The organism is Streptomyces sp. BHT-5-2, assembly GCF_019774615.1.
In the GTDB taxonomy this organism is placed as follows: domain Bacteria; phylum Actinomycetota; class Actinomycetes; order Streptomycetales; family Streptomycetaceae; genus Streptomyces.
On the sequence record NZ_CP081497.1, the window covers coordinates 57,672 to 115,342 of the forward strand.

The following is a 57,671-nucleotide window of genomic DNA, read 5'->3' on the forward strand; positions in this document are numbered from 1 at the left end:
GGGTGTGAAACCCTGGTGAGGGGCGACGTCCCCGCCGATGAGCAGATCGGCCAGGCCAGGAAAGGAGCCGGAGGGCAGTGAGCGAGAGTGCGGCCGTCCGGCCCCGCAACCCGCGTGGGCAGGGCGAGCGCCTGCGGGAGGAACTCCTGCGGGCGACCGAGCGCCTCCTTGAGGAGGTCGGCAGCGAGGACGCGCTGTCGCTGCGCGCGGTGGCCCGGGAGGCCGGGGTCGCCGCCCCGAGCATCTACCGGCACTTCGCCGACAAGACGGAGCTGGTCTGGGCCACCCTGGAGATCAGCTACGAGCGGCTGGCGCATGCCATGACCGACGCCGCCGGGCAGGCCGACGAGGACGACCCGGTGGCCCGGTTGCGCGCGCAGCTGCGCGCCTACTGCCGCTACGCCATCGAGCACCCGGCCAACTACCGCCTGCTCTACGAGACCCGGCAGACCCCGGTCGGCCCCGAGCGGCTCGCCGGGCACCCGGCCGGGCTGCTGGTGCGCAGCTGGCACCACGCGCTGACCGCCTGCGAGGAGGCCGGCTGGCGGGTGCGGGGCTCGCGTTCCGAGGCGCCGTATCTGCTGTGGTCGGCGGTGCACGGCCGGGTCATGATCTGGCAGGTCCTGCCGAGCCGCAAGGACGCCAGTCGACTGGACGGATTCGTGGAGGAGTTGCTGCAGCTGCTGCTGGAGCGCTGAATCCCGGCGCCCTCCTCCGGCGCCCCCCTCTCGCCAAGATCCGAGGTCCCTCCGAGGCCCCGGCCGCATCGTCGGCCGGGGCCTCGTCGCGTATCCGCCGCCGGGCGGGCGTGCCGTTCCGCCGCCGGGTGGGTCGCGCTGTTCCGTTCCTCACGTTCCACCGGGAACCCCGCGGTGTTTACCCGATCATTACGCATGTAAGTTTACGCTCGTTAGGCGAAGGATCGACGCATGGCGCACACCCGACCGGTGTGCGCGCGAGGAGCGAGATGACCGAGATGATCGACACGACAGTCCCCGCCGCCCCGGCACCGCTGCCCGTGGAACCTCCCAGCGGCTGCCCCTTCCACCCCCCGGCCGAGTTCGGCACCCTGCGCACCGAGGAGCCGATCTCCAGAATCTCGCTCCCCGACGGCAGTTGGGCCTGGCTGGCCACGCGCTACGCCGACATCCGCGCGATCCTCGGCGACACCCGCTTCAGCTCCGACACCACCCTCCACGGCTACCCGCTCAGCGGCATGACCGGCGGCGCCAACACCAAGAACCGCGGCTTCATCCGCATGGATCCGCCGGAGCACACCCGGCTCCGCCGGATGGTCACCCGCGAGTTCATGGTCAAGCGCGTCGAGGCGCTGCGCCCCGAGATCCAGCGCCTCACCGACGAGCTGTGCGACGCGATGGAGCGCCGCGCCGGCGAGCCGGTCGACCTGGTCGAGGCGCTCGCCCTGCCCGTCCCCTCGCTCGTCATCAGCCTGCTGCTGGGCGTCCCCTATGACGACCACGAAGTCTTCCAGCGGCTCACCGGCAAGCTGCTCTCCCGCACCATCGCCGACGAGGAGCGCGAGGCAGCCCGTGCCGAACTCCGCGACTACCTCGATGCGTTGGTCACCGCCAAGGAGCAGGAGCCGGGCGACGACATCCTCGGCCGGCTGATCGTCGAGCAGCAGCGCACCGGCGAGATCAGCCACGCCGACGTCGCCGCCTTCGCCGCCCTGCTGCTGGTCGCCGGCCACGAGACCACCGCCAACATGATCGGCCTCAGCGCCCTGACACTGATGCAGGACCCGGACGCCGCCGAGCGGCTCCGCCGGGACCCGGCGCTGATCCGCGGCGCCGTCGAGGAACTGCTGCGCTTCCACAGCATCATCCGCAACGGCCCCCGCCGGGTCGCCACCACCGACATCGAGGTCGGCGGACAGCTCATCCGCGCAGGTGAGGGCGTCGTGGCGGCGGTCCCGTCCGCCAACCGCGACGACAGCGTCTTCGAAGACCCCGACCGCCTGGACCTCGCCCGGCCCAACGCCCAGCACCATGTCGCCTTCGGGTACGGCATCCACCAGTGCCTCGGCCAGGCCCTCGCCCGGGTCGAGCTCCAGGTCGTGATAGCCACCCTGCTCCGCCGTTTCCCCGCCATGCGGCCCGCCGTGCCCGTCGAGGAGATCCCCTTCCGCACGGACATGGCCATCTACGGCTGCCACTCCCTGCCTGTCACCTGGTGACCGACCGAACTGACCGCACTGACCGAACTGACCGAACTGACCGCACCGGCCACACATGCCGACCCACCGGCCCGACCCACCGACCCGACCCATGCCCACGGAGCCACCACCATGAAGATCACCCTTGACGCCGACAAGTGCTGCGCCGCCGGCCAGTGCGTGCTGATCGCCCCCGAGGTCTTCGACCAGCGGGACGAGGACGGCGTGGTCGTCCTCCTGGACGCCGAGCCGCCCGCCGGGCAGCACGCCGCGGTCCGCGAGGCGGCCGCCATCTGCCCGGCCGCCGTGATCGAGGTGCAGGAATGACGAACCGTCCGATCGCCGTCGTCGGCGCCTCGGCCGCCGGTATCACCGCAGCCGAGGCCCTGCGCCGGGCCGGCTGGGACGGCCCGCTGACCCTGATCGGCGACGAGCCGCACCTCCCGTACGACCGGCCGCCGCTGTCCAAGCAGCTGCTGCACGGCGCCTGGGAGCCGGCCAAGCTGATGCTGCGCACCGAGGAGCAGCTCACTCCGCTCGGCCTCGACCTGCGTCTCGGCACCCGCGCCACCGGCCTCGATGTCGCCACCCGTACCCTCACCCTCGACGGCGGCGAGCGTCTGGCCTGTGCCGGCGTGCTCATCGCCACCGGCGTCGCGGCCCGCACCCTGCCCGCCGCTGAGGGGCTCGCCGGCGTCTTCACCCTGCGCACCCTGGACGACGCGCTGGCGCTGCGCGACCGGTTGTCCGGTGGCCCCCGCCGCCTCGTCGTGGTCGGCAACGGCGTCCTGGGCTGCGAGGCCGCCGCGGTCGCCCGCGAGCTGGGGCACGACGTCACCCTCGTCGGTCGGGAGCCGGTGCCGATGAGCGCAGCCGTCGGCGCGGGTATCGGCGAGCTGCTCGCCGAGGAGCACCGGGCCCGCGGCGTCCGCCTGTTGACCGGCGAGGTCGCCGCGTTCGAGACCTCCACGGACGCGACAGACATGACGGACGCGACGGACGCGACGGACGCGATGGGCGGGGCGGTCGGGCAGGTCAGCGGCGTTCGGCTGGCCGACGGCACCCTGCTCCCCGCCGATGTGGTCCTGCTCGCCATCGGCTCCGAGCCCGCCGTGGGCTGGCTGGCCGACCCGGCCCTGGACACCACCGACGGGCTCGGCTGTGACGCCTACTGCGCCGCCGCCCCCGGGATCTACGCCGCGGGCGACGTGGCCCGCTGGGAGCACCCGGTGCACGGCCGCCCGCTCCGCTTCGAGCACCGGATGAACGCGACCGAGCAGGCCATGGCCGCCGCCCGCAACCTCGTCGCCGAACTCACCGCCGAAGCCGCCGAAGCCTCTGCCGGGGCCGCCGTCGAGGGCGCGAAGCCGCCGGAGCGCCGGCCCTTCGCCCCCGTGCCGTACTTCTGGTCCGACCAGTACGGCCTCAAGCTCCAGGCGTACGGCCTGACCGCCGGCGCCGACGAGGTGGACACCACCGTCCTGAACCACGACGCCCGCCGTGCCGTCGCGCTCTACGGCCGCGCCGGCCGCGCCGTCGGCGTGCTCGCCTGCGCCCTGCCGCCGCGCCAGATACGGGCGCTGCGGGCCGTGGTCGCCACCCCCGTTCCCTGGGAGGAGGCACGCGACCGGGTCCGGGAGGCCACCACCGCCGGCTGACGGCCCCGCCCCTGGGCACGGCTGCCCCGGGCACGCGGACGGCGCCGCAGGCAGGCCGCTCCGTGCCGTGGGCACGCCGGACGATGTCGGATCACGGCGGACGATGTCCGATCACGGCGGATGGTGTCCGATCATGGAGGGATGACCGACTCGTACGTCCGGGTGCGCGGCGCCCGTGAGCACAACCTCCGCGGTATCGATGTGGACATCCCGAGGGACGCGCTGGTCGCGTTCACCGGGGTGTCCGGATCGGGGAAGTCCTCGCTCGCCTTCGGCACGCTCTACGCCGAGGCGCAGCGCCGCTACTTCGAGTCGGTCGCCCCCTACGCCCGGCGGCTGATCCACCAGGTCGGTGCGCCCAAGGTCGAGGAGATCAGCGGGCTGCCGCCGGCCGTCGCACTGGAGCAGCGGCGCTCCGCGCCCACCTCCCGCTCCTCGGTCGGCACCGTCACCACCCTCTCCAACACCCTGCGGATGCTCTTCTCCCGCGCCGGCGACTACCCTCCCGGCAGCACCGAACGCCTCGACTCCGACGCCTTCTCGCCCAACACCGCCGCCGGCGCCTGCCCCGAGTGCCACGGACTGGGCACCGTCCACCGCGTCACCGAGGACTCCCTCGTCCCCGACGCCTCGCTCTCCGTCCGCGACGGCGCCGTCGCCGCCTGGCCCGGCGCCTGGCAGGGCAAGAACCTCCGCGACATCCTCGCCACCCTCGGCCACGACATCGACCGCCCCTGGCGCGAGCTGCCGCCCGCCGACCGCGAGTGGATCCTGTTCACCGACGAACAGCCCGTCGTCACCGTCCACCCGGTCCGCGAGGCCGGCCGCATCCAACGCCCCTACAAGGGCCAGTACATGAGCGCCCGACGCTATGTCCTGCACACCTTCGCCGACTCCAAGAGCGAGACGCTGCGCAAGCGCGTCCGGCAGTTCATGACCGCCGAGCCCTGCCCGGCGTGCGGCGGCCGCAGGCTGCGCCCCGAGGCGCTGGCGGTCACCTTCGAGGGCCACGACATCGCCACCCTCGCCGGCCTGCCGCTGGCCACCCTCGCCGAGCTCCTCCGTCCCACCGCCGCCCGCCCCGGCGACGAGCCGGCACCGGCCCTCGCCCGGGACCTCGTCGCCCGTATCGAAGTCCTCACCGAACTCGGCCTGGGCTACCTCGGCATGGACCGCCCCGCCCCCACCCTCTCCGCCGGCGAACTCCAGCGCCTCCGCCTCGCCACCCAGCTGCGCTCCGGCCTCTTCGGCGTGGTCTACGTCCTCGACGAACCCTCCGCCGGCCTGCACCCCGCCGACACCGAAGCGCTGCTCACCGTCCTGCGCCGCCTCAAGGAGGCCGGCAACACCCTCTTCGTCGTCGAACACGACATGGACGTGGTCCGGCACGCCGACTGGCTCGTGGACGTCGGCCCCCGTGCCGGGGAGCACGGCGGCCGGGTCCTGCACAGCGGCCCGGTCGCCGCCCTCGCCGACGCCGAGCACTCCGCCACCCGCCGCTTCCTCTTCGCCACCGAACCGCCCCCCGCCCGCACCCCGCGCACCCCCACCGGCACCCTGGCCCTGCACGGCGTCACCCTGCACAACCTCCGCGACCTGGACGCGGCCTTCCCGCTCGGCGTCTTCACCGCCGTCACCGGCGTCTCCGGATCCGGCAAGTCGACCCTGGTCACCCGGGTCCTCGCCGAGGCCGTCCAGGAACACCTGGGCGCCGCCGACCCCCGCCCGGACGCCGCCGCCACCGGCCTGGACGCCGTCGACCGGCTGGTCCGCGTCGACCAGAAGCCCATCGGCCGCACCCCGCGCTCCAACCTCGCCACGTACACCGGCCTGTTCGACGCCGTCCGCAAGGTCTTCGCCGCCACCGACGAGGCCCGCGCCCGCGGCTACACCGCAGGACGGTTCTCCTTCAACGTCCCCGCCGGCCGCTGCGAGACCTGCCAGGGCGAGGGCTTCACCGCCGTCGAACTCCTCTTCCTGCCCGGCACCTACGCCCCCTGCGCCGACTGCCACGGCGCCCGCTACAACCCCGAGACCCTCCAGATCACCCACCGCGACCGCACCATCGCCGACGTGCTGGGCCTGACCGTCGACGACGCCGCGGAGTTCCTCGCCGACGTCCCCGCCGCCGCCCGCAGCCTGCGCACCCTGAAGGACGTCGGGCTCGGCTATCTGCGGCTCGGCCAGCCCGCCACCGAACTCTCCGGCGGCGAGGCCCAGCGCATCAAACTCGCCACCGAACTCCAGCGCGCCCGCCGCGGCCACACCCTCTACCTCCTCGACGAGCCCACCACCGGCCTGCACCCCGCCGACACCGAGGTGCTGCTGCGGCAGCTGCACGGCCTGGTCGACGCGGGCAACACCGTCGTGGTCGTCGAGCACGACATGGGCGTGGTGGCGGGCGCCGACCACGTCATCGACCTGGGTCCCGGCGGTGGCGCGGAGGGCGGCCGGATCGTCGCCGCCGGCACCCCCGCGGAGGTCGCCGCCGCCCCCGGCAGCCGCACCGCCGGCTATCTCGCCCGCCGGAGGGCGCACCGGGAACGTTCTTGACGGTCCGCTAATGTACGCGGGTCAGCACACCCCGCGGTCCGCAGCACAACGGGCCGCGGCACGACGAAGGGGCACCACCCGTGGCAGACATAGAGCAGGCCAGGGCCACGTTCGTGAAGTTCGACGCGGACGGCGACGGCCGGGTCACGCCGGACGAGTTCAAGCGCGCGATGGCCGAGATGGGCGATCACCTGGTCACCGGCCCGATGGCCGAAGCGGTCATCCGGGCCAAGGACTCCGACGGCGACGGCCTGATGTCCTTCGACGAGTTCTGGACGTCCGTCCAGGGCTGAGGAGCCGAGGCGAGCGCCCCCGGCGTCCCCACCGGCGGCGGGGCCGCCCGCTCGCCGGTGCCCCAGCGGGACGGCTCCGACCCGACGGAGAAGGCCAGTTCACGGCCGGCGCGCAGCTCGGCGGTGGTCAGATAGGTGCGGTCCAGGGGCACGCCGGCCAGCCGCACGGAACGGATGTAGCGGCGGGCGGGCGAGGTGCCCGGGGCCTCGATGGTGAAGCGGCCGGCAGGGTAGTACCGCCGGTCCAGGGCCAGTTCCACCCGGTCGAAGACCGGAGTGCTCAGGCCCCAGGTGTCGGTGCCCGGCTGGACGGGGAAGACGCCGATCGACGAGAGCACCATCCACGCCGACATGGTGCCCAGATCGTCGTTGCCGGTCATCCCGGCCGGGCCGTCGGTGAAGAGGGTCAGCGCGGCGTGCACCACGTCCGTGGTCTTCCAGGGCTCACCGGTGGAGAGATAGGTGTACGGGGCGATCAGGTCGGGCTCGTTCTGCGGGTTGTACTTGTCGGCGTGGTCGTAGTCGTAGGGCCCGTTCACCCACACCTCGCGTGCGGTCCGCGCCGGGTCCGCGAGCAGCTTCCGGTAGGCGAAGAAGGAGTCCAGCCGGTCCGTGGCCCGCTGCCGGCCGCCGAGCAGCGCCATCATCCCCGGCAGGTCCTGCGGCACCAGCCACTGGTACTGCCAGGCCGTGCCCTCGTGGAAGCCCTCGCTGCGGGCCGGATCGGCGGGGCCGGTGAAGGCCCCCGAGGCGTCCCGGGCCCGGAAGAAGCCGGTGGAACGGTCGAACAGCGTGCGGTAGTCGAGCGCCCGTGCCGCGTACCGCTCGGCGTCCGCGCGGTGGCCCAGATCGTGCGCGACCTGCGCCAGCATGGCGTCCGACAGGGCGTACTCCAGCGTCGCCGAGGCCCCGTGGTCGAAGTCGGAGTCACCGGGCTTGGTGTGCGGGCGGCCCTTGATGTACGGCACATAACCGTGCTGGACATACGCCGGGTTGGCCTCCCGGCCGACGGCGGGGGAGTCGGCCGGCGGCACCCCGTCGGCGTTCTTCCGCAGCGCCGCGTACGCCTCCTCCTCGTGGCCCGCCAGCAGCCCCTGCCGGAAGGCGTTGGTCAGGAACGGGGTCACCGGATCGCCGGTCATGATGTTGGTCTCGACGGTGCCGTAGCCCCACTTGGGCAGCCAGCCGCCCTCCTTGTCGACGCGCAGCACCGACAGCGCCATGTCGCGCGCCTCCCGCGGCGCGAGCAGCGACAGCAGCTGGGTCTGGGTGCGGTAGGTGTCCCACAGCGACCAGTTCTGGTAGTAGGTGAACCCCCGTGCGCGGTGCGGGCGTTGGTCCCAGCCGGTGTAGCGGCCGTCCACGTCGGTGCCGATGTTCGGGGCGAGGAACGACCGGTAGAGCGAGGAGTAGAAGGTCCGCCGCAGCGTCCGGTCGCCGCCCCGGACGCGCACCACGCGCAGCCGCCGCTCCCAGGCCGCGTCCGCCGCCGCCCGCGCCCGGTCGAAGGAACTCCCGCCCTCCGCCGCGAGGTTGCGGGCGGCGCCCGCCGCGTCCACGTAGCTGAGCGCGGTGGTGGCCGTGACGACGCGGTCCCGGCGGGTGTCGAACCGGACGTAGGCGCCGTGCCGGCCGGGCGCGGTGGAGTCCCGCGACCCGGGCGTGACGGTGTCGCCGCGCCAGGTCCCGTACGCGGTGAACGGCCGGTCGAAGCGGGTGAGGGTGTACAGCGTGTACGGGCGGGTGTCCTGGCAGAAGCCGCGGCCGGTGATCGTGGTGCGCACGGTGCGGGAGTCCAGCACCTCGACGCGGGTGGAGACCGTCCGGTGCAGCGACTGGCCGGAGTTGAGCAGCACATTGGCCTTGTCGGTGGCCGGGAAGGTGTAGCGCTGCCGGCCGGTGCGGGCGGTCGCGGTCAGCTCGGCGGTGATCCCGCCGTACGAGGTCAGCCGGACGCGGTAGGAGCCGGGCCGGGCCGACTCGCCGTCATGGGTGTACGCGGCGGCGTACTTCGCGTTGTCGGTCGCGCCGATGTCGCCCGTGGTCGGCAGCACCGGCAGGTCGCCGCCGAGCCCGCAACCGACGCCGGAGACGTGCACCGCGCCGAAGCCGCGGATGTGGTGCTGGTCGTAGTCGTAGCCGGTGGAGTGCCCGGTGTCGGGGGAGAGCTGCACCATGCCGAACGGCACCGCGGCCCCGGGGTAGGTGTTGCCCTCGTTCCGGCTGCCGATGAAGGGGTTGACGAGGTCGGTGAGGCGGCCGCCGGGCGGCTCGGCCCCCGCGTCGGGCGCGGCGCGGGCGGCCGGGGAGGCGAGCACGCTCCCGAGGAGCACGGCCGCCAGCACCGCGCCCGCGGTCCGCGGCCGGCTGCGTCGGGTCCAGGGCATGGGCAGACCTCCGGAAGGGCCGACAACGTTGTCGGAGCGGGCTCATTCTTCGGCCCGCGCACAGGCCCGTCAAGGGGCCCCGATGCGCCAACGCGCTTGGCCCGCCCATTCCTTGCGCCCCGGCAGCCCCACCGGACCCCGGCCCGTCAGCCCCGCTCCGCCGCCGTCCCCTGCGTCGTCGCCAGCGCCGACTTCCGGTAGGAGTACGAGAAGTAGACGACCAGGCCGACCAGGAACCACACCGCGAAGCGCACCCAGGTCTGCCACTCCAGGAAGGTGATCAGCCACAGCGAGAAGCACACCCCGATCGCCGGGACCACCGGCATGCCCGGCGTGCGGAAGGTGCGGGGCAGTTCGGGGCGCTTGTAGCGGAGCACGATCACCGAGACGCACACCACCACGAACGCCAACAGGATGCCGATGTTGGTCAGTTCGGCGGCCTCGCCGATCGGCAGGAAGCCCGCGATCAGCGCGGACGCCGCCCCGACGATCCAGGTGACCCGCACCGGCACGTGGTGGGTGGCGCTGGTCTTCGCGAACCACCTGGGCAGCAGCCCGTCCCGGCTCATCGAGAACCACACCCGGGTCACCCCCAGCATGAAGGTGAACATCACGGTCAGGATGCCGATGATCGCGCCGACCGCGATCACGTCCGCCAGCGCGTCCAGCCCGACCGACTTGAACGCGCTGGAGAAGCCGCTCTCCGGGTCGATCTGCCGGTAGCTCTGCATACCCGTCAGCACCAGGCAGGCCAGCACGTACAGCACCATCGAGGCGGCCAGCGAGTACAGGATGGCCCGGGGCATGTGGCGCTGGGCGTCCCGGGACTCCTCGGCGGCGGTGCTCATCGCGTCATAGCCGAAGACCGCGAAGAACACGGTGGCCGCGCCGGTGAACGCGCCGCTCACCCCGAACGGGAAGAAGGGCCGGTAGTTGGCGGTGTCGATGTGCAGGAAGCCGACCACGACGACGATCAGGACCACCAGCACCTTCAGCCCGACCACGAACGTCTCGAACCGTGCGGCGTTCTTGATGCCCAGTGTCAGCAGGTACGCGATCAGCAGGCACAGCACCGCCGCGAAGAGGTCCACCCGGTGCCCGGTGCCGGTGCCCGGCGCGCCCAGCATCCACCGCGGCAGTTCGACGCCCGACGCGCCGAGCAGGAAGCCGAAGTAGCCGGAGATGCCGATCGCGACCACCGCCACGATCGCGGTGTACTCCAGCAGCAGGTCCCAGCCGATGAACCAGCCGGCGAGTTCGCCGAGCACCGCGTAGCCGTAGGTGTAGGCCGAGCCGGCCTTCGGGATCAGCCCGGCGAACTCGGCGTACGAGAAGGCCGCCGCCGCGCTGGCCACGCCCGCGACGAGGAAGGAGACCAGCACCGCGGGGCCGGCCTTCTCGTGCGCCACGGTGCCGGCCAGCGTGAAGATGCCGGCGCCGATGATCCCGCCCACGCCGATCGCGGTCAGCTGCCACAGCCCCAGCTCACGGGTGAGCTGCTGGCCCGCGGTGCCCTCCGGCTCCTCGATGTGCTCGATGGGTTTGCGGCGCCATACGCCCTCTCCCGCGCGCAGCAGGCGTGCCATGGGTGATCCCTCCGTACGCTCGGTACGTGCCCGTCGTGGTCCGACGGCGGATCATCATGGACTGCCGGCGGCGCCGTACGAAGGCGACGCGGCGGCGGGGGCCCATTCGGCCCCGGGGGCTTCAGCCCGCGTCCTCCAGCCGGAAACCGACCTTCAGACCGACCTGGTAGTGGTCGATCCGGCCCTCGACGATATGGCCGCGGACCTGCGTGATCTCGAACCAGTCGAGATTGCGGAGGGTTTCGGAGGCGCGCTGGACGCCGTTCCGGATCGCGGCGTCCACGCTCTGCTGGGACGTCCCCACGATCTCGGTGACGCGATAGGTGCGGTCGGTCACGGTGGTCTCCCTCGCCGGGGGCGGCGCTCCGCCCGTCCACCCTCCACCGTGCCTCAGCCCGGCCCGGCCCACCAGCGGAGCCGGACGCGGGCCGACCTGGTCCCTACGGCACCACCGTGACCGGCCACCGGCCGGCCTTCACCAGGCGGACCGCGACCGAGCCCATGATCCGGTGCCCGGCCGACTCCGAGGCGCCGACCACCACCGCGTCCGCCTTGAGCTCGTCGGCCATCTGCACCATGCCGTTGTACGGGTCGCCGCGCAGGGTGTGGAACTCCCACCGCAGATGGAATATCCCGTCCACCCGCTCGGTGGCGTCGCGGATCTCGGCCATCAGCTCCTCGGCCACCTCGTTGGTGGCGTCCATGACCGGCGCGCCCATCGCGGCCCCGGTGGCCAGCACCGGCTGGACGTAGACCAGCACCAGCTTCGAGCCCTGCCGGCGCGCCAGTCCGGCCGCGTACGCCGCGGCGCGCCACGACGAGTCGGAGCCGTCGACGCCGACGACGATGACCTTCGGGCCGTCCGTTCCGCGCTCGAACGGCGCGGCTGCGTTGTCCTCGTTGTCCTCCACAGCAGCGAGGTTATCCGCACTCCCGTGCCGTCGAACTCACGGGCCGGGGGCGGGCCCGTCGCCGCCCCCGGGCACCGCGGGCGCCGGCGGCCAGTGGTCCGGGTCGAGCACCCCCAGTACGTACGCCCTGGCCACCAGCGCGGTGCGGCCCTGGACGCGCCAGCGCCGGGCCAGCCGGGTGAGGTGGTAGTTCACCCCGTCGACGGTCAGGCCCAGGGCGCCGCCGATCGCGGCGGTGGTCGCGCCGCCGGCCGCCAGCGCCAGGATGCGGGCCTCCACAGGGCTGGTGGCGGCGCGCGGCGCGGGCGGCGGCGCGGTGGGCTCGTGCACCCTCAGCAGGGCCAGCAGCGCCGGCGGGTCCGCGGACGGGTCGCCGACCGGATCGATCGTCAGCTCGCCCTGCCGCTCCGGTTCGCCGGGCGCGGTCCGCCAGCGCACCTCGACCGGATACCGGGACCGGCGGCCCAGCCGCAGCGCCTCCATGACCCGGGCGACCTGCGCCCGGTCGCGCGGCCGGAAGCGGTCCAGCAGATTGCGGCCGCGCAGCTGCCCGGGGACCGCGCCCCACTGCTCCGCCATCGCCGGGTTGGCGATCAGCACCTCGCCGTCGGCCCGGCACACCGCGATCGGGGTGGGGATCCGGTACAGCAGCATCACGAAGTAGTCGCGGTAGGCGCCGACCGGGGGCGGGCCGGCCGACTGCGCTGCCGCCGGGCGCTCGTCGTCCGCGCCCGCACCGTCCCCGGATTCCCCGCCGCACGTCGCGCCGCCCATCGCCCGCCTTCCGTCCTTCTCCCGTGCCGTCGGCCGTCACTGCCCCATCCGTGCCCCGCACGCAAGTATCCGTGGCGACAATCCACTGCACAATCATGCAGTTTCCATGGCCGGGAGCGGCCGCCGGGCCGGTCACGCTGGAGGCATGACCGACACCATCGCGTCCCAGACGGGCGACCGTGCCGCCGACGCCGGCGCCCCGGTCGCCGACCTCACGACGACCGGGATCAGCCACACCCCCATCCAGCAGGCCATGGACCTCGCGCGGATCCACGGCCCGGCCTTCAAGCGCAAGTTCGGCGCGCGCGAGACGCTGTTCCTCTCCTCCCTCGACCTGGTCACCGAGGTCGCCGACGAGACCCGCTTCGCCAAGGGCGTCTCGGTGGTCCTGGAGGACGTCCGGGAGTTCGCCGGTGACGGTCTGTTCACCGCCTACAACGACGAACCCAACTGGGCCCGGGCGCACCAACTGCTGATGCCGGCCTTCGCGCTGGGCTCGATGCGGACCTACCACCCGGCGATGCTGAAGGTCGCCCGCCGGGTGATGGACTCCTGGGACCGGCGGATGGCCGAGGGCCGCCCGGTCGAGGTCGCCGACGACATGACCCGGATGACGCTGGACACCATCGGACTGGCCGGCTTCGGCTTCGACTTCGAGTCGTTCTCCCGGGACACCCCGCACCCCTTCGTCGAGGCGATGGTGCGCTGCCTGGAATGGAGCATGACGAAGTTCGCCCGGCAGCCCGGCACCGACCACTCCGCCGCCGACGCGGCGTTCCGCGCGGACGCCGACTACCTCGCGTCGGTCGTCGACGAGGTGATCGCGGCCCGTACGGCCGGCGGCGAGCAGCGCGACGACGACCTGCTGGGCCTGATGCTCACCGCCACGGAGGGCGACGCCGCCCGCCAGGGGCCGGTCCTGGACCTCGCCAACATCCGCAACCAGGTCATCACCTTCCTGATCGCCGGCCACGAGACCACCTCCGGCGCGCTCTCGTTCGCCCTCTACCACCTGCTCAAGGACCCGGTCGCGCTGCGCCTGGCACAGCGCGAGGCGGACGAGCTGTGGGGCGACGACCCCGACCCGGACCCCTCCTTCGAGGACATCGGCCGGCTGCCGTTCACCCGCCAGGTCCTCAACGAGACGCTGCGGCTGTGGCCGACCGCCGCCGCCTTCACCCGCCAGGCCCGCACGGACACGGTCATCGGCGGCCGCTACCCCGTCGCCGCGGGCGAACAGGTCACCGTCCTCACCCCGATGCTGCACCGCGACCCGGTCTGGGGCGACAACCCCGAGGCGTTCGACCCGTTCCGCTTCACCCCGCAGGCCGAGGCGGCCCGCTCCCCGCACGCCTACAAGCCCTTCGGCACCGGCGAACGCGCCTGCATCGGGCGGCAGTTCGCGCTGCACGAGGCCACCATGCTGCTGGCGCTGCTGGTGCACCGCTACCGGCTGATCGACCACGCCGGCTACCGGCTCCACGTCAAGGAGACCCTCACCCTCAAGCCCGAGGGCTTCACCCTCGCCCTCGCCCCGCGCACCCCCGCCGACCGGGCCGCGGTGCGCGCCGCGCCGGCCGGGCTGCCCGGCGGGCCCGCGGCGGACGACGCCACCGGCACCGCGCCCGTCGACGGCCTGCCCACCCGCGTCCCGCAGGACACCGGGCTGCTCCTGCTGCACGGCACCAACTACGGCACCTGCCGGGAGTTCGCCGAGCGGCTCGCCGACCAGGCCGCCGCGCTGGGCTTCGCCACCGAGGTCGCCCCGTTGAACGCCTACACCGGCGGCCTGCCCACCGACCGCCCCGTCGTCATCGTCGCCGCCTCCTACAACGGTCAGCCGACCGACGACGCAGCCGAGTTCACCGCCTGGCTCGGCACCGCGCCCGAGGGTGCCGCGGCCGGGGTCCGGTACGCCGTGCTGGGCGTCGGCGACCGCAACTGGGCCGCCACCTACCAGCAGGTCCCCACCCTCCTCGACGACCGGCTGGCCGCGCTCGGCGGCGAGCGGTTGCTGCCCCGCGCCGAGGCCGACGCCTCCGGCGATCTCACCGCCACCGTCAAGGAGTTCGGCGCCGCCCTGCGCACCGAGCTGCTGATCCGCCACGGCGACCCGGCCACCGTCGGCGACCCGGGCTCCGGCACCGTGGACGCCGACACCGGCTACACCGTCACCGCCCTCACCGGCGGCCCGCTCGACGCGCTCGCCGCCCGGCACGGCCTCGTCCCGATGACCGTCACCGAGGCCCACGACCTGACCGCCGAGGGCTGGCCGCGACCCAAGCGCTTCCTGCGCCTGGCGCTGCCGGACGGGGTCTCCTACCGCACCGCCGACCACCTCGCCGTGCTGCCGGCCAACACCCCGGAGGCGGTCGCCCGCACCGCCCGGGCGCTCGGCGCCGACCTGGACACCGTACTGGCGCTGCGCCCGCCCACGGGCCGCCCGGCCCGCGACACCCTCCCCGTCGACCGACCCCTGACGGTGCGTCAACTCCTTACCCATCACCTGGAGTTGGGTACCCGGCCGACGCGTTCTCGGCTCGACCTGCTGGCCGCCCACAACCCCTGCCCGCCCGAGCGGCACGCCCTGGAGCACCTCCCCGAGGACGACCCGCGCACCCTCGTCGAGCTGATCGAGACACACCCCGCGCTGCGCGGCGCACTGCCCTGGCCGGTGGTCCTGGAGCTGCTGCCGCCGCTCCGCACCCGCCACTACTCGCTGTCCTCGTCGCCCGCCGCCGACCCCCGGCACGCCGACCTGATGGTCTCGCTGCTGCCCGGCGGCACCGGCTCGACCCATCTGCACACCCTGCGCCCCGGCGACACGCTGCTGGCCCGGATCCAGCCGTGCCGGGAGGCGTTCCGCCTCGACCCGGCCGACGAGACCCCGGTCATCATGGTCGCCGCCGGCACCGGTCTCGCGCCGTTCCGCGGTGCCGTCGCCGACCGCGTCGCGGCCGGCCGGACCACCCCGGCCCGGCTCTACTTCGGCTGCGACGACCGCGACGGCGACTTCCTGCACGCCGCGGAGTTCGCCGCCGCCGAGCGGGCCGGCGCGATCGCCGTCCACCCCGTCTTCAGCGCCCGCCCCGAGCGCGGCCACCGCTTCGTCCAGCACCGGATCGAGGCGGAGGCCGCCGAGGTGTGGGAGCTGCTGCGGGCCGGGGCCCGGGTCCTGGTCTGCGGTGACGGCAGCCGGATGGCGCCCGGCGTGCGGGACGCCTTCCGCGCGGTGCACCGGGCCGCCACCGGCGCCTCTGCCCCGGAGTCGGAGGCGTGGCTGCGCGAACTGACCGCCGCCGGACGCTATATCGAGGACGTCTACGCGGCGGGCTGACACCCCACCGGACCGCGGGGCGGGTGCGCGAGGTTCGCACCCGCCGCCGCCCGCCGTGTCCTAGGCGCCGGCCGGGTCGTTCGCGTCGTCCCCGCCGGCGGTGTCCGCCGCGCGCACCGGCCCGGGACGCCGACCCGGCGACCCCGACAGCTGCACCACCAGCAGCACCACACCGGTCATCAGGAAATTCCGCACCGCGGCCTCCACGCCGTTCCACTGCTTGGACTGCCACATGGAGAACCACTCGCCGCCGATGGCCCAGAAGCCGGCGCCGAACAGCACCATCATCATCAGCAGTCCCGCGGTGGCCAGGCCCCGCGCCCGCCCGGCACCGCCGGCCCGGCCCCGCAGCGCCCACAGCGCGGTGGCCGCGAGCAGCAGCAGCGCCGAGGCCGACTCCCACACGATCACCGCCACATACGCGGCGTTCTGCAGCGGCCGTGAGGTGATGGCCCGCCACATCAGGTCGGGGTCGTGGAAGGTGGTGTCCATCGCCAGCACATGCTGGACGTACTGCTGGTTGGTGCCGAAGTCGGTGATGTTGCCGAAGGCCACCAGCGTGATGTAGAGCGCGACCGTCCCCGTCAGCACCCCCGCCGCCCACGACAGTCCGTTCGAGGCGGTCTCGCCATTCCCCCGGTTCCGCATCCGCACACCCTTTCGTTGATCGTTCGCGTCGCTGACCGTATCGTGCCCGCTCCCGTTCCGCCCGCCGACCACCAACTCCCGTACGCTGCAGACCCACCAGCAGGACACCAGGGGAAGCGGGGCCCATGAACAGGAAGCGGTGTGCGGGAGCGGCGGCCGTCGCGGCGGCGGCGGTGATCGCGGCGACCGGACCGGCGGGCGCGGAGGCCACGGCGGCGGCCGTGTCGACGACCTCCGCCGGCACCTACGACACCAGTACCGCGGTCGGTGTCCACAACTCCTACGACAAGGCCAAGTACCCCTACTTCGGCGATGCGTTGGACTCCGGTGCCGCGCTCGTCGAGGTGGACGTCTGGACCAACGGCCTCGGCGGCGGCTGGCGGGTCTCGCACAGCAACCCGCTCGGCAACAACAACAACTGCGTCGGCGCCACCACCGCCGCCGAACTGCGCACCGGGGACCGCAACCAGGACCTCGCCGGCTGCCTCGCCGACATGCGTGCCTGGCACGACGCGCACCCCGGCCACCGCCCGATCCTCGTCAAGATCGAGATGAAGGACGGCTTCAACGCCAAGGGCGGCCGCGGACCGGCCGAGTTCGACGCCCTGATACGGCGGAAACTGGGCGACGCGGTCTACGGACCCGGCGACCTCGCGGCCGGCCACGCCACCCTCGACGAGGCGGTCCGGGCCGGCGGCTGGCCCCCGCGCACCGCCCTGGCCGGCAAGTTCCTCTTCGAGCTGATACCGGGCACCGTCGAGGAGCGCAACCCGCTCGACCGGCTCTGGACGGACGTGGAGTACGCCGGCCACCTCAAGGACCTCGCCGCACAGGGGGAGTTGCGCCGGGCGACCGCCTTCCCCGCCGTCCACGGCGCCGCGCCCGGCGATCCCCGGGACCGCTACGCCGACCCCGCGCTGCGCCCCTGGTTCGTGGTCTTCGACGGCGACGCGGCCACGTACCTCGGCGGCACCATCGACACCTCCTGGTACGACACCCGGCACTACCTGCTCGTCATGACCGACGCACACAAGGTCCCGCCGGCCCTGGACCCCGTCCACCCCACCGAGGAGGCGGCCCTGGCCCGGGTCGGGAAACTCGCCGCCGCCCACGCCAGTTTCGCCACCGCCGACTGGTACCCGCTGCCGTCCGTCCTGCGCACGGTCGTCCCGCGCGGCGCCGCCTGACCGGCCCGCTGGGGCCTGTCCGATGGGTCAGGGTCGGACAGGCCCTACGACCGGGCCGCCGGCCCGCCCCGTACGGCCCGCCGGTACAGCGCCGCCACATCCGCCCCGAAGCGGCTGCTGTACGAGGTGCTGTCGTCGCCGCCCTCGTCCTGACCGCCGATCACCCCGATCAGCGCGCCGGTACCGGTCGCCGGATCGATGTCGGTGAGCATCGGGCCGCCGCTGGTCCCGGTCGGGAAGCCGGCGCACGGGAAGCGCAGCTGTCCCGGCCCCTCGGCGTCGGCGGTGTGCCGGCAGGTGACCGGGGTGTCGCTGTCGGCCGGGTAGCCGGTCAGCTGGGCCGGCCGCCCGGGCGGGGCGTCGAACCGGATCCGCTCGGCACCGGTGACGTCCTCGATGCGCTGGTCCGTCCCGCCGTGCCGGCGCACCCGGACGAACGCCACGTCGTGGTCCGGGTCCCGGTCGGCGATCCACCGCGGGTCCACGTCGATCCGGGTCGGCACCCACAGCCCGTACGGCGCGATCCCGTCGTGCAGACCGGGCGCGAACACCAGCCGGGTGCGGAAGCCGCCGTCGTGGACGCAGTGCGCGGCGGTGACGACGAGGTTCCCGGCGGGGGAGTGCACCACGCTCGCCGAGCAGTAGTGGCCGCTGTCGGCGTCGTCACCGGGGGAGAACAGCGCGCCGATCGCCGGTGCCGGGGTCGCCGGGCCGGCCGTCAGCGGCCGGGAGACGGGCAGCGGGGCCGGGGCGTCGCCGGCCATCCGGGCGGCGACGGCCGGCGGCGCCCCCGGCTCCTCGCGGTACGGGCCGGCCAGCACCGCGGCGGCGGCCCGGTCGCCGGCCGCCCGCGAGGCGAGATACGTCCCGGCGACCGGGTCCCCGGGCGCCACGTAGGGGTCCTGACGCACCGACTTCAGCGCCAGCGCCGCCCCGCCCACGAGGACCGTCACCACCCCGAGCGCCGCGGTCACCCGCAGCGGCACCCCGGCGCGGGCCGGGCCGGTGCGCACCGGCCCGTCGGACTCCCGCGGCCCGGCCGGCCGCGACCCGTCCTGCGCCGCCGCCCCGGGCTCGCGTTCGCTCGTCTCCACCAGGTGCCGCCTCGCCGCTTCAGCCGGCGCCGCCGCACCGCTCGTCGTCGTGCGGGCGGGGCAGCGCCGGAACCAGACATTTCAACCAGTCTGATGCACGGTGGCGGTTAGTGGTTCGGTTCGACGGCCGATCACGTGTGCGCCTGGGCCGGCGGAGTGATGCGGAGCCCGGCCAGGTTGTGCCGGATCAGGGTCTCCGCCATCCCGAACTCGTCGGGGAAGTCCATCGGGACGATGCCCAGCCCCCGCCAGGCACTGCCCTCCCCCTCCAGCAGGTTCTTGACCCGCGGGTTGAGCCGGTCGGCGTTGGACCGCGGCGGCAGCAGCGCGGCGGTCGAGACGTAGTTGACGAAGAGCTTGCCGGGCTGGGCGACCGCCTTGCGGAACTGCGCCTCGACCTTGGGGTACTTCCCGATCGGCTCGGTCATGTATTCGTCCTGGACGTCGAACAGCGCCGGGTCGGCGTACCGCACGCCGCCCAGCCCGTCCGAGTCCGCCAGCAGCACCACCCGGCCCCGGGCCTCGCCCAGCCGGGGCAGCCCCGGGTCCAGCCGGAACAGCGGCCGGTAGCCCTTGGCGTCCAGATAGCTGCCGAAGATCCCGCGGAACTCCTCGGCCGACACCTCCGAGTACTCCTGCTTGACCCGCATCAGCACCGTCTCGGACGGGTGCGCGCGCAGGAAGTCCCGGCAGGCGTTCAGCACGTCGCCGAACATCAGCTGCTGGTAGAACGCACCGTGGTGGATGGCGAAGACGCCGTCGACGGCCCGACAGCGGACGTCCAGGAACCGGATACCGGAGGCCAGCTGCTCGGCGACCGAGGTGTTCTGGCACTCCACCCACGGCCCGCCGATCCGGGCCCCGGAGTCGTGGGTGCCGGGGATGGACAGCCGCTGCACGGGCGTGGCGTCGCCCAGCGCGGACATCCAGTCCCCTGTCGAGACCGCCGCCGGGGCCGCGGCCGCCGCGGTCCCGCCGCCGATGCCCGCCAGCACCCCGGCGGCCGACAGCCCCGCCGCCCCTCTGAGGAAACTCCGCCGATCCAGCGCCGTGCCCATGCCCTGCCCCTCCGTCGAGCCCGTGTGGCTCCGTACGCGGCGGGCGCACCCGGCGACGCGTACGGATGTGCGATCGGCGCATCGAACCACATCGGCGGGGGACAGGGCACCCGGTGGGCCGGATCCGTCAGAGGCGCACCGCCAGCGACAGCGCGAACCGGCCCGCGCGGTCGGTCCACCACTCGGTCAGCTTCAGCCCGGCGGCGGCGAGTTCGCTGCGCACCCCCTCCTCCCGGAACTTCGCGGAGACCTCGGTGCGCAGCTCCTCGCCGGCCGCGAACGGCACGACCAGATCGACGTCCGGGATCTTGACGGTCACGTCGGTGCGGGCCCGCAGCCGCATCTCGATCCACTCCTGTGCGGCGTTCCACCGCGCGACGTGGTCGAACTGCTCCGGGTCGAAGTCCCCGCCCAGCTCGCGGTTGATGACCGCCAGGACGTTCTTGTTGAAGGCGGCGGTCACCCCGCGGGCGTCGTCGTAGGCGGCGACCAGGGTGTCCTCGTCCTTGACCAGGTCGGTGCCGAGCAGCAGGGCGTCCCCGGGCGCGAGCAGGTCGTACACGGAACGCAGGAACGCGGCCCGCTCGTCGGGCAGGAGGTTGCCGACGGTGCCGCCGAGGAACGCCAGCAGCCGGGGGCCGGGCGTGGCCGGCAGGACCAGGCCCGGCTGGAAGTCGGCGACCAGGGCGTGCACGATCAGCTCAGGGTGCTCGGCCAGCAGCCCCTCGCCGGCCGCCCGCAGCGCCGACTCGCTGACGTCCACCGGGAGATAGGTGTGCAGTCCGGTGAGGGCGCGCAGCAGATGGCGGGTCTTGTCGGACGAGCCGGACCCCAGCTCGATCAGGGTGCGGGCGCCGGTGGCGGCGGCTATCCGGTCCGCGGTGGCACGCAGGATCTCGCGCTCCGCCCGGGTCGGGTAGTACTCGGGCAGGGTGGTGATCTCGTCGAACAGCTCGCTGCCGCGGGCGTCGTAGAACCACTTCGGCGGCAGCTGCTTGGGCGTACGGGACAGGCCCGCCACGACGTCGGCGCGCAGCGCGGCCGCGGTGGCGTCGGCGGGAAGGGTGCGGGTGATGCTGAGCGGGCTCACGTTGCGGGCTCCTTGAGCGGGGTGAGTCGGACCTCGGTGCGGGTGGCGCACAGCAGCGTGCTCTCGGGGACCTCGGTCCAGTGGGGGGATTCGTCGTAGGGCTCGGAGGCGACGACCCGGCCGCCGTCGGGCAGGGCCAGGTGGAAGAGGGTGTCGCCCCAGGTGGTGGCGGCGATCGTGGTGCCGTCGGTCAGCAGCAGGTTGAGCCGCGAGCCGGGCGCCGCCGCGGCGACCTCCTCGACCGTGGCGGCCAGCGCCCGGCCCGGGTCGTCGCCGGCGGCCAGCCGGTGGTGCACCAGGGCCCACAAAAAAGCGGTGTCGCTGCGGGCGGCCAGCCGCAGCAGCTCCGCCGCGGGCAGCCCCGCGGCCAGTTCCGCCATGGTGTCCGGCCAGCCGGCGACCGCGCCGTTGTGGCTGAAGAGGTACCGCCCGGTGGCGAACGGCGCGGCGGCCGCCTCGGCGTCCGCACCGGCCACCGTGGCGTCCCGGACCGCGGCCAGCAGCGCCCCGGTGCGGACCACCCGGGCCAGGTCGGGCAGTTGATCGTCGGCCCAGATCGGCCCGGCCCGGCGGTAGCGCGCCGGCACCGGGTCGCCGGCCGCGTACCAGCCGACGCCGAAACCGTCCGCGTTGACCGTCCCGTGCTGCTGGAGGCGCGGCGCCCAGGACTGCCGGTACAGCCCGTACGGCGGCGCCAGCACCACCTGCCCGAACGGTATCTCCGGCCCCAGGTAGGCGAGATGACGGCACATCAGATCTGGTCCCCGGTCGACGGTTCGGCGTCCCGGGCGGTACGGAACCCGGAGAAGATCTGCCGCCGCACCGGGAGGTCCCAGTTGCGGAAGGTGCCGCGGCAGGCGACCGGGTCGACGGCGAACGAGCCGCCGCGCAGGACCTTGTACGCACTGCCGAAGAACACCTCGGAGTACTCCCGGTAGGGGAACGCGGCGAAGCCCGGGTACGGCAGGAAGTCGCTCGCCGTCCACTCCCAGACGTCGCCGATCAACTGCCGGACGCCGAGCGGCGAGGCGCCTTCCGGATAGCTGCCGACCGGTGCCGGCCGCAGATGTCGCTGACCGAGGTTGGCGCGGTCCGGCGACGGGTCCGCGTCGCCCCAGGGATGGCGCCGGTCCCGCCCGGACTGCGGGTCGTGGCGGGCGGCCTTCTCCCACTCGGCCTCCGTGGGCAGCCGCCGCCCGGCCCACCGGGCGTAGGCGTCCGCCTCGTACCAACTGACGTGCAGCACCGGCTCGTCCGGCGGTACCGGCTCGGTCACCCCGAACCGGCGGCGCAGCCACTGCCGGCCCTCGCGGTGCCAGAACAGCGGGGCCCGCAACCGGTGCTCGCGCACCTGCGCCCAGCCCTCCGGTGCCCACCAGCGCGGCTCGTCGTAGCCGCCGTCCTCGATGAAGCGCTGGTAGGCGCCGTTGCTCACCGGAGTGGTGTCGAGGAAGAAGGGCGGCACGATCCGCCGGTGCGCCGGGCGTTCGTTGTCCAGTGCCCAGGGCTCGGTGGACGTGCCCATCCGGAACGGACCGCCGGGTATCAGGACCTCGGGCGGCAGCGGGCCGTCGGGCGCGGCCGGCGGCTCGGGCGCGGAGAGCACCGGCGGGCCCTTCCGCAGCTGATGGGTGATCAACATCGTTTCGTCGTGCTGCTGTTCGTGCTGCGCGATCATCCCGAAGGCGAAACCGGCCGACAGCAGCGGGCCGCCGTGCAGCTCGGCGCGCTCCAGGACGTCCAGCACCCGGCCGCGCACCTCCGCGACATAGCCGTGTGCCTCGCCCGGGGACAGCAGCGGCAGCGAGGGGCGCTCGGCCCGCGGGTGCTCGAAGGCGTCGTAGACGGAGTCGATGTCGGGACGCAGCGGGTCACGGCCACCGACGGTGCGCAGCAGCCACTGCTCCTCCTGGTTGCCGATGTGCGCCAGATCCCACACCAGCGGGGACATCAGCGGGGAGTGCTGGGCCACCAGGTCGGGCTCCGCCACACACCCGGTCAGCAGGCGGGTGCGGTCGCGGGCGGCCAGCAGCGCCGCCGCGGCCCGCTCCCGGAACGGCTCGGGGTCGATGGTCACTTGCTGTCCTTCCCACGCAGGAGGCGGCCCTCGGCCGCGGTGCCGGCGCCGCCGGCCGGGTCCGGGCCGCCTGCGGCGTCCACCGCGCGCAGCGCGTCGAGCCGGTCGTCGGCGGGGCATCTGCCGCGCGCCACATAGCGCTCGGCGAACTCCGCGACCGCGGCCCGGATCCCGGGCGTTGCGCCCAGCCGCGGCAGCGCCTCCTGCGCGGCGTCGAAGCAGGCGACCGCGGCGGCGTGCAGCTCGGGGTCGGTGAGCCCGGCCCGGGCCGCGGTGCGCCACAGCGGGTTCGCCGGCGCCGGTTGCCAACCGGCGCTCTCCGCGAGGGGTTTGACGGTACGGTAGGCGAACTCCGCGGCCGCCGGGTCGTCGAACAGCGCGGCCGTGACGGCCAGCGGCACGACCCACCCGTCCGGGCCGGGCTGCGCGTCGATCATCCGCAGCTCCAGATGGCCGCGCGGCCGCACCGGCGGGAAGAGCGTGGTGACGTGGTAGTCGAGGTCCTCCCACGTCACCGGCCGCGGGACGCCGCTGCGCACCCACTCGCGGAAGGTGAGGCCCGTCGGCGCGTCCCACGGGCCGTCCGGGCGCCGGACGCACATCACCGGGGCGTCCAGGGCGTAGCGGGCCCACGCGGTGCGCGGCTCCACGTCCTGGGGCGGGGCGAGCGTGCGGGCCGGGTCCAGCTGCGCCCAGACGGCCTGGCGGGTGCTGCGGTAGCCGGTCGGACGCCCCTCGGAGAGCGGGGAGTTGGCGAACGCGGCGGTCAGCACGGCGCCCAGCAGATGCGCCAGCAGCCACCGCCGGCCCAGCCCCAGCGGCCCCGGCTCCTCGTGGCCGGCGTCCAGGCACACCTGGACGGAGGCGGTGCGGCACATCATGGACCGGCCGGCCGGGCCGCGGCGGTCGAAGTACGCCTCCATGGCGTCGTAGCGCGGTGCCCTCAGCACCCGGCGGGGCGGATTCCAGGGGTCGTGGCCGTGGCCCGCGAGGACGAGGCCCAGTTCCCGCAGAACGGCCCTGACCAGGGCCAGATCGGCGGAGACCGCCGCCACACAGGCGGTCAGTGAGGTGGCGGGCAGCGAGCTGAGCTCCAGCTGGCCGCCGGGTTCGAAGGTGAGGGCGGAGGTGAGCGGCAGGGCGCGCAGGGCGGCCGCCGCACGGTGCATCCGGTCGGTCCCGACCGGACATCGGGGGTTGTGCGCGTCGTGGACCAGGAACTCGATCTCGACGCCGGTGCGGCGCGGTGGGCCGGTCTTGAAACAGATACCGCTCAGGTGCGCTTCGAGTTCCGCTTCCGAGGCCGGCGGCCGTATGGGCATCGCTTCCCTCTCCCCTCCGGAGTGGCGGCTGGATTGCCGTGCTCCACCTAAGCCGCTGCGCGCGGTCCCCTCAAGAGCGCCCACCCGCCGCGGGGTGGCTGGGGAGGCTGACGGGGCAGGTGGGACGGGGCGGAGCCGCCGGGAAACTGGTACGCCCGTTCGGGTGCCGCGCGGCACCGGGCCGGGCGGGGGCGCCCCGCCCGAGACCGCGCACCCGGATTCCCTACTGCCGGTAGCCGGCCAGGAAGCGTCCGATCCGGCCGATCGCCGCGTCGAGGTCGTCGGCGTGCGGGAGGGTGAGGATCCGGAAGTGGTCCGGGCGCGGCCAGTTGAAGCCGGTGCCCTGGACGACCTGGATCTTCTCCCGCAGCAGCAGGTCCAGTACGAACTTCTCGTCGTCGTGGATCTTGTGGACCGCCGGGTCGAGGCGGGGGAAGGCGTACAGCGCGCCCTTGGGCTTGACGCAGGAGACGCCCGGGATCTCGTTGAGCCGCTCCCAGGCCCGGTCGCGCTGCTCGCGCAGTCGGCCGCCGGGGAGGACCAGGTCGGTGATGGTCTGCCGGCCGCCGAGCGCCGCCTGGATCGCGTACTGCGCCGGGGCGTTGGGACACAGCCGCATCGAGGCCAGGGTGCCCAGCCCCTCCAGGTAGTCCGCGGCGTGCTGTTTGGGACCGGTGACCACCAGCCAGCCGGAGCGGAAGCCGGCCACCCGGTACGCCTTGGACAGGCCGCTGAAGGTCAGGCACACCAGGTCCGGGGCGAGCACCGCGGCGTGGTGGTGGACGGCGTCGTCGTAGAGGATCCGGTCGTAGATCTCGTCGGCGAAGACCATCAGCTGGTGGCGGCGGGCGAGGTCGAGCATGCCCTCCAGCACCTCGCGCGGATAGACCGCGCCGGTGGGGTTGTTGGGGTTGATGATGACCAGCGCCCGGGTCCGGTCGGTGATCTTCGAGGCGAGGTCGTCGAGGTCCGGGAGCCAGTCGGCGGACTCGTCGCAGAGGTAGTGCACCGGCTTGCCGCCGGCCAGGCTGGTGACCGCCGTCCACAGCGGGAAGTCCGGCGCCGGGATGAGGACTTCGTCCCCGTCGTCCAGCAGTGCCTGGACCGCCATCGAGACCAGCTCGGAGACGCCGTTGCCCAGATAGACGTCGTCGACGCCGACGTCCGGCAGCCCGGCCTCCTGGTAGCGCTGGGCCACCGCGCGGCGGGCGGAGAGGATGCCGCGGGACTCGGTGTAGCCGTGCGCGCGGGAGAGGTTGCGCATCACGTCCTGGAGGATCTCCTCCGGGCACTCGAAGCCGAACAGCGCCGGATTGCCGGTGTTCAGCCGCAGCACGCTGTGGCCGGCCTCCTCCAGCGCGTCCGCGTGCTCGATCACCGGCCCGCGGATCTCGTAGCAGACATCGGCCATCTTGCTGGACTGCTTGAACTGCATGCGGCGGCCTCCTCGTCCTCTCTCCCGCCGCGGGATGCGGCAGCACTCGTGACACCGTACTTGGTTTTCCCAACTTCGGACTTGGAAAATCCAATCACATGTCTATGCTGGTGTCATGCCGCGCCGAAGTTATGACCAGTACTGCGCCGTCGCCCGGGCCCTGGACGCCGTCGGCGACCGCTGGACGCTGCTGATCGTCCGGGAACTCCTCGGCGGGTCCCGGCGCTACACCGACCTCCACGCCGACCTGCCGGGCGTCAGCACGGACATGCTCGCCTCCCGCCTGAAGGACATGGAGCGCGACGACCTCCTCACCCGCCGCCGCCTCCCGCCGCCCGGCGCCGCCTACGTCTACGAACTCACCCCGCGCGGCCGCGCCCTGCTCCCGGCCCTGACCGCACTCGCCGACTGGGGCGCCCCGGCCCTCGGCGAACAGCGCCCCACCGACGCGGTCCGCGCCCACTGGTTCGCGGTCCCGCTGATGACCCGGCTCGCCCGCCACTTCGCCGACGGCCCGGTCCGCGTCGTCGACATCGTCCTCGACGAGGGCATTTTCCATGTCGCCCTCGACCCCGACGACCCCGCCGCCCCCCACTACGCCGACGGCCCCGCCCCGCACGCCGACACCACCCTCCGCATGGACACCGCCACCTGCCTCGCCCTCGCCCACGACCACCTCACCCTCGCCGACGCCCTCACCACGGGCCGCATCCACCGGACCGACCCCGAGGAGCGCCGAACGGAGGCCGCACCGGCGTGAGTTCGGGCCGTCGGCCACCGTGCCGCCGACGGCCCCCACGGCGCCGCGGCCGTCCCGCGGCGCCACTCGTCGCCTTGCCGCCGCCGGCCGCCCGTGCCACCGTCCCTCCGGTGAACACGGACCCGATGCCGCCCCACCCCTCCACCGGGACGATCCGCTGGCACACCCACGACCTCGCCCTCCACGCCGACCGGGTCGTCAAACGCTTCCGCCCCGCCGAGGGCCCCGGCCCCTGCACCCGCGAACGGCGTGCGCTGACCCTCCTGGCCACCCATGCCCCGGGCGTCGCCCCCGTCCTGCTGAGCGCCCACGACGCTGCCGGTGCCGCCGACCGGCCGACCCTGGTGATGTCCCGCCTGCCAGGGGTGCCCCTGCGCGGAAACCCCCTGGACGAGCGGCAGTTGACCGCCTGGGCGCAGGCCGTCCGCGCCGTCCACACCGCGCTCCCGCCCGCCGAGCTGGCCCGGCTGCCGCTCCGCCACGGCCACCAGCGGGAGACCGTCGAACGGGTCCGCACCTGGTACGCGCGCCCTCCGGACCGGCCGTTCGGCCCGGCCGTCCGGCGGGCGCTGGAGGCCGGCGCGGACTGGCTCGACGGCTCCGGGTTCGGCGCGCCCGGCGCCCCGCACGGCGTCCCGGCGGACGTCCCGGCCGTCTTCGGCGCCGGCGACGGCAACTCCGCCAACTACCTCTGGGACGGCCGGCGCGTCCGGGTGGTCGACTTCGAGGAGTCCGGCCGCAGCGACCGCGCCTACGAACTCGCCGAGATCGTCGAGCACATCTCCGCCCGGGTGCCGCGCCCCTTCGACACCGCCGCGTTCCTGCGCCGCTTCCCGCTGACCCCCGCCGAGTCCGCCCGCCTGCGGGACTGCCGGACCCTGCTCGCCCTGGTCTGGCTCTGCCTGCTCGCCGCCGACGACCCCGCCCGCCCCAGGAACCCGCCCGGCACCGCCGAACAGCAGGCCCGACGGCTGCTGCGGCGGCTCGACGGCGCCGCGTAGCCCCCGGCCGGACCTCCGTTCGGCCGGGCTGATGCGATGTCCGGCAGCCGGCCGGGGAAGTCTCGGAGCATGGAACGAGTGCGGCGGCCGGGGCGACGGTGGGTGCGGGTGCGGGTGCGGGTGCGGGGGCGGCTCGGCGGCCTGTCGCTGTCGGTCCTGCTCCTGGTGACGGGCCTGACCGGCCTGGCCGCCGGGGCGGGGCCGTCCGCCGCGGGTGTGAGCGGACCGGCCGGTGTGTCGCGGCCGGGGGAGCGCCGGCCGCCGATGTCGGCGTGGCTGCCGTTCTGGGGGGACGTCGAGGGGGCCTACCGGGACGCGTTGGCGCACGCCGGGCAGCTGCGCACCGTCAGCCCCTTCTGGTACGAGACGACGTCGGAGCGGGCGGTCGACGGGAGGCCCGGGGCGGTCCGGGCCGACATGGTGGCCGGGCTGCATCGGGCGGGCATCGCCGTGGTGCCGACGGTGACCGAGACGCCGGACGCCGCCGCGATGGGGGAGCTGCTGCACGATCCGGCGCGGCGCCGCGCCCATGTGGAGACGCTGGCGGAGCTGGTGGCGCGCCAGGGCTACGACGGCATCGACCTGGACTACGAGACGATGGCGGTGACCGGCGGCGCGGCCGCCGAGGCGAGAGTGCGCAGCGGCTATGTCGCGCTCGTCGGCGAGCTCTGCGCGCGCCTGCACGCCCGCGGCCGGACCTGCGTGGTGACGCTGATGCCGCGGATCCGCGGGGCCGGCGCCGCCTTCGACTACCGGCGGCTGGGCGCACTCGCCGACACCGTGCGGTTCATGGGCTACGACCTGCACTGGTCGATGGGGGAGCCGGGGCCGCTGTCCTCCAAGGAGTGGTACGCGCAGATCCTGCGCGACGCGACGGCCGAGGTGCCCCGGGACCGGATCGAGCTGGCCTTCCCCGGCTACGGCTGGGACTGGGTGCCGGGCAGCGGCCGGCGCGCCACGCACGTCACCTGGCACGAGGCCGAGGCGCTGCGCAAGCGGGTGGGTGCCCGCTACACGTTCGACGAGGTCTCCGGCACCCCGCACTTCCGCTACACGCGGGGCGGCGAGCGGCACGAGGTCTGGTACCAGGACGCCCGGGGCGTCCGGGCGCAGCTGGCGGTGCCGGCGGCGTACGGGGTGCGGGGGAGGGGGCTATGGGCGCTCGGGTTCGAGGACCCGGGCGTGTGGACCGTGTTCCGCGGCGAGCAGCCCCAGCGCGGCCTGGGAGGGTGAGCCCTCGGCGGCGGTGAACATCAGGAGGGACTGGCCGGAGCCGTCCGGGGTCTGCATCATCTCGAAGTCCAGGGCGAGTCCGCCCACCAGCGGGTGGTGGAAGTGCTTGGTGCCGTAGGTGCAGTTGCCGACCACATGGCGTGACCACAGGCCGCTGAACTCGGTGCTCTTCATCGACAACTCGCCGATCAGCCCGGTCAGTTGCTGGTCGTCGGGGAGCTGTCCCGCGGCCACCCGCAGGGCGGCGACCGCGCGCCGGGTCTCCTCCTCGCGCCGCGGGTAGAGCTCGCGGGTGTGCGGGTCGAGGAAGAGCAGCCGCTGGGTGTTGGGCCGGTCCAGCGGGCGGGACGGGCTGTCGAAGTCCAGATGGCCGGCGATCAGGGCGTGCCCGAGGCGGTTCCAGGCCAGGACCTCGAAGCGCGGACCGAGGGCGACGGCCGGCACGGCCCCGACGGCGGCGAGCAGCTGCCGCACACCGGGGCGGGCGGTCGCGGGGCGGACCGCCGGGCGGCGCCGGGCAGGCTCCGGGCGGGCGAGTTGGCGCAGGTGGGCGCGCTCGTCGGGGGTCAGCCGGAGCGCCCGGGCCAGGGCGTCCAGCACGCCCTCCGAGGCGTTGTGGCTCTGGCCCTGTTCGAGGCGGGTGTAGTAGGCGACGCTGACGCCGGCGAGCTGGGCGAGCTCCTCGCGCCGCAGCCCGGGGACCCGGCGGCGGGACCCGTAGGAGACCAGGCCGACGTCCTCCGGCTGGAGCCGGGCGCGGCGGGTGCGCAGGAAGTCCCCCAGTGCGGAGGGGCCGGTGGCGGTTGCGTCCATGCCGGCCAGTGTGCGTCATGGGGTGGCCGGGTTGCCTGCCCCTGTCAGTGGCAGGCTCCCGGCCGGGGCGTCCCCGGGCCGTCCCCGGGGCCGTGGGACACCCGTGACGGGGGCGGCCGGAACTGTTCCGTCAGTGGATACCGACCGCTTAGTATGCCGCGTGGCGAGGGCCGCGCCCGGCCCCGCACCAGCCGTACGACTTCAGGTCTGTGGAGGCATCAGGTGAAGGCATGGCGCGTGCACGCGAACGGGGAGCCGCGAGCGGTGATGCGGCTGGAGGAGGTGCCGGACCCGCAGCCGGGACCGGGCCAACTGCTGCTGCGGGTCCGGGCGGCCAACGTCAACTTCCCCGACGCGCTGCTGTGCCGGGGCCAGTACCAGGTCCGGCCCCCGCTCCCGTTCACCCCCGGCGTGGAGATCTGCGGCGAGGTGCTGGCCGTCGGCGAGGGCACGGCCGGTGAGGTCGGTGCCCGGGTGCTGGCCCAGCCCGCGCTCCCCGGCGGCGGCTTCGCCGAACTCGCGGTCGCCGACGCCGCCACCGTCCGCCCGGCCCCCGAGGCGCTGGACGACGCCGAGGCCGCCGCGCTGCACATCGGCTACCAGACCGGCTGGTTCGGACTGCACCGCCGGGCCCGGCTCCAGGCCGGCGAGACGCTGCTGGTGCACGCCGCGGCCGGCGGCGTCGGCAGCGCCGCCGTCCAGCTCGGCCGGGCCGCCGGCGCCCGCGTCATCGGTGTCGTCGGCGGCCCCGAGAAGGCCCGCACCGCCCTGGAACTGGGCTGCGACCTCGTCCTCGACCGCCGCAGCGACGACCTGGTCGCCGCCGTCAAGGAGGCCACCGGCGGACGGGGCGCGGACGTGGTCTACGACCCGGTCGGCGGCGACGCGTACGCCAAGTCCACCAAGTGCATCGCCTTCGAGGGCAGGATCGTCGTCGTCGGCTTCGCCGGCGGCACCGTCCCCACCCCGGGCCTCAACCACGCCCTGGTCAAGAACTACTCGATCCTGGGCCTGCACTGGGGCCTGTACAACGCCGAGGACCCGGCCGCAGTCGACGCCTGCCACGAGGAGCTGACCAAGCTCGCCGCCCGGGGCGCCGTCGCGCCGCTGATCGGCGGACGGGTGCCGCTGTCGGCGGCCGCCGACGCCGTCCAGCGGGTCGCCGACGGGGACTCCGTCGGCCGCCTCGTGGTCGTTCCCGGAACGGAGGAGACCCGATGACCGACGCCGCCGACCTGCGCCGGCGCACCGCCGACCTGCTCGCCGCCCACCCGCCCACCCGTCGCCCACGACCACCCTTGGCCGAGGGCCCTGCGGGCCCGCACCTCTGGTCTGGCACCGACCGGCTGGACTTCCTGGGCGCCCGCTTCGACGCCGGGCTCGCCTGGGTGCACTTCCCCGAGGGCCTGGGCGGCCTGGACGCCCCGCGCTCACTCCAGGCCGTCGTGGACGCCGAACTCGCCGCCGCCGGCGCCCCGGACAACGACCCCGGCCGGATCGGCATCGGCCTGGGCATGGCCGCCCCGACGATCCTCCGCTACGGCACCGAGGAGCAGAAGAAGCGCTTCCTGCGGCCGCTGTGGACCGGCGAGGAGGTGTGGTGCCAGTTGTTCAGCGAGCCCGGCGCCGGCTCCGACCTGGCCGCGCTGGCCACCCGCGCCGTCCGGGACGAGGACGGCGACTGGATCGTGGACGGGCAGAAGGTCTGGACCTCCAGCGCCCACCTGGCGCGCTGGGCGATCCTGGTCGCCCGCACCGACCCGGCCGTCCCCAAGCACCGCGGACTGACCTACTTCGTCTGCGACATGACCGACCCCGGCGTCGAGGTGCGGCCGCTGCGCCAGATCACCGGCGAGGCGGAGTTCAACGAGGTCTTCCTCACCGGCGTGCGCATCCCCGACGCCCACCGCCTCGGCGACGTCGGCGACGGCTGGCAGGTCGCCCGCACCACCCTGATGAACGAACGGGTCGCCATCGGCGGCGTCCGCACCCCGCGCGAGGGCGGGATGATCGGCGTCGCCGCGGCCGCCTGGCGCGACCGCCCCGAGCTGCGCACCCACGACCTGCACCAGCGGCTGCTGACCCTCTGGGTGGAGGCCGAGGTCGCCCGCCTCACCGGCGAACGGCTGCGCCAGCAGCTGTCCATGGGCCAGCCCGGCCCCGAGGGCAGCGGGATGAAACTCGCCTTCGCCCGGCTCGCCCAGCAGATCAGCGGCTGGGACGTGGAGTTCCGCGGCGAGGACGGCCTCACCTACGACGACTGGACGCTGCGCCGCCCCGACGGCGTCGACTTCATCGGCCGCGAGGCCGGCTACCGCTATCTGCGCGCCAAGGGGAACTCCATCGAGGGAGGCACCTCCGAAGTGCTGCTCAACATCGTCGCCGAGCGTGTCCTGGGCCTGCCGCCCGAGCCGCGCACCGACAAGGACGTCGCGTGGAAGGACCTCCCCCGATGAGCCCCACGACCCCGGCCGCCACGCCCGACCTCCTCTACTCCGAGGAGGAGGAAGCGCTGCGCGCCGCCGTACGGGCGCTGCTCGCCGACCGCGCCGATCCGGCCACCGTGCTCGCCGCCGTGGAGAGCGGCCGGCCCCACGACCCGGACCTGTGGCGCGCCCTGACCGCCGGGATCGGCGCCGCCGGGCTGCTGGTCCCCGAGAAGCTCGGCGGACAGGGCGCCGGCCCCAGGGAGGCCGCCGTCGTCCTGGAGGAACTGGGCCGCGCGGTCGCGCCGGCGCCCTATCTGACCAGCGCGGTGCTCGCCGTCACCGCGCTGCTCGGCTGCGACACCGGCCGGCCGGAGGTCGCCGGCCCGCTGGCCGCGCTCGCCGAGGGCCGTACCGTCTGCGCGCTCGCCGTCCCGCTGCCCACCGCACCGGGCGGCACCGGCCCGGCCACCGTACGGGCGGACGCCGCCGGCGCGCTCACCGGGCGGATCACCTCCGTCGCGGACGCCGCCGGCGCGGGGCTGCTACTCGTCCCGGCCGACGGCCCGGACGGTCCGGCGCTGTACGCGGTGCAGGCCGCGGCCGACGGCGTGCGCAGCGAACCGGTCACCCCGCTCGACCTGACGCGGCCGCTGGCCCACGTGGTCCTCGACGGCGCGGCCGGCCGCCCGTTGGCCCGCGGGGAGCAGGCCCGCGTCGCCGTCGAGCGCGCGCTGCGCACCGGCGCGGGGCTGCTCGCCTCGGAACAGCTCGGACTCGCCGAGTGGTGCCTGACCGAAACCGTGCGGTACACCCGCGAGCGCACCCAGTTCGGCCGCCCGATCGGCTCGTTCCAGGCGCTCAAGCACCGGATGGCCGCCCTGTGGCTGGACGTCGCCTCCGCCCGGGCCGCGGCCCGCAACGCCGCCGACGCGCTGGCCGGCGACACTCCGGACGCGCCGGTGGCGGTCGCGCTGGCCCAGGCGTACTGCGCGCCGGTGGCGGTCCGCGCCGCCGAGGAGTGCATCCAGCTGCACGGCGGTATCGGGATGACCTGGGAGCACCCCGCGCACCTCTTCCTCAAGCGCGCCAAGAGCGACGAACTCGCCCTCGGCACACCGGGCCGCCACCGGGCGGCGCTGGCCGGACTGGTCGACCTGGCCGCGCCGTAGAACGGCCGCGGACCGGCGCCGCGACCCGCCGCTGCGGCCGGTCAGTCGGTGACCGCGAACGGCCGGCTGAAGGCGTGTGCGGCGCCGTTGCCGGCGGTCACCTCCAGGGCGTACGCCTTGCCGGGCGGCACCTCGGGCAGGGTCACCAGGGCCTCGCCGGCCGGCCCGGCCCCGGCCCGTGGGGAGACCATCGCCAGCCGCTGTATCCGGCCCCGGCCGGCGGCCGCGTTGAGCCAGACGTCCACCTCGGTGCCGGTGGTGTTGGTCCAGGCGACCGGGAAGCTGCCCTTGGCCCGCAGGCTGGCCGGGCCGGCGGGCCCGGTGACCTGGATCCGCCCGCCCGGCCGGGCGGCGGGGCGGGAGTCGTCGGCTTCGACCGGCGCCGGGCCGGGGGCACCGACCACGGCGTCGGCCGCGGGCTCCTCGGGGACCGCCGGCCCGCCGAGGGCGACCGCGGCGCGGCCGGCGGCGGCCGGACCCGCGGCGGCCGCGGGCACCGCAGGGGGGACGGCGGACCGCGCGGTGCCGTGGTGGTGCGTGGGGGCCAGTTCGAGGACCAGCGTGCAGCCGACCGCGGTGGCGGCGACGGCGATGGCGAGGGAGTTGGCCGTCTCGGCGACCCTGCCCATCGCGTCCTCCTTTCGTCGGGGAGGGACGAGTCGTTCCTCGGGTCCCTTCCGCGGGCGGTGCCGCGGGGCGTGCCCGGGCGCCGTCGGGGAAGGGACGAGCCCGAACATCCCCGGCGACCTTGATCATCAAAAAGCCGCGCCCGGCGACCACCTGGATGGCCAGCTCCGGCGCGACAGGGCGGCCGCGGCACCGCATACTGCCCGCCGCCACCGGACGATTGGTAAAGATTCAGCAAACCGTCAAGGGTGTCCTGAAAGTGCGGTTCGGGTAGCGTCGGAGCCATGAAGACCGCAATCCGCCGTGCGCTGATCGGACCGGTTCTCCTGCTGCTGGCGGCCCTCCTCGCGACCGTCACGGTGGCCACACCCGGCGCGCACGCCGCGGGCGGGCTGGACGAGGCGGCCGCCGCCCTGCGGAAGGGACCGGTTTACGTCGACCCCCGCGCCTCGGATCGGTTTTCGGCCGGCCAGGCGGACGCCCTGGCCAAGAAGATCAAGGACTCCGGCAAACCGGTCTTCGTCGCCGTCCTGCCCCGGACCTCCGACTACCAGCCGGCCACCCTCCTGCGGGACCTGCGCACCAAGGTCGGCATCAGCGGCGTCTACGCCGTCGAACTCGGCGACGGCTTCAACGCCGGCGCCGACCCCCGCGTGATGCCGCGCACCGCCGTCCAGAACCTCGTCGGCGCCGTCGAACGCTCCCGGTACCCGACCGTCTCCGCCCGCCTGAACAGCTTCGTCGACACCGCCGTCACCGAGGCCCGCGGCCACGCCCCGGCCTCCTGGGGCGGCACCGGCGCCGGCTTCGACACCGGCACCGCGGTCGGCATCGGCGCGCTGATCGTCATCGGGGGCGGCGGTGCCTACGCCATCGCCCGCCGCAACCGCCGCAGGCGGGCCGAGGAGGAGCGCGCCGCCCTCGAAGACCTGCGGATCGTGGTCGACGAGGACATCACCGCCTTCGGCGAGGAACTGGACCGGCTGGACTTCGACCCGGCCGCACCCGGCACCGACGACCCGATGCGCGCCGACTACGCCCGCGCCCTGGACGCCTACGAGGACGCCAAGTCGGCGATGGCCGCCGCCGAGCACCCCGGCGACGTCCAGGCGGTGACCGAGGAACTGGAGGAGGGCCGCTTCGCCCTCGCCACCCTCGCCGCCCGCCGCGCCGGCGGGCCGCTGCCCGAGCGTCGGCTGCCCTGCTTCTTCGACCCCCGGCACGGCCCCTCCGTCACCGACGCCGTCTGGGCCCCGCCCGGCGGCGCCGAGCGCACTGTCCCGGTCTGCGCCGCCGACCGGAGCCGGCTGGACGACGGCCGCGAGCCGCTGGCCCGCACCGTCCGCACCCCGCAGGGCGACCGCCCCTACTGGGAAGCGGGCCCCGCCTACGCCCCCTGGGCCGGCGGCTACTTCGGCGGCGGGCTGCTCCCCGGTCTCCTCGTCGGCACCACCCTCGGCCACCTGATGGCGGCCGGCCCCGCCTACGGGGCCGACCTCGGCGACCACCAGGGCGCGGAGGGCGGCGACGCCACGGGCGCCGACTTCGACCCCGGTGACTTCGGCGGCGGCTTCGGCGGCGGGGACTTCGGGGGCGGCGGCGACGGCGGTTTCGGCGGCGACTTCTGAACCGCCCCGGCCGCCCGTCCCCTCACTCCTCCCGGCGGTCGCCCGGCACCACCCGCTTCGCGCCCGGGAAACGCGCGTACCGCGGCCGCGCCGCGAAGTCGGCGTAGCCCCACACCACTGCCCGGCCCACCTCCCGGCACAGGTGCGGCACCCGGTCCGGACCGAGGCGCACGCCGACGTGCGCGCCGCACCCCTCCGGCCGCCCGGCGACGGCCCGGCCCGGGGTGACGGGCATTCAGGTGGCCCGGCTCCCGGATGGCGGGCGGCCGAGCAGGCGACGTTGCGCAGCGCCCCGGGCAGTGCCTCGAACGCGACGGGGCCGTGGGCGGTGGGGACTTGGCGACGATCGGCGAGGGCCAGCGCCCCATCATGCCGCCGTTCTCCCCGTGCTGGCCCGCGCGGTGTCGGCGAGGCTCGTTGAGGGCCGATCCCTGCACCCGCCCACCTCCGGGCGGGATGTGTACTCGACACCGCGAGGAGACCCCCATGCAACGCCGCATTCCCAAGGCCGCACTGTGGAGCGCGGCCGCGGCCGCCCTGGTGGCGGCCGTCGCCCCGAACGGCCCGGCGGGGGCCCTGCCGAAGTCCGACCCCAGCCCCCAGCCCGCGCAGCGCAGCATGCTCGACGCGATGCGCCGGGACCTCGGGCTGTCCCCGGCCGAGGTCCGGAACCGGCTCGCGCAGGAGGCCGAGGCGCAGCACACCGCCCTGGCCGTGCGCCGGGCGCTGTCCGCGCCGCCCGCCGGGATGTGGTTCGACAAGTCGCTCGGCCGGCTCGTCGTCGCGGTCAACGGGCCCGACGACGCCCGGCGGGTCCGGGACCTGGGGGCGGTCCCCAAGACCGTCCGGCACAGCCGGGAGACGCTGCGCGGCGTGGTCCGGCAGATCGCCGACCACGCCGGCCGGGGCATCCCGGGCGTCACCGGCTGGGGCATCGACGAGCGCGCCAACGGGGTCGTGGTGCGGGTCGACCGCGCGTCGCGCACCACCCGCACCGCCGGCTTCGAGAGCGCGGTCCGCCAGATCGCGGTCCGCTCCCGCGTCCCGGTCACCGTCGAACGCAGCGACCAGGCCCCGCGCCAGCAGAACGGCACCATCATCGGCGGCGAACGCTGGATGCCGGGGACCGACGGCATCTGCTCCATCGGCTTCGCGGTGACCGGACCAGGCCACCTCCAGGGTTTCCTGACGGCCGGCCACTGCACCCTCAAGGCCAACCAGTCCGCCTACGGCAAGGACGGCAGCCGCATCGGGACCTCCAACCACGGCGGGGCGCACAGCGTCAACGGCTACGCCGGCGACTTCGGCCTGGTGACGGTGAACCAGCCGGGCTGGAAGCTGACTCCGCTGGTGCGGGGCCAGGGCGGCAGCCCGGTCACCATCACCGGCTCCCAGCAGGGGATCGTCGGGATGTCGATCTGCCACTCCGGCCAGACCAGCGGCTGGCACTGCGGCGAGATCACCCGCATCGACCAGACCGTGGACTACGGCACCACCGTCATCTCCGGGCTGTCCTTCACCAACGCCTGCTCGGCGGCCGGGGATTCGGGCGGTTCCTACGTCAGCCAGCCCGGCGCCCCCAAGGCCGTGGGCGTGCACTCCGGGGGCGGCGCGGCGACCTGCGACGTCGGCGGGGACACCGTCACCATCTTCCAGCCGATCGACGAGCCGCTGCGGAAGTGGGACCTGAAGCTGGTGACGGGCACCCCGTGACCGCCCGCCACCGGGGACCCCGCGCTCCCTAGCGTTCCGCAGCCGTCCAGGACCGGTTCATGACCACACCTTTACGACTGTTTTAATGGCAGCCGCAGAAATGCGAGCAGTTCGCAACAACAGTCGATCTTCAAAAAAGGGGAGTGGGCATGACGTCCCGGTCCATACGGCGAGCGGTCGCCACGGCGCTGGCGGCCACCACGGCGCTCACCGCGGCGGCCTGCGCCGCGCCGAACGAGGGCCGCGGCAGCAGCAAGCCCACCGACAGCGCGGTCGTCGGCATCGCCTACGAACCCGAGACCCTCAGCCCCCTCCTCGGCTACGGCAAGGACGGCAACTCCAAGATCTTCGACGGGCTGCTCACCCACGACGCCGGCATGCACCTCAAGCCCGCCCTGGCCGCCGCCCTCCCCAAGGTCACCGACGGCGGCACCACCTACACCTACACCCTGCGCCCCGGCGTCACCTTCAGCGACGGCAAGCCCTTCACCGCCGACGACGTCGTCTTCACCTACGACACCATCCTCGACGAGAAGACCAACAACGCCTCCAAGGCCGAACTGGACGCCCTCGACACCGTCGAGAAGAAGGACGACCGGACCGTCGTCTTCCACCTGAAGTACCCCTACGCGCCGTTCGCCGAGCGCACCGTCCTGCCCATCGCCCCCCGCCACCTCGCCGGCCGACAGGACGTCAACACCGGCCCCTTCACCACCCACCCCGTAGGCACCGGCCCCTACGTCCTCACCAACTGGTCCAAGGGCGAGAAGCTCACCTTCACCGCCAACCCCCACTACTGGGGCGGCACACCCAAGGTGAAGCACCTCACCATGGCGATCATCAAGGACGACGACATCCGCGCCACCCGGCTGCGCTCCGGCGACCTCGACGGCGCCATCCTCCCGCCCGAACTCGCCGCCACCTTCAAGACCGACAACAACCGCACCACCCTCGCCGCCAGGACCTTCGACTACCGCAACGTCACCCTGCCCAGCGCCAACCCGGTCACCGGCGACCGGGCCGTCCGCCGGGCACTCGACCTCGCCGTCGACCGCCAGGCCATGGTCGACGGCATCCTCAGCGGCGCCGGCAAGCCCGCCTACGGGCCGGTGCCCACCGACAGCCCCTGGTTCGCCAAGGGCACCGAGCGCCCGCACGACCTCGGCAAGGCCCAGCGCCTCCTCGACGACGCCGGCTGGAAGAAGGGCCCCGACGGCATCCGCGCCAAGAACGGACAGCGCGCCTCCTTCACCCTCTGGTACCTCTCCGGCGACAAACTCCGCCAGGAACACGCCCTCGCCTTCGCCTCCGACGCCAAGAAGGCCGGTATCGAGGCCAAGGTCGAGTCCGGCACCTGGGAGGCCATCGAACCCAACATGAAGCAGGACGCCGTCCTCGCCGGCGGCGGCAGCCCCGCCGACCCCGACTTCGACCAGTACCTGCTGCTGCACTCCTCGCTCGCCGGCGACGGCTTCAACAACATGTCCCGGTACGCCAACAAGACCGTCGACGACCAACTCGTCACGGCCCGCCGCACCGACGACCACACGGCCCGCAAGGCCGCCTACGACACCATCCAGCGCGAACTGGCCGAGGACCCCGCCTACACCTTCCTCACCCACGTCGACCACCTCTACGTCGTCGACAACCGCTGGAAGGACCTCACCACCCAGGTCGAACCGCACGACCACGGCCTGGCCTCCGGCCCCTGGTGGAACGCCGAGGACTGGCAGCCCGCCAAGTGACCACGCGCCACCGCCCGTTGCCCTGGGGACCGATGGCACGGATGACGGCACGGCGCGCCCTGACCGCCGTGCCCGTCCTCCTCGCCGTCACCCTCGGGGTGTTCGCCCTCGCCGCCGCCTCACCCTTCGACCCCGTGCGCGCCTACGCCGGCACCGCCGGACTCACCGCCTCCCAGGAGAACCTCGACCAGCTCCGGCACAACCTCGGCGCCGACCAACCCCTGCTCACCCACTGGTGGCACTGGCTCACCGGCGCCCTCACCGGCGACCTCGGCGACTCCACCAGCCTGCGCGCCCCGGTCTCCCAGGTCATCGGCGAGCGCCTCGGCTGGTCCGTGCTGCTGTGCGCGCCGGCCTTCGCGCTCGCCATGACCGCCGGCACCCTCCTCGGCGTGCTGGCCGCCCGCCGCCGCGGCAGCCCCCTCGACCGCGCGATCACCGCCACTGCCTACGCCCTGGAAGCCGCCCCGCCCTACTGGCTCGGCCTGCTCGCCGTCTGGCTCGGCGCACTCAAACTCGGCGTACTGCCGGCCGGCGGCCTCACCGACACCGGCAGCGACCTCGCCACCCCCGGCCAGATCGCCCGCCACCTCGCCCTCCCCGCGCTGGTGCTCGCCGTCTCCCAGCTCCCGTGGTTCGTGCTCTACGTCCGACAGGGCGTCGGCGACGCACTGGAGGAGGACCCCGTGCGCGGCGCCCGCGCCCGCGGCCTGCGCGAACGCACCGTGCTGTACCGGCACGCGCTCCGCTCCGGCCTGCTGCCCGTCCTCACCCTGATCGGCTCCCGGGTACCCGAACTCATCACCGGCGCCCTCCTCGTCGAGACCGTCTTCAGCTGGCCCGGCATCGCCGCCGCCACCGTCCAGGCCGCCACCGGCGTCGACTTCCCGCTGCTCGCCGCGCTCACCGTGCTCGCCACCGCCGCCGTCCTCGCCGGCAACCTCCTCTCCGACCTCCTCTACGGACTGGCCGACCCGAGAGTGGGGTTCGATGGCTAGCACCGCCGACCGCACCACCCCCGCCCGCACGCCACGGACCCGCCGCGGCACGGGCGCCCGGCGCACCCTCCGACTCCGGGCCGCCGCCACCACCCTGGCCGTCCTCGTCCTCGCCGTCCTCCTCGTCCCGCTGCTCTTCCCCCTCGACCAGCAGGCCGTGGACTTGGCCGCCAAACTCCGACCACCCTCCGCCGCCCACCCGTTCGGCACCGACGAGGTCGGCCGCGACCTGCTGCTCCGCTGCATCTACGGACTGCGCGTCTCCCTGCTCGTCGGCGTGGTCGCCGCACTGGCCGCCACGGTCCTCGGCACCGCCGTCGGCGCGCTGGCCGGGGCGCTCGGCGGCTGGGCCGACCGCACCGTGATGCGCCTGGTCGACCTCTTCGCCGCCGTGCCGCACCTGCTGCTCGGCATCTTCGTCGTCGCCGTGTTCCGGCCCGGCGTGTGGCCGGTGATCGTCTCGGTGGCGCTGACGCACTGGCTGTCCACCGCCCGCATCGTCCGCGCCGAGGTGCTCTCGTTGCGCTCCCGCCCCCACCTCGACGCCGCCCTGGCCGGCGGCGCCTCACGATGGCGGGTGACGACCCGTCACCTCCTGCCGGCGGTGCTGCCGCAGGCCGGACTCGCCGCCGTCCTGATGGTGCCGCACGCCATCTGGCACGAATCCGCCCTCTCCTTCCTCGGCCTGGGCCTGCCCGCCCACGAGGCCAGCCTGGGCATCATGGCCAACGCCGCCCGCAGCTCCCTGCTGGCCGGCGACTGGTGGCCCACCCTCTTCCCCGGCCTGTTCCTCATCGTCCCCACCCTCGCCGTCGCCGGCCTGGCCGGCGCCTGGCGGGAACGGCTCAACCCCCGCCGCCGATCGGAGCTGACGCTGTGACCGCCCACGGCACCCCCGACGCGCCCGCCGACACCGACCACGGCGAGCCCCGGCCGCTGCTCGCCGTGCGCGGGCTGACCGTCCGCTTCCGGATGCCCGGCGGCCGGTCCGTCGCCGCCGTCACCGACGCCGCCTTCGACCTGGCACCCGGCGAATGCCTGGTCCTCGTCGGCGAGAGCGGCTGCGGCAAGTCCGTCCTGGCCTCCGCCCTGCTCGGCCTGCTCCCCGGCAACGCCGAGGCCACCGGCACCGCCCGGCTCACCGACGCCCACGGCCCCACCGAACTGCTCACCGCCCCCGAGGCCCGACTCGCCCGCTCCGTCCGCGGCCGCCGGATCGGCCTGATCCCGCAGAGCCCCGCCGCCCACCTCACCCCCGTCCGCACCGTACGCTCCCAACTGGAGGAAACCGTACGTGAGTTGACCGGCGCACGGCGCGGCCCCGAACTGCGCGCGGCCGCCGAACGGACCGCCGCCCGCGCCGCCTTCCCGCCCGACCACCTCGACCGCCACCCGCACCAGCTCTCCGGCGGCCTCGCCCAACGCGCCGCCACCGCCCTCGCCCTGGCCGGCGACCCCCCGCTGCTGCTGGCCGACGAACCCACCACCGGCCTCGACCGCGACCTCGTCGACCGCACCGTCGACGAACTCCGCCGGCACACCGGAACCGGCCACGCCCTGCTGATGATCACCCACGACCTGGCCGCCGCCGAACGCATCGCGGACCGGGTCGCCGTGATGTACGCCGGACGCGTCGTCGAACTCACCGACGCCCGCCGCTTCTTCGGCACGCCAGGCCCCCGCCACCCCTACGCCCGCGGCCTGCTCGACGCGCTCCCCGACCGCGCGTTCACCCCCATCCCGGGCATGCCGCCCGAACTCGGCGACCTGCCGGCCGGCTGCGCCTTCGCCGCCCGCTGCGACCGCGCCACCGCGGCCTGCGCCACGCTCCCCGCGCCACGCGACGGCGTCGCCTGCCACCACCCGGTGCCGCCGGAGAGGAACACCGACCGTGCTCGAACTGCGTGACATCACCGCCGGCTACGACCGCGGCGCCCCCGTCGTCCGCGGCCGGTCCCTGACCCTCGCCCCCGGCGAGGCGGTCGGCCTGCTCGGCCCCAGCGGCTGCGGCAAGTCCACTCTGGCCCGGGTCGCCGCCCTGCTGCACCGGCCCTACGCCGGCACCGTCGTCCTGGACGGCACGCCCGCCCCGGGCTGGCGCCACCGCGCACCCCGCGCCCTGCGCACCGCCTTCGGCGTCCTCTTCCAGCAACCCCGGCTCTCCGCCGACCCCCGCCTGCGACTCGCCGACGCGATCGCCGAACCGCTCCGCGCCACCGGCCGCAAGGCCGAAGTCCCGGACCGGCTGCGGGAGCTGGCGCCCCTCGTCGGCCTCACCGAGGACCTGCTCGCCCGCCGTCCGCACGAGGTCAGCGACGGCCAGCTGCAACGCGCCTGCCTGGCCCGCGCCCTGGTGCTCCGCCCCCGCTGGCTGATCTGCGACGAGATGACCGCGATGCTGGACGCCTCCACCACCGCCGCACTCGTCGCCGTCGTCGAGACCTACCGCCGGGAGAGCGGCGCCGGAGTGCTCGCCGTCGGCCACGACCGCACCCTGCTGGAACGCTGGTGCGACCGCACCGTCACCTGGGCGGAGCTGGGCGCAGTCACGGGGGCGCCCACCACCGGGACGTCCGGCACCGGAACACCCACCACCGGGACGCCCGGAGCCGGAACACCCACCGGAATGCCCGGCGCCGGCTGAGCGTTCCTCCTACGATGGTGCGACGCGTGACCCACGGGGAGACAGGAGCGATCGTGACCGAAGTGGCGCATGTGACGACGGAAATGAGCCCGGACCGGCCCTTCGCCGTGCCGATCACCGTCCGCGGCTATGAGACCGACACCCAGGGCCACCTCAACCAGAGCGTCTACCTCCAGTACGCCGAGCACGCCCGCTGGTCCGCCCTCCAGGCCGGCGGCATCCCGCAGAGCGAACTGGTCGCCCGCGGCATCGGCCCGGTCACCCTCGAAACCACCATCCGCTACCGACGGGAACTCCGCGCCGGCGACGAGGTCGAGGTCAGCTGCCGATTCGTCTGGAACGAGGGCCGGACCTTCGTGATCGAGCAGACCGTGCGCAAGCCCGACGGCACCACCGCCGCCGAGATCAGCGCCGTCTGCGGCATCCTCGACCTCACCGCCCGCCATCTCCTCACCGACCCCCGAGCGGCCCTGCGCGACCTGGCGACCGACCCCGGGGTGCTGGGGCTGGCGTAGCGCCGGCCGGTGACGGGCGAGCGGACCGGCCCGGGGGACCCTCGGGGGATTCGGCCCGGGGGACCCTTGGGGGAGGGGCGAACAGATCCCGTAGGGGATGCGAGCGCCCCCTCGGGGGCCCCAACGCGCGGCGGAGACCGGCTATTCCGTGCGGCGGCAACCGACTACTCCGCGGACGAACGCCCCGCCACCACCGTCACCTCCGTGCCGGCCGCCCGGATCGCCCGGACCTCCTCCGCCGGCAGCCCGTCGTCGGTGATCAGCAGGTCGAAGTCGGTCAACGGCGCCAGCGCGTACAGCCCGTCCTTCCGGAACTTGGTGTGGTCCGCGACCAGTACCCGCCGCGCCGCGCTCTCCATCATCGCCCGCTTGACCTGCACCGTCTCCGGCGAGGTGTGATAGCAGCGGCCCTTGGCGACGGCCGTCGTCGACAGGAACAGCACATCCGCCCGGTACGCCCGGACCGCGTCCGCGGTGTGCAGCCCCATGAACGCGTCATACGCCGGGAAGTACGCCCCGCCCAGCGTGATCAGCGAGATACCGGGCTCCTGCGCCAGCGTGGTGATCGCCGGCAGCGAATTGGTGATCACCGTCAGCGGGGCGTGCTCGGGCGCCTGGTGCGCCAGCATCAGACAGGTCGTGCTGTCGTCCAGCAGCACCGTCTGCCCGGGCACCAGCAGTGCCGCCGCGGCCCGCGCCAGCAGCCGCTTGGTCGCCGCCATCGTCGCCATCCGCTCCGCGACCGTGCCGTGGAACTGCGCCGACGGCAACCCCGTCGCCCCGCCCCGCACCTTCCGCAGCCACCCCTGCGCCTGCAGCGCGTCCAGATCCCGATGGGCGGTCATCAGGCTGATCCCGAACTCCGCGGCCAGGTCGGAGGTCCGCACGAACCCCCGCGCGACCACCGACTCCCGGATCCGCCGCCGCCGTTCCTCCTGGGCCTCGACCCGGTCCATCGCCCCGTTCCCTCCGGCTCGCGCCACGGCCACCTGCGCGCGAGGCACCGCGTGATGTTCACACGAATGTAACGCGGCGCGCGGGATGCGCATGCCCGCCGTATGCGGCTCCGCCCCGACCCCTCACGACAGGCACCCGCCCCGATGGGAAGATTCCGGCCACCCTTGACGCCCCTTTTACGCGAACGATTGCATCACCGCGTCGTCCAACGGCTCGCGGATCCCCACCCCTCCGCCGGCCCGGGCCACCCGCAACCGCCGCGCCGCGGCCCCGGTCCACCGCAGACCCGGCCCACCGCAGAAAAGAACGAGGAGCTTCGATGACGAACCCTCCACCGCCCGCGCCCCGCCGCGCGCTCCCGACCCGCCTGGGCATACCGCCGACCCTCGCCTGGGGATACCTCGGACTGCTCCTCTTCATGACCGGCGACGGCGTCGAGTCCGGATACCTCTCGCCGTACCTCATCGACCGCGGCATCCCCGAACCCCGGGTCGCCCTCCTCTTCACCGTCTACGGCATCGCCGCCGGCATCGCCGCCTGGCTCTCCGGCGTCCTCTCCGACCTGTGGGGCTCCCGCCGCGTCATGTGGACCGGCCTGGCCGTCTGGGCCGCCTTCCAACTCCTCTTCCTCACCACCGCCCTGCCGCTCACCAACTACCCCCTGATGCTCCTCGCCTACGGCCTCCGCGGACTGGGCTACCCGCTCTTCGCCTACGGCTTCCTCGTCTGGATCGCCGGCGTGGCACCCCGCGCCCGCCTCGGCACCGCCATGGGCTGGTTCTGGTTCGCCTTCACCGGCGGCCTGCCCACCCTCGGCTCCCTCGTCGCCGGCAGCCTCATCCCGCACATCGGCGCCTACGCCACCCTGTGGGCCGCACTCGCACTCGTCACCGCCGGCGGACTCCTCGCCCTGCTGCTGGTCCGCGACGAACACGGCACCCGACGGCCCCGCACCGCGGGCGAGAGCCCGCTGGCCACCCTCACCGGCAGCGTCACCGTCCTCTGGCGCAACCCCCGAGTCGGCGCCGGCGCCCTCGTCCGGGTCATCAACACCGCCTCGCAGTTCGGCTTCCTCGTCATCCTGCCGATCCACTTCACCAAGACGGTCGGCTTCACCCTCACCGCCTGGCTGCACCTGCTCAGCGTCATGTTCGCCACCAACATCTTCGCCAACCTCCTCTTCGGCGTGATCGGCGACCGCATCGGCTGGCGCCGCACCATCACCTGGTGCGGCGGCGCCGGCTGCACCCTGAGCACCCTGCTCCTCTACTACGTCCCCACCACCGCCGGCCCCGACTTCCCGCTCGCCCTCCTGGTGGCCGCGTTCTACGGCGCTACCCTGGCGGGATACGTACCGATATCAGCGTTGATGCCCTCTCTGGAGCCGCGGCACAAGGGACAGGCACTGGCGGCCCTCAACCTCGGCGCCGGCGCCAGCACCTTCGTCGGACCCGCCGTCGTCGCGGCCTTCGTCGGGCCGCTCGGCGTCGAAGGGGTGGTCTGGATCTTCGCGGGCATGTACGCGGTGAGCTGCGCCCTCACCCTCTTCCTGAAACTGCCGGACGAGCCCCGGACGGAAGCGGCCGGCCCGGACACCGCCGCGCCGCACACCAGCCCGGCCTCGGCGTGAAAGGACCCCGCTGATGTCCGTACTCACCATCGACGCCGGCACCACCGTCATCAAGTCCGTCGTCTTCGACGACCAGGGCAACGAGATCGCCGTCTCCCGCGTCGCCACCGAAGTCCTCCGCCCCCACCCCGGCTGGGCCGAACAGGACATGGACGCCGTCTGGCAGGCCGTCGTCCACACCGTCCGCGACGCCCTCACCGACCTCACCGACCCCGTCCGCCTGGTCTCCTTCACCGCCCAGGGCGACGGCGCCTGGCTCATCGACGACCACGGCCGCCCCACCGGCCCCGCCATCCTCTGGTCCGACGGCCGCGCCGGCGACCTCCTCACCACCTGGCAGCGCGCCGGCCTCCTCGAAGCCGCCTTCCGCCGCAACGGCTCACTGACCTGCGCCGGCATGCCCAACGCCCTCTTCGCCTGGCTCACCGCCCACGACCCCGACCGGCTCGCCCGCTCCACCACCTCCCTCACCGCCGCCGGCTGGCTCTTCCTCCGCCTCACCGGCATCCGCGCCACCGACGAATCCGACGCCTCCGCCCCCTTCCTCGACCACACCACCGGCCAGTACGACCCCGCCGTCCTCGACCTCTTCGGCCTCACCCACCACGCCCGGCTCCTGCCCACCGTCCTCGGCGAGGACCAGCGCACCGCCGAACTCACCACCGCCGCCGCCACCCAACTCGGCCTGCCCGCCGGCCTCCCCGTCGTCATGGCCCCCTACGACATCGCCGCCACCGCCCGCGGCGTCGGCGTCGTCAACCCCGGCCAGGCATGCAGCATCCTCGGCACCACCCTGTGCACCGAAATCGTCCGCACCGGCATCGACACCACCGGCGAACCCTCCGGCGTCCACATCGCCTACCGCGGCCGCGAACGCGTCCTGCGCGCCTTCCCCACCCTCAACGGCGCCGAAGTCCTCGGCTGGGCCGCCCGCCTCCTCCACCTGCCCGGACCACCCGAACTCTCCCGCCTCGCCTTCCAGTCCCGACCCGGCGCCCGTGGCCTGATGTTCCTGCCCTACCTCTCGCCCGCCGGCGAACGCGCCCCCTTCCTCGACCCCGGCGCCCGCGGCTCCTTCTGGGGCCTCTCCCTCGACCACACCCCCGCCGACCTCGCCCGCGCCGTCTTCGACGGGCTCTCCCTCGTCCTGCGCGACTCACTCGCCGCCGCCCGCACCGACGTCACCGAACTCCGCCTGTGCGGCGGCGGCGCCAACAGCGACGCCTGGTGCGCCCTCATCGCCGACGCCACCGGCGTCCCCACCGCCCGCTCCGGCGACACCGAGATCGGCGCCAAGGGCGCCTTCCTCACCGGCCTGGTCCGCACCGGCGCCGAAAGCAGCATGCACCGCGCCGCCGACAAGTACGTCCACATGCAACGCCGCTGGCAACCCGACCCCGAGCGCGCCGCCTTCTACGCCGCCCTCCACCAGGACTTCCTCAGCTGGCGCGACCTCGCCCGCAGCGCCGGCTGGCGCACCACCGCCACCTGGCGCCCCACCGCCACAACCGGCACCACCCCCGCCCCCCGACGCACCGACCCCACCCACCACCCCGCCGAGACCCCCGCCCCTGGAGGCATCCGTGTCTGACCCGCACGCCCCCGGACCCAACGGCCCCGGCCCCGACGGCATCTGGCTCGGCCTCGACCTCGGCACCCAGAGCGCCCGCTGCCTCGCCGTCGACGGCACCGGCACACCCCTGGCCACCGCCGCCCGCCCGCTGACCAGCCACCGCGCCGGCAACCGCCACGAACAGGACCCCCACACCTGGTGGACCGCGCTCGCCGACGCCTGCCGCGAAGCCCTCACCGGCCTCGACCCCAGCCGCATCCGGGGCCTGGCGATCGACAGCACCTCCGGCACCCTCCTCCTCGCCGACCCCGACGGCACCCCGCTCACCCCCGGCCTGATGTACGACGACGGCCGCGCCACCGACCAGACCGACGCGATCGACGCCACCGGCGCCGCCGTCTGGCAGGAACTCGGCTACCGCACCATGCCGCCCTCCTGGGCCCTGCCCAAACTCCGCTGGCTCCTGGAGCACGACCCCACCCTGCGCACCGGCACCCGCCTCCTCCACCAAGTCGACCTCATCACCTGGAAACTGGCCGGCCGTCAACTCCCCAGCGACGCCAGCCACGCCCTCAAGACCGGCTACCACCTCATCGCCGAACGCTGGCCCCACGACGTCATGGACACCCTCGGCATCCCCACCGCCCTCCTGCCCGACGTCGTCCGCCCCGGCACCGTCCTCGGCACCGTCTGCCCGGACGCCGCCGACGCCACCGGCATCCCCGCCGGCACCACCATCGTCGCCGGCATGACCGACGGCTGCGCCGCCCAGATCGGCGCCGGCGCACTCACCCCCGGCGCCTGGAACGCCGTCCTCGGCACCACCCTCGTCCTCAAAGGCAGCAGCGACCACCTCGTCCGCGACCCCGCCGGCGTCGTCTACTGCCACCGCGGCCCCGGCGACACCTGGCTTCCCGGCGGCGCCTCCAGCAGCGGCGCCGGCGTCATCTCCCAGTACTTCCACGGCGAGAACCTCGACGTCCTCACCGAACAGGCCGCCGCCCAGGACCCGGACGCCGTCGCCTACCCCCTGGTCTCCACCGGCGGCGAACGCTTCCCCTTCCGCGCCCCCGAAGCCGAACCCTTCATCCTCGGCGCCACCCCCACCCGCGCCGCCGAGTTCCACGCCTACCTCCTCGGCGTCGCCTGCCTCGAACGCCTCTGCTTCGACTACCTCGACCACCTCGGCGCCGCCACCGACGGCCCCCTCACCTTCACCGGCGGCGGCGCCCGCAACGCCTACTGGTGCCGCCTGCGCGCCGACGTCCTCGGCCGCACCGTCCACGTACCCGAACACGCCGAAGGCGCCCTCGGCATGGCCGTCCTCGCCGCCGCCTCCGCAGGCGCCGGCCTCCCCGCCACCGTCGCCACCATGGTCCGCCCCGGCACCGAGATCCGCCCCGACCCCCACCGCACCACCCGCCACCTCCCCACCTACCACCGCTTCGTCACCGAACTCACCCGCCGTGGCTGGCTCGACCCCGCCGTGGCCGACCACGCCCTCAGGAGGGCCGCCCAGTGACCGACTTCCTCCTCGTCCGCCACGGCGAGACCGTCTGGCACGCGGAGAACCGCTACGCCGGCCGCTCCGACGTCCCGCTCACCGACCGCGGCCGCGAACAGGCCCACACCCTCGCCGACTGGGCCGCCACCGCCGACCTCACCGCCATCTGGACCTCCCCCCTCTCCCGCGCCCGCCGCACCGCCGCCCCCGCCGCCGACGCCTGCGGCCTCACCCCCCACATCGACCCCCGCCTGACCGAACTCGACTTCGGCCAGGGCGAGGGCCTCACCCGCGACGAGATGCGGCAGCACTTCCCCCAGAAACTCGCCGCCTTCCTCGCCGACCCCGCCGACCACCACCTCCCCGGCGGCGAACACCCCCGCCACGCCGCCCAGCGCGCCGCCGCCTGTCTCACCGACATCGCCCGCGACCACCCCCACGGCCGGATCCTGATCGTCGCCCACTCCACCCTCATCCGCGTCCTCCTCTGCCACCTCCTCGGCATCCCCCTGGCCGAATACCGCCGTACCTTCCCCCAACTCCACAACGGCGCCCTCACCGAGATCCGCATCGAGAACGACCGCACCGCCCTCCTCCGCCTCAACGCCCCCGCCCTCACCGCGGCCCCCGCCTTCCCCTGACCCACCGCACCGAGCACCGCATCGCACCACGCACCACACCGCACACCAGGAGAAGAACCCCACATGACCACCACCCTCCTCGCCGCCGGCAACCACTTCATCCACCCCGGCCTGTTCAGCGCCGCCGTACGCAAGGCGGCCGGGGACACCCCGCTCGACATACGCGAGATCCAGTTCGGCTGGCCCCACACCCCCTTCGGCCCCGTCGCCGAGGTCACCGAGGCATCCGGCACCGAGGACGAGATGATCCAGGCCCTCCAGGGCGTCGAGATCTGCGTCACCGAACACGGCCCGCTCACCGAACGCATCCTCGCCAACTGCCCCGACCTCAAGCTCTTCTGCACCAGCCGCGGCGGCCCCGTCAACGCCAACCTCGAAGCCGCCACCCGCCACGGCGTCACCGTCTGCAACGCCCCCGGCCGCAACGCCACCGCCACCGCCGAACACACCCTCACCCTGCTGCTCGCCGCCGCCCGCGGCCTCGGCGACACCCACACCGCCCTCCGCGACGGCACCTGGCGCGGCGACTACTACGACTACGACAACTGCGGCATCGAGATCGACGGCACCACCATCGGCCTGATCGGCTACGGCGCCATCGGCAGCCGCGTCGCCAAGATCCTGCACGCCATGGGCGCCCACATCCTCGTCCACGACCCCTACGTCCGCCCCGAGACCCTGGCCGGCCGCGCCGAACAGGTCACCCTCGACGAACTCCTCCGCCGCTCCCGCATCGTCTCCCTGCACGCCCGGGTCACCCCGGAGACCACCGGCCTGATCGGCCGCGCACAGATCGCCGCCATGCCCCGCGGCGCCGTCCTCGTCAACTGCGCCCGCGGCGCCCTCCTCGACTACGACGCGGTCTGCGACGCCCTGGAGAGCGGCCACCTCGCCGCCGCCGGCCTCGACGTCTTCCCCCAGGAACCCCTCCCCACCGGCTCCCGCCTGCTCACCGCCCCCGGAGTCGTCCTCACCCCGCACATCGCCGGCGGCAGCCAGCAGGTCGCCCACAAGGCCGCCGCCATCGCCGCCGCCGAAGTCGCCCGCTACCTCCGCGGCGAACCCCTCCACCACCAGGCCAACGCCTGACCCGCACAGGAAACCGGGCACAGAAAAGCGCCGGACGGGCTGGATTCTCTCCAGCCCGTCCGGCGTTCGAGGACCGGGGCCCGGGGCAGCGCCCCGCGCATCCGGGCGCAGGGCCCGGACACCGTCAACCCCGCGCGATCAGCGCCTCCGCACCAACGGGAACGGCAGCGTCTCCCGAATCGACAGACCCGTCAGGAACATCACCAACCGGTCCACACCGATCCCCAGACCACCCGTCGGCGGCATCGCGTACTCCAGAGCCTGCAGGAAGTCCTCGTCCAGCTCCATCGCCTCCGGATCACCACCGGCCGCCAGCAGCGACTGCGCGGTCAGCCGCCGCCGCTGCTCGACCGGGTCGGTCAACTCCGAGTAGGCGGTGCCCAGCTCGGTGCCGAACGCGACCAGGTCCCAACGCTCCGCCACCCGCGGATCCTTGCGGTGCTGACGGGTCAGCGGCGAGACATCGGTCGGGAAGTCCTTGTAGAAGGTCGGCAGCGTGGTCTTCTCCTCGACCAGCCGCTCGTACATCTCCAACACGACATCGCCCCGGCCCATCTCCGGATTGACCGGCACCGAAGCCGACCGGCACAGCCGCCGCAGCACATCCGGATCGGTGTCCGCGTCGACCTCCTCGCCCAACGCCTCCGAGATCGCCCCGTACACCGTCTTCACCGGCCAGACACCCGAGATGTCGTGCTCGACCAGCCGACCGCTCGCATCCGCCTTCCGCGCCGTGGCGCTGCCGAACGCGGCGACCGCCGCACCCTGGATCAGCTCCCGCGTCAGGTTGAGCATCACGTCGTAGTCGGCGAACGCCTGGTACGCCTCCAGCATCGTGAACTCGGGATTGTGCTTGTACGAGATGCCCTCGTTACGGAACGTCCGCCCCATCTCGAAGACCTTCTCCATACCACCCACACAGAGCCGCTTCAGATACAGCTCCGGCGCGATCCGCAGATACAGATCCAGGTCGTAGGCGTTGATGTGGGTCTGGAACGGACGGGCGTTCGCACCACCGTGGATCTGCTGCAGCATCGGCGTCTCGACCTCCAGGTAACCCCGGTCGATCAGCCCCTGCCGCAGCGCCTGCACGGCCGTGCTGCGCGCCCGCACGGTCTCCCGCGCGTCCGGCGAGACGACCAGGTCCACATACCGCTGGCGGACCTTGGCCTCCGGGTCGGACAGACCCCGCCGCTTGTCCGGCAGCGGACGCAGACACTTGGCGGTCAACCGCCACTGCGTCACGAACACCGTCAGCTCACCGCGGTCACTGCAACCGACCTCGCCCTCGGCCTCCACATGGTCACCGAGGTCCACATCCGCAGCGAAACGCTCCAGCAGCTCACCGCCCGCACCCCGGGTCAGCGCGATCTGCAGATCGCCCGACCAGTCGCGCAGCACCGCGAACAGCACCCCGCCGTGATCACGGACCAGCAGCACCCGCCCGGCCACCGTGACGGCCTTGCCGGTATGCTGCCCGGCCGCCAGCTCCCGGTGCTCCTCGCGCACCTGGCCCAGCGTGTGCGTCCGCTGCACACCCACCGGATACGGGTCGGTACCCGCCTCCCGCAGCCGCTCCAGCTTCCGATGCCGCACCCGCACCTGCTCGGGCAGCGCCGCCAGCTCCTGCTCCCGGCGCTCCTCCTCGGTGGCCGGCGGAGCCGCCACCAGACCCAGCTCGTCGAGCGACGGCAGACCCGCCGTGCTCGCCGGGGCCAGCACCCGCTTCTTGTGCCCCTTGCCCCACAGCTTGCCCAGGCTCGGCACCGCCACGAAGCCCTCGGCGATACCCGACGCCATGCCGATCCGGGCCAGCGCACCGGCATCCGCGTAGCACAGGAACCGCGGGTACCACTCCGGCAGATACTTCGAGTTCGAACGGTACAGCGCCTCCAGCTGCCACCAGCGCGAGAAGAACAGCAGCAGCCGCCGCCAGAACTTCAGCACCGGACCGGCACCGATCCGGGCACCCTCCTCGAACGCCGAGCGGAACACCGCGAAGTTCAGCGAAACCCGCCGCACCCCGAGCGCCCCGGCCTGCGCACACAGCTGCGCGACCATGAACTCCATCACGCCGTTGGGCGCACTGCGGTCGCGCCGCATCACGTCCAGCGAGATGCCGTCCTTGCCCCACGGCACGAACGACAGCAGCGCGATCATGTTGCCGTCGGCGTCGAACGCCTCCGCCAGCAGACACTCGCCGTCCTGCTCGTCCCCGAGCCGGTCCAGCGCCATCGAGAAACCACGCTCGGTCTCGGTGTCCCGCCACGCGTCCGCCCGCTGGATGACCTCCTGCATCTCCGCATCGGTCAACTCCGCGTGCCGCCGCACCCGGAACGTCGCCCCGGACCGCTCCACGCGGTTGACGGCCTGGCGGGTGACCCGCATGTCCCGGCCGTCCAGATCGAACTGCGCGACATGCAGAATCGCCTCGTCACCGAGCTGCAGCGCACCCAGCCCCGCACGGGCGAACGCCTTGGCGCCCTCCTCGCTCGCACCCATCACCGCCGGCTGCCAGCCGTAGCGGCCCGCGACCTCCAGCCACGCGTCGATCGCCGGACCCCACGCCTCCCGGTCACCGACCGGATCACCGCTGGCCAGGCAGACCCCGGCCTCCACACGGTAGGTGACGGCCGCCTTGCCGCTGGGGGAGAAGACCACGGCCTTGTCGCGCCGGGTCGCGAAGTAACCCAGCGAGTCCTGGCTGCCGTACTTCGCCAGCAGCGCCCGGATCCGGTCCTCCTCGTCGCCGTGCAGCGCCGCTTCCATCCGCTGCGAACGGAACAGCGCGGCGGCGGCGTTGAGCAGCGCCAGCGCACCCAGCAGCCCCAGCAGCGTGCCGATCCAGTGCGCCGGGTGCCCCTCGACGATCTTGCCGCCGACCAGCCCACCGCACACACGGTTGGCCGCCCACAGCAGCCGGTTGCCACCACCGCGCTCCAACGAACCGGGCGCCAGCGACACCAGGCCCCAGCCGATCAGCACCGCGGCCACGAGCCCGCCGGCCAGCACCAGCGCGGCCCGCAGGAACGCGCCGCGCCGGGTGATCGCGTAGAACTCACGGTGCGACACGAGCAGCAGCACCAGCGCCCCGGCGCACAGCACCAGGGAGAAGCTGAACTCCCAGTACCCCGCCGCCAGGAACAGCGCGTCGGCGAGGACGTTCAGCACCATGTACGCGACCACGAACCACAGCGCCACCCGTTTCCGCGCGGTCATCGCCGCGGCCAGGAGGAAGAGGAATGCGGCATAGGCGAAGTTCGGCGTCACCGGGATGGTGAGCGTGTCCAGCCAGTAGATCACCGAGTGGAGGTTGCGCCGAAGGGGCCCGATCAGTGCCGTCAGGGCACAGAAAAGGCCCAGCAAGCTGAAGACGATGGCGAAGCCATTGGGGACACGGCGCCGCATGCGCCGCCACCCCGTGAGTTGATCCTGGTCCTGCACGGTGCTCATTCCGTCACATTAGGCTCTGAAGAGGGGTCGGCAGACCAACCATGGGGCGCGCGCTCTCCGCCCCGGGTCCCCTGCCGCTGCGACCGGCCGACATTCCAGTCTCCGGCCCCGCCCCTCGGTTGTCTGTCCCTCGCAGGGAGGGTTCGGTGACCACAACCGGGTCACCCACCTGGACCTTGCCATAAAGCGGGCGTAAGTCCGAGTCCGGGTGTGATGTACGCGTCAGAATCGAGATCCGACCGGACGGCCGGCCCGCGGCCCACGGTGAACCGCAGTCCGTAGTCCTTGGTGAAGAACCGCCCGTCACCGGAGTCCACGCCGTTGAGCTCGGCCCGCAGCGTGACCCTGGTGCCCGGCTTCCAGTCCTGCGCCGGCCGCCACACGATCCGCTCCTTGCCGTGACCGGACACCCAGGTCCAGGTCCCCTCGGTGCGGTTGTCGGTGGTCACCTTCAGCCGTTGCTCCACCGCCGCCCGGTCCCGCACCGGGAAGGCGAAGGTGAGAGTGATCGGATCGCGGGCGCCGACCACCCCGTCACGCGGGCGGGGGCTGAGCGTCGCCCGGTTCCGCTTGGCCACCTTCCCGGTGGTCAGCGACTCCTTGGCCTCGCCGGAGGTGCCCTGGACACCCTTCGTCCGGGCGAGCACCGAGTACTTGGTGTCCGGCGCCGCCTTGGCCCGCGACGTCCATATCGTCCCGCCGTGGCTGAACGTGCCGACCAGCTGCCGCCCCCGCGGATCCGTCACTGTCACATCGGTCAGCACCCCGCCGGCCGCACTGACCCGCAGCCGGTCGCCGGCCTGCACCGTCGGATGCCCCGCGGCCGACCCCAGCCCCACCTTCACCGGCCGCGCCTGCGTCGCCGACGCCCGGGCCGCGTCGCACGCCGCGAGCGTGCCGACGCCGAGCACCGGCATCAGCGCGAGGGCGACGCACAACGACCGGGACGGCCGGAACGACCGGGCGGGGCTCAGGCTCATGGGCGGACTTTCCGTCGGTGGAGCGGGGCGGCGGCGATGTCGGCCGCTAAGACGGTCAATCGCAACGGCCCGTTGCGAGGGGTGACGTGATCCATGCCACTTCTTTACCGACCTCCGAAGACTCCGCCCCCTACCCCGCCCACCGCCCCGTTCCGCAACCCACCCCACGCCCACACGCCCACCCAAAAGAACGAAACCCCAGACGAAGGCCCCACCACACCCCGACCGCGCCCCCACCCCACCCCACCCCACCTCTCCATCCCGCCCACCCCACACCACCCCGACCCGGACCACCCGCCCCTCCGCCCCGACTCGACCCCACCCCGAGCCCGCCCCTGCTCCCGCCCGATCCGGATCGGCCCCTCCCGCCCGACGGTGGGCAACCTCGCCTCCGACCCGGAGTCCCCCGGCATCGCCACCTTGCCCCTCACCAGACGCGAGTGCCCCACCCCTACCGCAGGCACCCACCCCCACCCACGCAACTCCTCCCTCCCCTCTTTTCCCTCCCCTCTGTGACCCGCAGTGACCACCTGTTTGGAGCACCCTCCCGCGAACCGGAGTTACCCCGAAATGCGCCAAACTGGCCACCGCTTACCGCCCGTTCGGGCGGCGGTCGAGGAGGTTGTGTGTCCATGGCTGTCTCCATCTCGGTCATCCTCTTGCTGGTGATCCTGGTCGTGATCTTTCTCCGCAGCGGAAAGCTGAAGATCTCGCACGCCGTCGTCTGCGGGCTGCTCGGCTTCTACCTGGCCGGCAGCAGCCTTGCCCCCGACATCCACCACGGCCTCGCCGGCGCCGCCGACGTCGTCAGCAGCGTCCGCCCGTAGCGCCCCTCCATCCACCCTCACCCCTGGCAAGAGCCCCGCCACGCTCTGTAATATCCCGGGAACAAATAACTCTCCGTAATCGTTGCCGAACAAGGAAGAGGCAGCGGCGCCCGGCCCACAGCAGCCCCCGCCCCACCACCCCGCAGCCCCACCCCACGACAAGACCGACGCCCCGCCCCACTGAACGAAGCGCGCCGCGCCGCCAGAAAAGAGCCCCACCCAGCAGCGAAGCGAAGACCATCTCGCCCCGGACGACGAGCCCCCGCACGACGAAGCCCCGGACACCGCAGAGAGCCGGGCGCAGAGGAGCGCCCCGGACGCCCCGGGAAATGAACGCCCGGAGCTGCCACAGGCCCGCCACGCCATGCCACCCACTCGACACCGACTCGCCCGCCGTCACCCCGCGATGCCACTGCCCCTCGGTGTCACCACCCCGCGGCGTCACCGGCCTCGCAACCTCACGGCGTCACTCCTCAGGGATTCCCTGAATCTCAGGGATTCCCTGAATCCCTCACTCCTCCGGAGATCCCCCACGCGGGATTCCCTCCACGCTGGAGAACACCCCCACCGCATTGGCCACCGGCCGTTCCCTCTCCACCGTCGGATGGTTGCGCACCTTGGCCTCGCCGTACGGGTCCTGGGTGACGAACGTCGAGGAGCCGCCGCCGTCGAGGTCCATCGCCTCCCGCGCGCCGAGCCGCGACATCAGTCCGGCCAGCTCCCGCACGGTGAGGCCCGTCTGGTGCTTCCCCTTCTCCCCGTCCAGCGCCATCAGGAGGAGGGTGCGGCCGCGGTCGGCGATGCCGATCGAGGTCCGCATGGTGACGGCGACGGCGTCCAGGCCGGCGGCCGGGCGGCCGTGGCGCAGCACGGGGAAGCCGCCGACCGCGCAGCGCAGGCGGCCCGGCAGGCGGGCGACGAGGCGGTGGCTGATGAACACCCGCTCGCCGAGGTGCAGGGCCCGCAGGCGTCGCGCGCCCTGCTCGCGGCCGACCAGGACCACCGAGCCCCGTTCGATCACGCCGGTGCCCGGGTGGGCGGCCGCATGGGCGACGCGGCCGTGGCGGATCGTGATCTCGGCGGTGTCGGTGTCGCAGCCGGCTCCGCGGTCGGTGTCCGTGCCGCAGACCGCGCGCTCGCGGGAGACCGCGCCCCAGCGTGCGGTGTAGGCGCCGATGCCGCCCTGCGGGAGGGCGTACTGGTTGAGTCCGCGCAGGGGCCAGGAGCCCTCGTGGCTGCGTACGGTGCCGCGCAGCGTCAGGCGGTCGAGTCGTGCCCGATGGTCGTAGCCGACGGCGAGGACGTCCTTGGTGGTGGCGCCGGGCGGCAGTGCCGGACCGAACCGTTGGCCGTCCGGCACCGCGGCCTTCAGCTCCCGCCCCGACGCCACCGCGGGCCCCACGGAGGAGCCGGTGACCTCGGCCTCGGGGTGCTGGGCCTCGCTGATGTCGAAGAAGTCGCCGTTGACCGCGCCGACCGCGTCCCGGTCGTCGGCCAGTTCGGACACCGGGGCCCGGGCGGCGACCGCGGCCGGGTGGAGCAGGTCCACCGAGACCGCGGGGTCGGAGAGGTTCACGGTCAGCAGGTGGCCGTGGACGATGCCGCGGGGCAGGAACATGCGGAACTCGGAGTAGGTCACGCCGCGGGCCAGGCGCGTCGGGGGCGTCCGCGTGAAGCCGCCGTCGGCGGACGCCCGTGTCGCGCCGACCGCCGTGCCGCCGGCCAGTACACCCCAGGCGACCGTGAGCGCCGCCACCGTCCGGAACTTTCCCAACAGCTGCTTCACAACAGCCCCCTGACGTCGCGTCAACTATCCCAGGTGGTGGCAGCGCTCACTATGACCCGTACATGGCGGGATTCCGAACATTCGCGGAACGGTGCCGTGTCGCCCGGAAGGGGCGGCGGCAGGACGTCCGGGCCGTGGGTGGCCGGCCCGGACGGGCTTCAGGAGTCGAGCAGGTCCTCCCAGAAATCGTCCCCCGCACGATCCCAGAAGTTGTCGTCTTTGTGGCCCCAGAAGCCGTCCCCCTTGTGGCCCCAGAAGCCGTCGCCTTTGTGGCCCCACTTGTGGTCCCAGGCGGAGACCCCCTTGACCAGGTCCATGTAGTGGTCCCAGTCCCAGTGCCGGCCGGGATCGGTGTGGTTGGCGCCCGGCA

47 protein-coding genes and 2 pseudogenes (1 of these 49 only partly in view) are annotated in these 57,671 nt (G+C 73.9%); 28 read left to right on the plus strand and 21 right to left on the minus strand.

Going from position 1 to position 57,671, the window contains the following annotated elements; translation table 11 throughout:
• The first annotated feature begins 77 nt into the window (after positions 1–77).
• From K2224_RS28195 to K2224_RS40880, 6 genes and pseudogenes are all read left to right on the plus strand, one after another.
• Positions 78–698, plus strand: a complete 621-nt coding sequence (locus K2224_RS28195; protein ID WP_221910023.1) for a TetR/AcrR family transcriptional regulator — start codon at positions 78–80, stop codon at positions 696–698.
• 269 nt (positions 699–967) lie between these two features.
• Complete coding sequence (locus K2224_RS28200; protein ID WP_221910024.1) at positions 968–2,197, plus strand: cytochrome P450; 1,230 nt, start codon at positions 968–970, stop codon at positions 2,195–2,197.
• A gap of 111 nt (positions 2,198–2,308) precedes the next feature.
• Positions 2,309–2,503, plus strand: a complete 195-nt coding sequence (locus tag K2224_RS28205) for a ferredoxin (protein ID WP_018542928.1) — start codon at positions 2,309–2,311, stop codon at positions 2,501–2,503.
• The gene (locus K2224_RS28210; protein ID WP_221910025.1) at positions 2,500–3,834 is read left to right on the plus strand and encodes an NAD(P)/FAD-dependent oxidoreductase; all 1,335 of its coding nucleotides are present in this window, start codon (positions 2,500–2,502) and stop codon (positions 3,832–3,834) included. Before K2224_RS28205 ends, K2224_RS28210 begins: the two co-directional genes overlap by 4 nt.
• Before the next feature lie 141 nt (positions 3,835–3,975).
• Entirely contained in the window at positions 3,976–6,387 is a 2,412-nt protein-coding gene (gene uvrA, locus K2224_RS28215) for an excinuclease ABC subunit UvrA (RefSeq protein WP_221910026.1), read from the plus strand.
• An 80-nt stretch (positions 6,388–6,467) separates the two neighbouring features.
• Positions 6,468–6,599: pseudogene (locus K2224_RS40880) on the plus strand (EF-hand domain-containing protein); the annotation flags it as partial.
• On the opposite strand, the gene K2224_RS28225 reads toward K2224_RS40880, so the two are convergent.
• From K2224_RS28225 to K2224_RS28245, 5 genes are all read right to left on the minus strand, one after another.
• Positions 6,575–9,067 (minus strand): GH92 family glycosyl hydrolase, encoded by a 2,493-nt coding sequence (locus tag K2224_RS28225; protein WP_221910028.1) that lies wholly within the window; start codon positions 9,065–9,067, stop codon positions 6,575–6,577. The pseudogene K2224_RS40880 and the gene K2224_RS28225 overlap by 25 nt on opposite strands.
• Before the next feature lie 146 nt (positions 9,068–9,213).
• On the minus strand, positions 9,214–10,653 hold the full coding sequence (locus tag K2224_RS28230) for an amino acid permease (protein ID WP_221910029.1): 1,440 nt from the start codon (positions 10,651–10,653) through the stop codon (positions 9,214–9,216).
• A gap of 121 nt (positions 10,654–10,774) precedes the next feature.
• Entirely contained in the window at positions 10,775–10,990 is a 216-nt protein-coding gene (locus tag K2224_RS28235; RefSeq protein WP_221910030.1) for a dodecin, read from the minus strand.
• Positions 10,991–11,093: 103 nt separating this feature from the next.
• A complete protein-coding gene (locus tag K2224_RS28240) occupies positions 11,094–11,564 on the minus strand; it encodes a universal stress protein (RefSeq protein WP_221910031.1) in 471 nt (156 codons plus the stop codon).
• Between the two features lie 36 nt (positions 11,565–11,600).
• Entirely contained in the window at positions 11,601–12,338 is a 738-nt protein-coding gene (locus K2224_RS28245) for a PAS domain-containing protein (RefSeq protein ID WP_221910032.1), read from the minus strand.
• A gap of 145 nt (positions 12,339–12,483) precedes the next feature.
• On the opposite strand from K2224_RS28245, the gene K2224_RS28250 reads away from it, so the two are divergent.
• Positions 12,484–15,675 carry a cytochrome P450 gene (locus K2224_RS28250; protein ID WP_221910033.1) on the plus strand — a complete coding sequence of 1,064 codons (3,192 nt, stop codon included), beginning with the start codon at positions 12,484–12,486 and terminating at the stop codon, positions 15,673–15,675.
• Positions 15,676–15,735: 60 nt separating this feature from the next.
• Here K2224_RS28250 and K2224_RS28255 read toward each other — a convergent pair whose 3' ends face one another.
• Positions 15,736–16,323, minus strand: coding sequence for a DUF2165 domain-containing protein (locus K2224_RS28255; protein WP_221910034.1), 588 nt, complete (start codon positions 16,321–16,323; stop codon positions 15,736–15,738).
• A gap of 125 nt (positions 16,324–16,448) precedes the next feature.
• Here K2224_RS28255 and K2224_RS28260 point away from each other — a divergent pair, with 125 nt between their 5' ends.
• A complete protein-coding gene (locus K2224_RS28260; RefSeq protein ID WP_221910035.1) occupies positions 16,449–17,510 on the plus strand; it encodes a phosphatidylinositol-specific phospholipase C domain-containing protein in 1,062 nt (353 codons plus the stop codon).
• A gap of 44 nt (positions 17,511–17,554) precedes the next feature.
• Here K2224_RS28260 and K2224_RS28265 read toward each other — a convergent pair whose 3' ends face one another.
• The 7 genes from K2224_RS28265 to K2224_RS28295 form a co-directional block, all read right to left on the minus strand.
• Positions 17,555–18,604 (minus strand): serine protease, encoded by a 1,050-nt coding sequence (locus K2224_RS28265; protein WP_221910036.1) that lies wholly within the window; start codon positions 18,602–18,604, stop codon positions 17,555–17,557.
• Positions 18,605–18,735: 131 nt separating this feature from the next.
• Positions 18,736–19,662 carry a phosphatidylinositol-specific phospholipase C gene (locus K2224_RS28270; RefSeq protein ID WP_221910037.1) on the minus strand — a complete coding sequence of 309 codons (927 nt, stop codon included), beginning with the start codon at positions 19,660–19,662 and terminating at the stop codon, positions 18,736–18,738.
• Between the two features lie 127 nt (positions 19,663–19,789).
• Positions 19,790–20,752: an L-histidine N(alpha)-methyltransferase gene (gene egtD, locus K2224_RS28275; RefSeq protein ID WP_221910038.1), complete on the minus strand. Its 963-nt coding sequence runs from the start codon at positions 20,750–20,752 to the stop codon at positions 19,790–19,792.
• Positions 20,749–21,504: an ergothioneine biosynthesis protein EgtC gene (gene egtC, locus K2224_RS28280; RefSeq protein WP_221910039.1), complete on the minus strand. Its 756-nt coding sequence runs from the start codon at positions 21,502–21,504 to the stop codon at positions 20,749–20,751. Before egtC ends, egtD begins: the two co-directional genes overlap by 4 nt.
• Positions 21,504–22,829, minus strand: coding sequence for an ergothioneine biosynthesis protein EgtB (egtB, locus tag K2224_RS28285; RefSeq protein ID WP_221910040.1), 1,326 nt, complete (start codon positions 22,827–22,829; stop codon positions 21,504–21,506). The genes egtC and egtB overlap by 1 nt, the downstream gene beginning before the upstream one ends.
• Complete coding sequence (gene egtA, locus K2224_RS28290) at positions 22,826–24,151, minus strand: ergothioneine biosynthesis glutamate--cysteine ligase EgtA (RefSeq protein ID WP_221910041.1); 1,326 nt, start codon at positions 24,149–24,151, stop codon at positions 22,826–22,828. Before egtA ends, egtB begins: the two co-directional genes overlap by 4 nt.
• 223 nt (positions 24,152–24,374) lie before the next feature.
• The gene (locus K2224_RS28295; protein WP_221910042.1) at positions 24,375–25,586 is read right to left on the minus strand and encodes a pyridoxal phosphate-dependent aminotransferase; all 1,212 of its coding nucleotides are present in this window, start codon (positions 25,584–25,586) and stop codon (positions 24,375–24,377) included.
• Positions 25,587–25,701: 115 nt separating this feature from the next.
• On the opposite strand from K2224_RS28295, the gene K2224_RS28300 reads away from it, so the two are divergent.
• The 3 genes from K2224_RS28300 (at position 25,702) to K2224_RS28310 (ending at position 28,580) form a co-directional block, all read left to right on the plus strand.
• The gene (locus K2224_RS28300; RefSeq protein WP_221910043.1) at positions 25,702–26,346 is read left to right on the plus strand and encodes a helix-turn-helix domain-containing protein; all 645 of its coding nucleotides are present in this window, start codon (positions 25,702–25,704) and stop codon (positions 26,344–26,346) included.
• 110 nt (positions 26,347–26,456) lie between these two features.
• Positions 26,457–27,347, plus strand: coding sequence for an aminoglycoside phosphotransferase family protein (locus K2224_RS28305; protein ID WP_260693527.1), 891 nt, complete (start codon positions 26,457–26,459; stop codon positions 27,345–27,347).
• Between the two features lie 69 nt (positions 27,348–27,416).
• Complete coding sequence (locus K2224_RS28310; protein ID WP_221910044.1) at positions 27,417–28,580, plus strand: glycosyl hydrolase family 18 protein; 1,164 nt, start codon at positions 27,417–27,419, stop codon at positions 28,578–28,580.
• Here the strand turns inward: K2224_RS28310 and K2224_RS28315 are convergent.
• Positions 28,500–29,393 (minus strand): helix-turn-helix transcriptional regulator, encoded by an 894-nt coding sequence (locus tag K2224_RS28315; RefSeq protein ID WP_221910045.1) that lies wholly within the window; start codon positions 29,391–29,393, stop codon positions 28,500–28,502. The two genes, K2224_RS28310 and K2224_RS28315, sit on opposite strands and share 81 nt — an antisense overlap.
• Positions 29,394–29,615: 222 nt before the next feature.
• Here K2224_RS28315 and K2224_RS28320 point away from each other — a divergent pair, with 222 nt between their 5' ends.
• Genes K2224_RS28320 through K2224_RS28330 form a run of 3 tightly spaced genes read left to right on the plus strand, consistent with a single transcriptional unit; the run spans position 29,616 to position 32,991 of the window.
• Positions 29,616–30,614: an NADPH:quinone oxidoreductase family protein gene (locus K2224_RS28320; RefSeq protein WP_221910046.1), complete on the plus strand. Its 999-nt coding sequence runs from the start codon at positions 29,616–29,618 to the stop codon at positions 30,612–30,614.
• Positions 30,611–31,849, plus strand: coding sequence for an acyl-CoA dehydrogenase family protein (locus K2224_RS28325; RefSeq protein WP_221910047.1), 1,239 nt, complete (start codon positions 30,611–30,613; stop codon positions 31,847–31,849). Before K2224_RS28320 ends, K2224_RS28325 begins: the two co-directional genes overlap by 4 nt.
• Entirely contained in the window at positions 31,846–32,991 is a 1,146-nt protein-coding gene (locus tag K2224_RS28330) for an acyl-CoA dehydrogenase family protein (protein ID WP_221910048.1), read from the plus strand. Before K2224_RS28325 ends, K2224_RS28330 begins: the two co-directional genes overlap by 4 nt.
• 41 nt (positions 32,992–33,032) lie before the next feature.
• Here the strand turns inward: K2224_RS28330 and K2224_RS28335 are convergent, their stop codons facing one another.
• On the minus strand, positions 33,033–33,620 hold the full coding sequence (locus K2224_RS28335; protein WP_221910049.1) for a hypothetical protein: 588 nt from the start codon (positions 33,618–33,620) through the stop codon (positions 33,033–33,035).
• Between the two features lie 282 nt (positions 33,621–33,902).
• On the opposite strand from K2224_RS28335, the gene K2224_RS28340 reads away from it, so the two are divergent.
• Positions 33,903–35,246, plus strand: a complete 1,344-nt coding sequence (locus K2224_RS28340; RefSeq protein WP_221910050.1) for a hypothetical protein — start codon at positions 33,903–33,905, stop codon at positions 35,244–35,246.
• Between the two features lie 22 nt (positions 35,247–35,268).
• Here K2224_RS28340 and K2224_RS41760 read toward each other — a convergent pair whose 3' ends face one another.
• Positions 35,269–35,481: a hypothetical protein gene (locus tag K2224_RS41760; RefSeq protein WP_399020215.1), complete on the minus strand. Its 213-nt coding sequence runs from the start codon at positions 35,479–35,481 to the stop codon at positions 35,269–35,271.
• Positions 35,482–35,732: 251 nt separating this feature from the next.
• Between K2224_RS41760 and K2224_RS28350 the strand changes: the two genes are divergently transcribed.
• The 7 genes from K2224_RS28350 (at position 35,733) to K2224_RS28380 (ending at position 42,861) form a co-directional block, all read left to right on the plus strand.
• Positions 35,733–36,959, plus strand: a complete 1,227-nt coding sequence (locus K2224_RS28350) for a S1 family peptidase (protein WP_221910051.1) — start codon at positions 35,733–35,735, stop codon at positions 36,957–36,959.
• 149 nt (positions 36,960–37,108) lie between these two features.
• Entirely contained in the window at positions 37,109–38,704 is a 1,596-nt protein-coding gene (locus K2224_RS28355; protein WP_221910052.1) for an ABC transporter substrate-binding protein, read from the plus strand.
• 41 nt (positions 38,705–38,745) lie between these two features.
• Positions 38,746–39,702: an ABC transporter permease gene (locus tag K2224_RS28360; RefSeq protein WP_260693528.1), complete on the plus strand. Its 957-nt coding sequence runs from the start codon at positions 38,746–38,748 to the stop codon at positions 39,700–39,702.
• Entirely contained in the window at positions 39,695–40,582 is an 888-nt protein-coding gene (locus K2224_RS28365; protein ID WP_221910054.1) for an ABC transporter permease, read from the plus strand. The genes K2224_RS28360 and K2224_RS28365 overlap by 8 nt, the downstream gene beginning before the upstream one ends.
• Positions 40,579–41,610: an ABC transporter ATP-binding protein gene (locus K2224_RS28370; protein ID WP_221910055.1), complete on the plus strand. Its 1,032-nt coding sequence runs from the start codon at positions 40,579–40,581 to the stop codon at positions 41,608–41,610. The genes K2224_RS28365 and K2224_RS28370 overlap by 4 nt, the downstream gene beginning before the upstream one ends.
• Positions 41,594–42,346 (plus strand): ABC transporter ATP-binding protein, encoded by a 753-nt coding sequence (locus K2224_RS28375; RefSeq protein WP_221910056.1) that lies wholly within the window; start codon positions 41,594–41,596, stop codon positions 42,344–42,346. The genes K2224_RS28370 and K2224_RS28375 overlap by 17 nt, the downstream gene beginning before the upstream one ends.
• Positions 42,347–42,429: 83 nt before the next feature.
• Positions 42,430–42,861, plus strand: a complete 432-nt coding sequence (locus K2224_RS28380) for an acyl-CoA thioesterase (RefSeq protein WP_221912001.1) — start codon at positions 42,430–42,432, stop codon at positions 42,859–42,861.
• A gap of 164 nt (positions 42,862–43,025) precedes the next feature.
• Here K2224_RS28380 and K2224_RS28385 read toward each other — a convergent pair whose 3' ends face one another.
• Positions 43,026–43,817, minus strand: coding sequence for a DeoR/GlpR family DNA-binding transcription regulator (locus tag K2224_RS28385; protein ID WP_221910057.1), 792 nt, complete (start codon positions 43,815–43,817; stop codon positions 43,026–43,028).
• A gap of 320 nt (positions 43,818–44,137) precedes the next feature.
• Between K2224_RS28385 and K2224_RS28390 the strand changes: the two genes are divergently transcribed.
• The 5 genes from K2224_RS28390 (at position 44,138) to K2224_RS28410 (ending at position 50,255) form a co-directional block, all read left to right on the plus strand.
• Positions 44,138–45,448 carry an MFS transporter gene (locus K2224_RS28390; RefSeq protein ID WP_221910058.1) on the plus strand — a complete coding sequence of 437 codons (1,311 nt, stop codon included), beginning with the start codon at positions 44,138–44,140 and terminating at the stop codon, positions 45,446–45,448.
• Between the two features lie 13 nt (positions 45,449–45,461).
• Entirely contained in the window at positions 45,462–47,039 is a 1,578-nt protein-coding gene (locus tag K2224_RS28395) for an FGGY-family carbohydrate kinase (RefSeq protein WP_221910059.1), read from the plus strand.
• Entirely contained in the window at positions 47,032–48,543 is a 1,512-nt protein-coding gene (locus tag K2224_RS28400; protein ID WP_221910060.1) for an FGGY-family carbohydrate kinase, read from the plus strand. Before K2224_RS28395 ends, K2224_RS28400 begins: the two co-directional genes overlap by 8 nt.
• Positions 48,540–49,166 (plus strand): histidine phosphatase family protein, encoded by a 627-nt coding sequence (locus tag K2224_RS28405; RefSeq protein WP_221910061.1) that lies wholly within the window; start codon positions 48,540–48,542, stop codon positions 49,164–49,166. The genes K2224_RS28400 and K2224_RS28405 overlap by 4 nt, the downstream gene beginning before the upstream one ends.
• 63 nt (positions 49,167–49,229) lie before the next feature.
• Entirely contained in the window at positions 49,230–50,255 is a 1,026-nt protein-coding gene (locus tag K2224_RS28410; RefSeq protein ID WP_221910062.1) for a 2-hydroxyacid dehydrogenase, read from the plus strand.
• 138 nt (positions 50,256–50,393) lie between these two features.
• Here the strand turns inward: K2224_RS28410 and lysX are convergent, their stop codons facing one another.
• Positions 50,394–53,708, minus strand: coding sequence for a bifunctional lysylphosphatidylglycerol synthetase/lysine--tRNA ligase LysX (gene lysX / locus K2224_RS28415; RefSeq protein WP_221910063.1), 3,315 nt, complete (start codon positions 53,706–53,708; stop codon positions 50,394–50,396).
• Positions 53,709–53,869: 161 nt separating this feature from the next.
• On the minus strand, positions 53,870–54,688 hold the full coding sequence (locus K2224_RS28420) for an Ig-like domain-containing protein (protein WP_221910064.1): 819 nt from the start codon (positions 54,686–54,688) through the stop codon (positions 53,870–53,872).
• Between the two features lie 632 nt (positions 54,689–55,320).
• Between K2224_RS28420 and K2224_RS28425 the strand changes: the two genes are divergently transcribed.
• Positions 55,321–55,515 carry a hypothetical protein gene (locus tag K2224_RS28425; RefSeq protein WP_221910065.1) on the plus strand — a complete coding sequence of 65 codons (195 nt, stop codon included), beginning with the start codon at positions 55,321–55,323 and terminating at the stop codon, positions 55,513–55,515.
• A gap of 511 nt (positions 55,516–56,026) precedes the next feature.
• On the opposite strand, the gene K2224_RS28430 is transcribed toward K2224_RS28425, so the two are convergent.
• Both K2224_RS28430 and K2224_RS28435 read right to left on the minus strand, forming a co-directional pair.
• Positions 56,027–57,301, minus strand: coding sequence for a phosphodiester glycosidase family protein (locus tag K2224_RS28430; protein ID WP_221910066.1), 1,275 nt, complete (start codon positions 57,299–57,301; stop codon positions 56,027–56,029).
• A 302-nt stretch (positions 57,302–57,603) separates the two neighbouring features.
• A pseudogene (locus K2224_RS28435) lies at positions 57,604–57,671 on the minus strand (N-acetylmuramoyl-L-alanine amidase) (its annotated part continues 541 nt past the right edge of the window); the annotation flags it as partial.

Coding starts and splice junctions, on each gene's coding strand:
- K2224_RS28295 (WP_221910042.1), bottom strand. CDS start 25,586: ATGCAGTTCAAGCAGTCCAGCAAGATGGCCGATGTCTGCTACGAGATC.
- K2224_RS28225 (WP_221910028.1), bottom strand. CDS start 9,067: ATGCCCTGGACCCGACGCAGCCGGCCGCGGACCGCGGGCGCGGTGCTG.
- K2224_RS28250 (WP_221910033.1), top strand. CDS start 12,484: ATGACCGACACCATCGCGTCCCAGACGGGCGACCGTGCCGCCGACGCC.
- K2224_RS28260 (WP_221910035.1), top strand. CDS start 16,449: ATGAACAGGAAGCGGTGTGCGGGAGCGGCGGCCGTCGCGGCGGCGGCG.
- K2224_RS28210 (WP_221910025.1), top strand. CDS start 2,500: ATGACGAACCGTCCGATCGCCGTCGTCGGCGCCTCGGCCGCCGGTATC.
- K2224_RS28355 (WP_221910052.1), top strand. CDS start 37,109: ATGACGTCCCGGTCCATACGGCGAGCGGTCGCCACGGCGCTGGCGGCC.
- K2224_RS28270 (WP_221910037.1), bottom strand. CDS start 19,662: ATGGGCACGGCGCTGGATCGGCGGAGTTTCCTCAGAGGGGCGGCGGGG.
- K2224_RS28410 (WP_221910062.1), top strand. CDS start 49,230: ATGACCACCACCCTCCTCGCCGCCGGCAACCACTTCATCCACCCCGGC.
- egtA (WP_221910041.1), bottom strand. CDS start 24,151: ATGCCCATACGGCCGCCGGCCTCGGAAGCGGAACTCGAAGCGCACCTG.
- K2224_RS28325 (WP_221910047.1), top strand. CDS start 30,611: ATGACCGACGCCGCCGACCTGCGCCGGCGCACCGCCGACCTGCTCGCC.
- K2224_RS28340 (WP_221910050.1), top strand. CDS start 33,903: ATGAAGACCGCAATCCGCCGTGCGCTGATCGGACCGGTTCTCCTGCTG.
- K2224_RS28335 (WP_221910049.1), bottom strand. CDS start 33,620: ATGGGCAGGGTCGCCGAGACGGCCAACTCCCTCGCCATCGCCGTCGCC.
- K2224_RS28310 (WP_221910044.1), top strand. CDS start 27,417: ATGGAACGAGTGCGGCGGCCGGGGCGACGGTGGGTGCGGGTGCGGGTG.
- uvrA (WP_221910026.1), top strand. CDS start 3,976: ATGACCGACTCGTACGTCCGGGTGCGCGGCGCCCGTGAGCACAACCTC.
- K2224_RS28315 (WP_221910045.1), bottom strand. CDS start 29,393: ATGGACGCAACCGCCACCGGCCCCTCCGCACTGGGGGACTTCCTGCGC.
- K2224_RS28420 (WP_221910064.1), bottom strand. CDS start 54,688: ATGAGCCTGAGCCCCGCCCGGTCGTTCCGGCCGTCCCGGTCGTTGTGC.
- K2224_RS28385 (WP_221910057.1), bottom strand. CDS start 43,817: ATGGACCGGGTCGAGGCCCAGGAGGAACGGCGGCGGCGGATCCGGGAG.
- lysX (WP_221910063.1), bottom strand. CDS start 53,708: ATGAGCACCGTGCAGGACCAGGATCAACTCACGGGGTGGCGGCGCATG.
- K2224_RS28230 (WP_221910029.1), bottom strand. CDS start 10,653: ATGGCACGCCTGCTGCGCGCGGGAGAGGGCGTATGGCGCCGCAAACCC.
- K2224_RS28390 (WP_221910058.1), top strand. CDS start 44,138: ATGACGAACCCTCCACCGCCCGCGCCCCGCCGCGCGCTCCCGACCCGC.
- K2224_RS28300 (WP_221910043.1), top strand. CDS start 25,702: ATGCCGCGCCGAAGTTATGACCAGTACTGCGCCGTCGCCCGGGCCCTG.
- K2224_RS28200 (WP_221910024.1), top strand. CDS start 968: ATGACCGAGATGATCGACACGACAGTCCCCGCCGCCCCGGCACCGCTG.
- K2224_RS28255 (WP_221910034.1), bottom strand. CDS start 16,323: ATGCGGAACCGGGGGAATGGCGAGACCGCCTCGAACGGACTGTCGTGG.
- K2224_RS28395 (WP_221910059.1), top strand. CDS start 45,462: ATGTCCGTACTCACCATCGACGCCGGCACCACCGTCATCAAGTCCGTC.
- K2224_RS28330 (WP_221910048.1), top strand. CDS start 31,846: ATGAGCCCCACGACCCCGGCCGCCACGCCCGACCTCCTCTACTCCGAG.
- K2224_RS28360 (WP_260693528.1), top strand. CDS start 38,746: ATGACGGCACGGCGCGCCCTGACCGCCGTGCCCGTCCTCCTCGCCGTC.
- K2224_RS28350 (WP_221910051.1), top strand. CDS start 35,733: ATGCAACGCCGCATTCCCAAGGCCGCACTGTGGAGCGCGGCCGCGGCC.
- K2224_RS28205 (WP_018542928.1), top strand. CDS start 2,309: ATGAAGATCACCCTTGACGCCGACAAGTGCTGCGCCGCCGGCCAGTGC.
- K2224_RS28425 (WP_221910065.1), top strand. CDS start 55,321: ATGGCTGTCTCCATCTCGGTCATCCTCTTGCTGGTGATCCTGGTCGTG.
- K2224_RS28380 (WP_221912001.1), top strand. CDS start 42,430: ATGAGCCCGGACCGGCCCTTCGCCGTGCCGATCACCGTCCGCGGCTAT.
- K2224_RS41760 (WP_399020215.1), bottom strand. CDS start 35,481: ATGCCCGTCACCCCGGGCCGGGCCGTCGCCGGGCGGCCGGAGGGGTGC.
- K2224_RS28245 (WP_221910032.1), bottom strand. CDS start 12,338: ATGGGCGGCGCGACGTGCGGCGGGGAATCCGGGGACGGTGCGGGCGCG.
- egtC (WP_221910039.1), bottom strand. CDS start 21,504: ATGTGCCGTCATCTCGCCTACCTGGGGCCGGAGATACCGTTCGGGCAG.
- K2224_RS28365 (WP_221910054.1), top strand. CDS start 39,695: ATGGCTAGCACCGCCGACCGCACCACCCCCGCCCGCACGCCACGGACC.